This window comes from Streptomyces lushanensis (assembly GCF_001700515.1).
Taxonomy (GTDB): Bacteria; Actinomycetota; Actinomycetes; order Streptomycetales; family Streptomycetaceae; genus Streptomyces; species Streptomyces lushanensis.
This window is the reverse complement of sequence record NZ_MAUD01000105.1, coordinates 1-56182: the sequence shown is the minus strand read 5'-3', so window position 1 is coordinate 56182 and position 56182 is coordinate 1. Positions and strand designations below refer to the sequence as shown.

Annotated in this window: 23 protein-coding genes; 14 read left to right on the top strand and 9 right to left on the bottom strand. The window is 71.8% G+C overall.

Features of this window, described 5'->3' with window-relative positions; genetic code table 11:
- Positions 1-56: 56 nt before the first annotated feature.
- Positions 57-1706 carry a thiamine pyrophosphate-binding protein gene (locus BFF77_RS10240; RefSeq protein ID WP_066946688.1) on the bottom strand — a complete coding sequence of 550 codons (1650 nt, stop codon included), beginning with the start codon at positions 1704-1706 and terminating at the stop codon, positions 57-59.
- 479 nt (positions 1707-2185) lie between these two features.
- Here BFF77_RS10240 and BFF77_RS35560 point away from each other — a divergent pair, with 479 nt between their 5' ends.
- Both BFF77_RS35560 and BFF77_RS10230 read left to right on the top strand, forming a co-directional pair.
- Positions 2186-3511, top strand: coding sequence for an FAD-dependent oxidoreductase (locus BFF77_RS35560; protein ID WP_066946686.1), 1326 nt, complete (start codon positions 2186-2188; stop codon positions 3509-3511).
- Positions 3512-3559: 48 nt separating this feature from the next.
- Positions 3560-4399: an alpha/beta fold hydrolase gene (locus BFF77_RS10230; protein ID WP_066946683.1), complete on the top strand. Its 840-nt coding sequence runs from the start codon at positions 3560-3562 to the stop codon at positions 4397-4399.
- Between the two features lie 75 nt (positions 4400-4474).
- On the opposite strand, the gene BFF77_RS10225 is transcribed toward BFF77_RS10230, so the two are convergent.
- Together BFF77_RS10225 and BFF77_RS10220 are read right to left on the bottom strand one after the other, a co-directional pair.
- Complete coding sequence (locus BFF77_RS10225; protein WP_066946681.1) at positions 4475-5320, bottom strand: SDR family oxidoreductase; 846 nt, start codon at positions 5318-5320, stop codon at positions 4475-4477.
- 130 nt (positions 5321-5450) lie between these two features.
- Entirely contained in the window at positions 5451-8717 is a 3267-nt protein-coding gene (locus BFF77_RS10220) for an AfsR/SARP family transcriptional regulator (protein ID WP_066946678.1), read from the bottom strand.
- A 169-nt stretch (positions 8718-8886) separates the two neighbouring features.
- Between BFF77_RS10220 and BFF77_RS10215 the strand changes: the two genes are divergently transcribed.
- From BFF77_RS10215 to BFF77_RS10200, 4 genes are all read left to right on the top strand, one after another.
- A complete protein-coding gene (locus tag BFF77_RS10215; protein WP_066946696.1) occupies positions 8887-9498 on the top strand; it encodes an NADPH-dependent FMN reductase in 612 nt (203 codons plus the stop codon).
- 26 nt (positions 9499-9524) lie between these two features.
- Entirely contained in the window at positions 9525-10298 is a 774-nt protein-coding gene (locus BFF77_RS10210) for a thioesterase II family protein (RefSeq protein ID WP_066946677.1), read from the top strand.
- 543 nt (positions 10299-10841) lie between these two features.
- A complete protein-coding gene (locus BFF77_RS10205; RefSeq protein ID WP_066946673.1) occupies positions 10842-13319 on the top strand; it encodes an ATP-binding protein in 2478 nt (825 codons plus the stop codon).
- Between the two features lie 45 nt (positions 13320-13364).
- Positions 13365-14051, top strand: a complete 687-nt coding sequence (locus BFF77_RS10200) for a hypothetical protein (RefSeq protein ID WP_066946670.1) — start codon at positions 13365-13367, stop codon at positions 14049-14051.
- 140 nt (positions 14052-14191) lie between these two features.
- Here BFF77_RS10200 and BFF77_RS10195 read toward each other — a convergent pair whose 3' ends face one another.
- Both BFF77_RS10195 and BFF77_RS10190 read right to left on the bottom strand, forming a co-directional pair.
- The gene (locus BFF77_RS10195) at positions 14192-16522 is read right to left on the bottom strand and encodes an ATP-binding protein (protein ID WP_066946668.1); all 2331 of its coding nucleotides are present in this window, start codon (positions 16520-16522) and stop codon (positions 14192-14194) included.
- Positions 16523-16671: 149 nt separating this feature from the next.
- Positions 16672-18303, bottom strand: coding sequence for an aspartate aminotransferase family protein (locus BFF77_RS10190; protein WP_079124998.1), 1632 nt, complete (start codon positions 18301-18303; stop codon positions 16672-16674).
- Between the two features lie 193 nt (positions 18304-18496).
- Here BFF77_RS10190 and BFF77_RS10185 point away from each other — a divergent pair, with 193 nt between their 5' ends.
- Positions 18497-19045, top strand: a complete 549-nt coding sequence (locus tag BFF77_RS10185) for a flavin reductase family protein (RefSeq protein WP_066946665.1) — start codon at positions 18497-18499, stop codon at positions 19043-19045.
- A 211-nt stretch (positions 19046-19256) separates the two neighbouring features.
- Here the strand turns inward: BFF77_RS10185 and BFF77_RS10180 are convergent, their stop codons facing one another.
- Both BFF77_RS10180 and BFF77_RS10175 read right to left on the bottom strand, forming a co-directional pair.
- Positions 19257-19676, bottom strand: coding sequence for a YybH family protein (locus BFF77_RS10180; RefSeq protein ID WP_066946662.1), 420 nt, complete (start codon positions 19674-19676; stop codon positions 19257-19259).
- A gap of 160 nt (positions 19677-19836) precedes the next feature.
- Positions 19837-20169, bottom strand: coding sequence for a YybH family protein (locus tag BFF77_RS10175; RefSeq protein WP_342671222.1), 333 nt, complete (start codon positions 20167-20169; stop codon positions 19837-19839).
- Between the two features lie 293 nt (positions 20170-20462).
- Between BFF77_RS10175 and BFF77_RS10170 the strand changes: the two genes are divergently transcribed.
- The 3 genes from BFF77_RS10170 to BFF77_RS10160 all read left to right on the top strand — a co-directional run bounded on the left by BFF77_RS10170 (position 20463) and on the right by BFF77_RS10160 (position 45863).
- The gene (locus BFF77_RS10170) at positions 20463-34322 is read left to right on the top strand and encodes a type I polyketide synthase (RefSeq protein WP_066946657.1); all 13860 of its coding nucleotides are present in this window, start codon (positions 20463-20465) and stop codon (positions 34320-34322) included.
- 51 nt (positions 34323-34373) lie between these two features.
- The gene (locus tag BFF77_RS10165) at positions 34374-39104 is read left to right on the top strand and encodes a type I polyketide synthase (protein ID WP_425424365.1); all 4731 of its coding nucleotides are present in this window, start codon (positions 34374-34376) and stop codon (positions 39102-39104) included.
- A 117-nt stretch (positions 39105-39221) separates the two neighbouring features.
- The gene (locus BFF77_RS10160; protein ID WP_079124997.1) at positions 39222-45863 is read left to right on the top strand and encodes a type I polyketide synthase; all 6642 of its coding nucleotides are present in this window, start codon (positions 39222-39224) and stop codon (positions 45861-45863) included.
- A 114-nt stretch (positions 45864-45977) separates the two neighbouring features.
- On the opposite strand, the gene BFF77_RS10155 is transcribed toward BFF77_RS10160, so the two are convergent.
- On the bottom strand, positions 45978-46589 hold the full coding sequence (locus BFF77_RS10155; protein ID WP_066946649.1) for a TetR/AcrR family transcriptional regulator: 612 nt from the start codon (positions 46587-46589) through the stop codon (positions 45978-45980).
- Between the two features lie 123 nt (positions 46590-46712).
- Here BFF77_RS10155 and BFF77_RS10150 point away from each other — a divergent pair, with 123 nt between their 5' ends.
- Both BFF77_RS10150 and BFF77_RS10145 read left to right on the top strand, forming a co-directional pair.
- Positions 46713-47585: an NAD(P)-dependent oxidoreductase gene (locus BFF77_RS10150; RefSeq protein WP_211280196.1), complete on the top strand. Its 873-nt coding sequence runs from the start codon at positions 46713-46715 to the stop codon at positions 47583-47585.
- 334 nt (positions 47586-47919) lie between these two features.
- Positions 47920-49173, top strand: a complete 1254-nt coding sequence (locus tag BFF77_RS10145; RefSeq protein WP_342671221.1) for an acyl-CoA dehydrogenase family protein — start codon at positions 47920-47922, stop codon at positions 49171-49173.
- 230 nt (positions 49174-49403) lie between these two features.
- Here the strand turns inward: BFF77_RS10145 and BFF77_RS10140 are convergent, their stop codons facing one another.
- Positions 49404-50750: a flavin monoamine oxidase family protein gene (locus BFF77_RS10140; RefSeq protein WP_245703343.1), complete on the bottom strand. Its 1347-nt coding sequence runs from the start codon at positions 50748-50750 to the stop codon at positions 49404-49406.
- Between the two features lie 965 nt (positions 50751-51715).
- Here BFF77_RS10140 and BFF77_RS10135 point away from each other — a divergent pair.
- Complete coding sequence (locus BFF77_RS10135) at positions 51716-52603, top strand: NAD(P)-dependent oxidoreductase (RefSeq protein WP_066946639.1); 888 nt, start codon at positions 51716-51718, stop codon at positions 52601-52603.
- Positions 52604-52953: 350 nt separating this feature from the next.
- Positions 52954-56064 carry a discoidin domain-containing protein gene (locus tag BFF77_RS10130; protein ID WP_079124995.1) on the top strand — a complete coding sequence of 1037 codons (3111 nt, stop codon included), beginning with the start codon at positions 52954-52956 and terminating at the stop codon, positions 56062-56064.
- Positions 56065-56182 lie beyond the last annotated feature (118 nt).

Sequence of the window (56182 nt, the reverse complement as noted above, 5' to 3'; positions counted from 1 at the left end):
CCGGCGTCCGGGGGCGCTGGAGCCGAGACGATCGGCCACCGGCTCGGATGCCTGCGTCAGCTCAGATGCTTGGCGATTTCCCAGCTTGCCGCCAGTTCGACATCGCCGTTGATCCGTACGTCGACCAGGACCGGGCCGTTCTCGACGGACAGCGCCCGGTCGATCTCGCCGAGGTCGTCGGGGGTGCGTACGGTGAAGCCCTTGGCGCCGAAGCCCGCCGCCAGTTTCGCGAAATCGGGCTCGGGCAGGTCGGCGTAGGACGGGTTCAGCTTCTTGTGGACCAGGTCGTGCTTCTCCTGGCCCACCGCGTTGTCGTTGAAGACGATCACCGTGAGCGGCAGCCTGTGGCGCACGGCCGTATGGAAGTCGGCGACGTTCATCATGAACGAGGCATCCCCGGTCGTATGAGTGACGCGCTGTCCGGGACGTGCGAAGCAGGCGCCGATCGCGAGGGCGAGGCCCTGGCCGACGGCGCCGAAGTCCCAGCCGATCGCCCAGTTCTCCGCGCGTGGCACGGTGAGGATCTTCGCGCAGACCATGGCCGCGTGGCCGCCGTCGAGCACCAGCACACGGTCGTCCTTGGGCAGCGCGTCCTCGAGGTGCCGTACCGCGCGCCGCGGATCCGTCGCGTCCGCGTCGTCGTACCGCACGGCCGCCGGCTTCCGGTCGTCCTGGAGCCGCCGCAGGAGTCCGGGATCGGGCCGGCGCGCGTCCACCGTCTCGGCGAGCCGGTCCGTCAGCGCCGACACGGCCGTCGCGGCGTCGGCCGTCATGCCGACGGCCACCCGGGCGAACCAGCCGAAGGCGTCCGGCCGGTCATCGATCTGGATGATCTTCTTCTCGTTCGCGACGAGCTTGCCGAAGTCGGTCGTCCATTCGTTCAGGCTGGCGCCGACCACCACCATCACATCACTCTCGGCGAGTGTTTCCACCGTCAGGGGCGAGCCCAGTCCGCCGCTGATTCCCAGATACAGCGGATGATCCGCGCAGAATCCGGCGGCGAGGTTGGATACCCCGATGGGCGCGCCGAGGCGCTCGGCCAGGGCGCGTACCGCGGATTCCGCCGCGGAGTTCCTCGCGCCGAGTCCGCAGAGAATCGTCGGGCGCCGGGCCGACGCCAGCAGCCCGACCGCTTCCTCGACATCCTGAGTACGCGGCGGCTGGAGGGTGTTGGGCATGTACATGGGCCGGTACGTCCATCCGGGATCCGGGATCTCCGCCTGCTGGACGTCCTGCGGAAGATTCAGGACGAACGGCCCTTTGCGCACCTTGATCTGACGGAACGCCTCGCCGAGGCAGTAGTCCACGTTGTGCACCGATTCCATGCGGACGGTGGCCCCGGTGGTGAGTCTCGCGAGCGCCGGCTGGTCCACCATCGCCTGCGGGTTGTACGGGTCACGCAGAGAGGCGTGTCCGGCGATCACCATCAGAGGCGTCCGGTGGAGCCGCGCCGCCACCAGCGAGGTCGTGGCATTGGTGTAACCAGGCCCTTGAGTGACCGACGCGAGACCGGGTCTGCCGCTGAAGCGGGCGTAACCGTCGGCCATGCCGACGGCGCCGGCCTCATGGTGGGCGTGGACGAATGTCGCGCCGTGCCGTTCGCCCAGGTCCACGATCATGTCCTGATTCGCGTCCCCCATCACGGCGAACAAGTGGTCGAGCCCTTCGGCGGCGATCGCGTCGGTGACAGCCTGGAATGCCTTCATCGGATCTTCCTTCGGGTTCGGACGGCCGCGGACCGGCGGGCCCCGACGCTTTCGGCGGAAGGCCAGAGCGTAATGCACCCTTATGTCATGGATCCCGGCATGGGCGCGCGGTGGGTGACGCGGTTTCGACGGGGCACCGATTCGGCGTAACTCCGGCGGATCACGGACCGTCATGGCGGTACGGCTTCTCCTGTCACGAGCTCGTGCCGTGCGGTGCCGCGCCGTGCCGTGCCGGGACCGTCCGGTCGTCCGGGCTGTCCCGCCGGGCCCCACCGGGAGGCGGGGCCTTCGAAACACGCCCTAAGCGCGGTTTGCCCCCGTTGTCAACGCACCCCCGGCAGGGGGATTACCGGGCGATGGTCCACCGGTTACCGGGCGGAGTTAGCGTCCCTGAGTCCTGAGGGACGCGGCGTCCACCAGTGGCGGACGGCAGGGGTGGCGGATACGAGCGGTGACAGACATTGAGGAGGCACCCCGCCATGACGGGTAAGAAGTTGCGACGAGCCGTGGTGTTGGGCGGGAGCATCGCGGGTCTGCTCGCGGCGCGGGCACTGTCGGAGGCGTACGACGAGGTCGTCGTCGTGGATCGGGACGAGCTGACCGATCTCCCGGAGAACCGGCGCGGAGTGCCTCAGGGACGCCATGTGCACGGGATACTCGCCCGGGGCCAGCAGATCATCGAAGAGTATTTCCCCGGTATCACCGAGAAGCTGGAGGCGGCCGGCGCCGTCACGGGCGACGTGGCAGGGAATGTCCGCTGGATCATGGACGGCATTCCGATGAGCCAGGCCGACTCCGGGCTCCTCGCGGTGTCCGTCGCCCGTCCCACCCTGGAGGCGCACGTCCGCCGCCGGGTGCGGGAGCTGGCCAATGTCGAGATCCTGGACCGCAAAGAGGTCGTCGGACTGCGGTTCGCCCCGGTCGCGCACCATGTGACGGGTGTACGGACGGTCGACCGCCAGGATGCGGGCAGCACCTCCGTCATCGACGCCGAGCTCGTGGTCGACACCATGGGGCGCGGCTCACAGGTCCCGCGCTGGCTGAAGGACCACGGATGGCCGGCCGTTCCCGAGGACCGCACCCAGGTCGGTCTCACCTACACCACCCGGCACTACCGGGCGGGGCCCGAGCCGTCGCCCGGGGACATCTCCGTCGACATCGTCGCCACACCGGACAACCCCCGCGGCGCGATCTGCGCGCGCATCGACGGGGAGCGTCAGATCGTGACCGCGTACGGAATCCTCGGCGACGTACCGCCCACCGATCCGGAGGGCTTTCTCGACTTCCTCAAGTCGCTCTCCTCACCGGAGATCTACGAGGCGCTCGCGGTCGGCAAGGAGCCGCTCGACACCCCGGTGTCCTACCGGTTCCCGGCGAGTCTGCGCCGCCGCTACGAGCGGATGGACCGTTTCCCGACCGGGCTGCTGGCCATGGGAGACGCGGTGTGCAGCTTCAACCCGACGTACGGGCAGGGGATGACGGTCGCGGCCCTCGGCTCCGTCGTACTGCGCGCGCACGCGCGGGGCGACGGCCCGCCCGATCCGGTGGCCTACTTCCGCGATCTCGCCCGTGACGCGGTGGACGAGGCATGGCGGCAGGCGCTCAGCAACGATCTGGGCTTTCCCGGGGTCGAGGGAGACAGGACACCGGAGATCCTCGCCGACCAGGAGTACATCGGCCTGGTCCTGGAGGCGGCGCAGCGGGACGGCGAGGTCGCGGCGGCCTACGCGCGGGTGATCGGTCTGGTGGACCCGCCCGAGGCGCTGCGCTCCCCGAGAGTGCGCGAGGCGCTCAAAGCGGACTGACCTCCGTCGATCCGCCCGGCCCACTCCGCTCACGGACAGGCAGCCCTGATGCAGATCTCCCTGAACGAACTGGTCTTCGACGTCGACGTGGCGGGTCCCGGGGACGGTGACCCGGTACTTCTGCTCCACGGCTTTCCGCACAGCCGGCAGTCCTGGAGCGACATCGCGCCGGTCCTGCACCGGGCCGGGCTGCGTACGGTCGCTCCCGACCAGCGCGGCTACTCACCCGGTGCCCGTCCCGAACCGACGGCCGCGTACGCGCTCGCGGAGCTGGCGGGCGACGCCCTGGGCATTCTGGACGCCCTCGGCATCGCCTCGGCGCATGTCGCGGGCCATGACTGGGGCGCGGTCGTCGGCTGGTATCTGGCGGCGCGGTTCCCGGGGCGGGTACGGAGCCTGACGGCGTCGGCGTTCCCGCACCTGGACGCCTACCAGCACGCGCTGCGGGTGGACCCCGAGCAGCGGGACAACTCGGGCTACATCGAGACGCTCAGCGCCGAGGACGCGGCGGACTCCTTCCTCGCCGACGGCGCGGCCGGGCTCGACGGATGGTTCCGGCAGGCGGGCGAGGGCGTGCTGAGCGAGGAGCAGATCCAGCGGTACGTCCGTTTCCACACCCGCCCCGGCACACTGCGGGCCGCGCTCAAGTGGTACCGGGCGGGGACGCTGCGGGACGACAACGGTCCGCTCGGGCCCGTCGCCGTGCCGACCACCCACATCTGGAGCGAACACGATCCGTCGGTCAGCGTCTTCGCCGCCGAGCACACCGCGGACCACATGACGGGCGACTACCGCTTCGTCCGTCTCCAGGGTGTCTCGCACTGGCAGCCGCAGCAGGTCCCGGAGACGATCGCCGCGGAGATCCTGCACCGGGCGGGCCGCGTCTGAGCGTCGGGGCGCTGCCGGTGCGCGCGGCGCGGGCCGGTCCGTGCGGTCCGGGCGGCTCATCCGCCGTCCGTACGGTCAGTCGTCCCAGGCGCCGGCCGCCGCGGCCCTGTCGGCGAACGCGGTGAAGTCCCGAGGGGGCCGGCCCAGCACGCGCTGGACGCCGTCGGAGAGATGGGCGTCCTCGCCGTCCCGTATCCAGCGGTACAGCTTGGCCATGAAGGCGGCCTGACCGGGCGGCATGCCCCGCGCGACGAGCCCGGCCACGTACTCCTCCTCGGGGACCGGCACATAGCGGATGGCGCGGCCGGTCGCCTTGGCGATCGTGTCCACGGCCTCGCCCATGCTCAGGGCGCGCGGCCCGGAGAGGGCGTAGACGCCGCCCTCGTGACCGTCCCGGGTGAGGACCGCCGCCGCGACCTCGGCGATGTCCTCGGTGTCGACGAACGGCTCCGGACCGTCCCCGGACGGCAGCCGCACCTCCCCGGACCGCAGCGGCCCGCGCAGTGCCGCGTCCTCGGTGAAGCCCTGCATGAACCAGGTCGGCCGCAGGATCGTCCAGGCGGCGCCCGATTCCCTCAACGCGTCCTCCGTCGCCAGCAGTTCCGGCTCGCCGGAGTCGGACCAGCCGCGCGCGGAGAGCAGGACCAGCCGCTCGACGCCGCGCTCGACGGCGAACCGGGCGAAGGCCCGCATCCGCTCGGCGGCGTGTTCGTTCTGCGCGTCCACCAGATAGGCGGCCCGCGCTCCGGACACCGCGGGCTCCCAGGTGGACTCGTCGAACCAGTCGAAGCGGAGGGGCGTCGCGCGGGCCACGGCCCTGACGTCCTCACCGAGCTCCCGCAGCCGGGCCACCACATGCCGGCCGGTCTTGCCGGTGCTGCCGATGACCAGGAGGGGACCGTGTCCGCTGCCGCGTTCCATGCCGACGAGTAGACCATGAACGACCGTGCCCGAAGGGCGAGTTGTCCGAAGCCGACGGACGGCCGAGGCGGAACGGGATCGTCCGGACAATGGAACGGCGCCGTCCGGATATTGGACCGGCGCCCGCTCCTCAGGGCGTGTGCCGGTGGTCCGTCAGGAACTTCTGCTCCTCGTCCGCAGCGGTCTCGTGGTCCCTCGCCGCTCCGGCCTCCAGCCCGGCCAGGAAGGCGTCCTCGCCGAGGCTCTCGCGGATCCGCGCGGAGATGCGCTCCACATCACCGCGCTCCGCCGGCGGGAGCGGCGCGCCCGACAGCGTCCTGGTCTGCGCCGCGGTCCCCAGCAGCCGTGCGGCCCGGGTGTGCCGACCCGCGAGCGAGTGCGCCCCGGCGAGCCCTTCCAGCGCCAGTGCCACGGCCCGCGAGTCACCCGTCACCCGTGCTGTGGCCAGGCAGTCCTGGTGCAGGGCGAGTGCGGCGGCGGCGTCGCCGCGCTGCTCGGCGACGAATCCCAACTCGGCCAGGACCAGGGCGAGTCCGGTGAAGGCACCCCGGCTGCGGTTCCACTCGCGCCACGGCCGCAGATGCTCCTCCGCGGTGTCCAGCCGGCCCTGCCGCCGGGCGGCCAGCGCGAGTCCCAGCTCGGCGAACTGCTCCACCGGCCGGTTGCCCTGGTCGACCGCCAGCCGCAGCGCCCGCTCATGGAGCTCGTCGGCCTCCGTCAGCCGTTCCGCCAGCAGGGCGATCCGGCCCAGCCCCGAGAGCTTGCGGGACACCTCGGACCACAGCTCCAGGGATTCGGCGATACGCAGTCCCTCCCGGTGCAGCCCGGCCGCCAGCTCGTAGTCGGCGTTGATCTCCGCGAGGACGCTCAGTACCTCCGTCGCCTTGAGCTGCCCCCACGCGTCTCCCAGGTCGATGAAGTGACCGCGGGCCTCAAGGGCGTTGCCGCGCATCGCCTCAAGATTGCCCCGGGCCATCGCGAGGGCGGCCCGGGTGCTCAGCGCCGCCGCCACACCCCAGGCGTCGCGCAGGGCCCGGAAGTCGGTCAGGGCGCCGTTCATCCGCTGCTCGCCGGCCGTCAGCGCGCCCAGACTCCACTCCGCGAACCCGAGGAACCACTCCGCCCTGGCCCGGCCCACCGTTCGCTCGGGCCGCTCGCCGTCCTGTTCGGCCCCGGCGTCCGCGCCGCTCTCGCCCAGCAGCATGCCGAGCCCGGTGTGCCAGGTCCTCGCCTCGGCCCGTTCGGCCGCGGGCGCCTCTCCCTCGGTGGCGAGCGCGGTCGCCAGCGCCCGGCAGCCCTCACCGAGCCGGCCGCGCAGGAACCAGTACCAGGTCAGGGCGTTGGCCAGCCGCAGCGCCCACTGCGCCGATCCGGTACGGCGCGCCTCGTCCAGGGACCGCTGGAAGTTGGCGGACTCGGCGTCCAGGAGTTGCAGCCAGCGGCGCTGGTCGCGGCCGTGCAGATGCGGCCGGGCCCGCTCGGCCAGTTCGGCGTAGTACCGCAGATGGCGACGGGCCAGTTCCGCGGTCTCGCCCAGCTCGTGTGTCTTGCGCTGGGCGTAGGCCGCGACGGATTCCAGCAGCCGGTAGCGCGGCAGGGAGGGGCATTCCACCCTGATCACCAGTGAGCGGTCCACCAGCCGGGCCAGGATGTCCAGCACCTCGTCGCCGCGTATCCCGGTGCCCGCGCACAGTTCCTCGACGGCCTCCAGGGTGCAGCCCTCGGCGTGCACGGCGAGTCCGCGCAGAAGCGTCTGCTCCTGCGCGCTCAGTAAGCTCCAGCTCCAGTCGATGGTCGCCTGGAGCGTCTGCTGACGCTGCGGGGCGCCCCGGTATCCGCTGTTCAGTATCCGGAAACGGTCGTCCAGCCGGTTCAGCAGTTCCTGGACGCCGAGGGTCCGTACCCGGGTGGCCGCCAGCTCCAGCGCCAGCGGCAGCCCGTCCAGCCGGCGGCAGATGTCCGTCACCTTGGGAGTGGTGACGGCGTCGAGGACGAAGCCCGGATCCACGGACCTGGCCCGCGCCGCGAACAACTGGACGGCGCTGGAGCGTTGGAGCGCGGCCGTGTCGCTGTCCGGCAGCGGCAGACTGAGCGGCGGCACCGGCCAGATCGTCTCGCCGGGTATCCGGAGCCTCTCCTGACTCGTCGTCATCAGCTTGAGGTGGGGCGCGGTTTCGAGCAGGGAGATCACCAGCTCGGCCACCGCGTCGACCACATGCTCACAGTTGTCCAGGACCAGCAGCAGCCGGCGCGAGGCCAGCGTCCTGACCAGCCGTGACACGGAACCGCCCGCGGACTCGGCCGCGAAGGCCGCGGCGCCGGAGTCCTCGCGGATGCCCATCACCGCCATCACGTGTTCGGCGACCACTCCCGGCCCTGCGGGCCGCTCCGCGCCGCCGAGTCCCGCGAGCTCCACGAGCCAGACACCGTCCGGGAACTCACCGTCCAGCTCGCGGGCCGTGGCCGTGGCGAGCCGGGTCTTGCCCACCCCGCCCGGACCGGTGAGGGTGACCAGCCGGCGGTCCCGTACGAGCTGCTGGAGCTCGACGAGCGCCTCGTCCCGGCCCACCAGGGAGTTCACCCCGGCGGGCAGATTGGTGCGGGAGCGGGTGCCCGGGATGGCGTTCGAGGAGCCCGTGGTGCCCTGGAGTCCGGGGTCCTGGCGGAGTATGGCCTGGCGGAGCGATTCGATGGCGGGACCGGGAGAGAGCCCCAGCTCCTGGTCGAGCCGCCGCCGCAGCTCCGCGTAGCTGTCGAGGGCCTCCGAGGAACGTCCGACCCGGTACAGGGACCGCATCTGCACCGCGCGGAGCCGCTCCCGCAGCGGATGGGCGGCCACCAGGGTGGTGAGTTCACCGATCAGCGTGCTGTGCTCACCGAGTTCGAGACGGGCCTCGGCGTGCTCCTCGACGGCGGTGAGGCGCTCCTCCTCGAGGCCGGCGACCGCGACCCGTACGAAGGGCTCGTCCGCGAAGTCGGCGAACGCGGGCCCCCGCCAGAGCGACAGGGCGTCCGTCAGCACGGCGGCCTTCGCCCGCGGATCCTCGGTCGTCCGGGCGCGCACCAGCAGCGAACGGAAACGGTCGGCGTCCACCGATGTGTCCGGTGCCCTGAGCGCGTACCCGGGAGCCCTGTGCACGACCAGCTCCCGGCTGCCGGGCTCGGCCTCCTCCAGCGCGCGCCGCAACTGCGAGACCTTCGCCTGGAGCGCACCGAGCGGGTTGGCGGGAAGTGTCGAGCCGCCCCACAGATCCTCGACGAGTCTGTCGGCGGACACCACCCGCCCGTTGTGGGCGAGCAGATCGGCGAGCAGGGCTCGGACCTTCACCTCGGGTACACGTACCAACCTCTCGTTGGTCGCCCACACCTCCAGCGGTCCCAGCACCCCGAATTGCATGAACCCCAGCCTAACCCAGCTCATTCACAGGGATGGGAATTATCGCAGGTCACGGTCCAGCAAGGGGTTGCTCTCGGCGCCCGAAGCGGACCCGAAGGAAATCCGAAGGCATATGCCGCACAGTGACTTCCGGCAGGACGTGCGTACGGCGAAGGGAGTTGGGACCCTGATGGGGGACACGGACCGACTGCGGCTGGTGATCATCATCGGGAGCGTCAGGCAGGGCCGGTTCGGCCCCGTCGCCGCGGAGTGGCTCGCGTCGAGGGCCCGGCTGCGCGACGATTTCGACATCGATGTCATCGATCTCGCCACGGCCTGGCTGCCGGATGTGATGTCCACCGAACTCTCGGCCCGTAAACCTCAGGCGGTCCAGGACCTGGCGCCGTGGCTGGCCGCGGCCGACGCGTTCGTCGTGGTCACCCCCGAGTACAAGCAGAGCTTCCCCGCGTCCCTGAAGAGCGCCATCGACTGGTACGACAGGGAGTGGCACGCCAAGCCGGTCGGATTCCTCTCCTACGGCGGGGCGTCGAGCGGGCTGTGCGCGGTCGCCCAGCTCCGGCAGGTCTTCGCCGAGGCCCACGCGGTCACGGTCCGCGAGACCGTCAGCTTCCACGACTACCAGGACCGCTTCGACGCACACGGCCGGCCCTTCGACATCGAGGCCGGTCACGAGGCCGCACGCGCCATGCTCGACCGGCTCGGCTGGTGGGCCCGCGCGCTGCGCCAGGCGCGCGCGGTCGAACCGTACGAACTCGAAACGGACCTTTGCCCAGGAGAGTGACCGTGCAGAGCGGAGGGAGAAGCGTCATGGACACCAAGTGGTTCAGACGGTACGACCGGACGGACGCCGTTGACCTCGGCCGTCCCCGGCTGATCTGTTTCCCGCACGCGGGCGGCGCGGCCAGTGCCTATGCCGGTCTGTCGCGCCAGCTGTCCCCGTACCTCGATGTGTTCGCCGTGCAGTACCCGGGCCGGCAGGACCGCAGACACGAGACACCGGAGCGCGGCATCGCCTCGCTCGCCGGGCGTGTCGCCCAGCGGCTGCTCGAAGGGACCGCCGGGCCCTACGCCCTCTTCGGGCACAGCATGGGCGCGCTCGTCGCCTACGAGACCGCCCGCGCCCTCCAGCAGTGCGGCGCGCCCGCCCCGGTCCGCCTCTTCGTCTCGGGCCGCGGTGTCCCGGGCACGACGGTCGGTCCGCACGACCAGCTCGACAGCGACGCCGCGATCCTGGCCGCCGTGCGGAATCTGGGCGGCACCGACGCCGGAGTGCTGGACGATCCGGAACTGGTCGCCATGGCGCTTCCCGCGCTGCGGGCCGACTACGGCGCCCTGGCCTCCTACCGCTGGGCCCCCGATCCCGTACTGCAGACACCGGTCAGCGTCTTCGTCGGGGCCGACGATCCGGTGGTTCCGGTCGAAGCCGCGCGGGCGTGGTCCGAGCGCACCGCGCTGGACAGTGAGACACTCGTCTTCCCCGGCGGTCATTTCTATCTGGGCGGACAGCTCGACAAGGTGGCCGAGGCGATCGTGGACCGGACGGCGGTCCGGCCCGCCGGACGGGACACGTGGCGGACCTAGGGTCTTCCGTTCGGATCCGACCGGGTCGGTGCGCGCGCCGTGGAGCGGCCGATGCCACCGCTGTGCTTACGATCGCAAGTGCGGGACCGGCGCCGTCCGTTCACCGGCCGTCCGTGGACGGCCGCGGCAACGCGGCGGGCGCGGGTGCGAGGCGCCGCGTGCCGGGCGCGACATGCGGGACAGGGGGCGAAGTGCCCGCCGACGCCCCGGCGCCCTCGGGCGCGCGGGCGGGACCCAGGACGTCCTCCGGGGCGTCCGGATGCAGTGACCGGCAAAATTTACAACGGTGTAAAGAAAGCCGGACCTGGAAGTGTTTCGGAGCGCTCCGTGCGGGACAGGCCCGGCCCGGCCGAATCCGGGCCGGTCAACCAGGACCCGCCGCACACGGTCCTGTACGTCCGGGGGGCGGCACGGTCGTCGACACCCACCATCCGACCACTACAGACCGGGCCGTGGCAGTACGGCCTCCGTACTCGTCGAATCAGCGCACACTTTACCCATGAGGGGACAAGCGTGGAGTTCAGGATTCTGGGTCCGTTAGAGGTGTCGTCGCAGAACGAGGCCGTACCGCTCGGGGGATTCAAACAGCGCGCGGCGCTGGGGCTGTTGCTGCTCCGGGCGAACCGCGTGGTGGCCACCAGCGAGATGCTGGCCGCGCTGTGGCCGGAGGAGGAACTGCCGGCGACCGCCAGGAAGATCGTGCAGAACGCCGTATGGGGCCTGCGGGCCGTACTCTCCGAACCGCCGCGCCACCACGGTCCCGAGCACGGCTACCGACCCGAACTGCTCACCCAGGCACCCGGATACATCCTGCGTGTCGATCCCGAGCGGCTCGATGTGAACCGTTTCGACCGGCAGGTCGCCGAGGGCCGGGCGCGGCTGCTCGCGGGCGACGCGGAGCAGGCGGCGCGGCTGCTGCGTGAGGCCCTCGCCGAGTGGCGCGGGCCCGCCCTGGCCGATCTCGCCGAACACGGTGTGGCCTGGCCGGAGTTGACCGCGCTCAGCCAGCTCCGGCTGGATGTCATGGAGGACCGCTTCGAGGCCGAACTTTTGTGCGGGCGCCATCAGGGTGTGCTGGGTGAGCTGGTCTCACTCGTCGCCGCGGAACCACTGCGGGAGCGGCTGTGCAGACAGCTGATGCTCGCCCTCTACCGCTGCGGCCGGCAGGCCGAGGCCCTCAGCGTGTTCACCCGGGTACGGCGTGCGCTGGTCGAGGAGTACGGTCTGGAGCCCTCGCGCGATCTCCAGCTCCTCCAGCAGAGCATCCTCACCCACGATCCGACCCTGGTCGCGCCCGTGGACGCCGGGGCCGAACGGCTCGTGCTCGCGGACGTACGGCCGCTGCGCGGCGGTCCGTCACCGAGAGCAGCCGAAGCGGTACGGCAGGATGTCCGCACCGGCGACGAGCACCGGCCGGAGGACGAACGCGGTCCCGGCGGGCCGGAGCACCGCAGGGACGGCCAGTACCCGCCGCCGGCGCAGGAGCAACGGCCGCGAGTGGAGCGGCAGCCGGGACCGGAGCCGCGCCCGGGACCGGACCAGCGGCCGGGACAGGGACAACGGCCGCTCATGCCGTCGGCCACCGTCGGCAGACCCGACGGGCGCAGATCCGTGCCGGGCGGGCGCGGGCCGGACCGACGGGTGCCGGACAGGTCCGACGCGCACGCAACCGCGGCGGGGCCGGTGGCCGAACGGCGGCAGGTCAGCGTGGTGCTGGTGCGCACCGGATTCACCGGCGAGGCCGCCGCGCTCGGCGCCGACCGGATCGCCCTGTCGCTGCACGACGCGGTCAGCGCGTTCTCGGAGGGCGTCGAGGAGTTCGGCGGTACCGTCGTCGGCTCCCTCGGCTATGTGTCCGTCGCCCTGTTCGGGCTCCGGGAGGACCGGACGACGGCGTCGCTGGACGCGGTGGCGGCGGCCCTCGCCGTACGCGACCGGCTCAACCGGATGCCCGGGCCCACGTTCCACGCGGTCGTGATCGCCGGCTCCGCGCTCGTCCGCCACGATCCGCACGATCCGGCCGCGCCCGTCACGGTGGTCGGCCGGCTGCTCGACGACGCCCAGACCCTGCTGACCGCCGTACCGCCCGGCGAGGTCTACGTCAGCGGCGACACCGCGCGCGTCAGCGAGGTACGGATGCGGCACCGGCCGGTGGTGCATCTGGAGGCGGACGCCCAGGTGCCACGGCAGCGCATACGGGCGGAGGGCTACGACATACCGCCGGGCACGCACGAGGAGTCGGCCGACCGCGAGCACGAACTCGCCATCGTCTCCAATCTGCTGGACCGCTCCCGCAGTCATGAGGCGCCGCATCTGGTGACGATCCTCGGTGAACAGGGCGTCGGGAAGACCTGGTTCCTGGAGGAGTTCGAACGCCGGGTCTCGCTGCGTTCGGCGCAGGTGCGCGTGGTCCGGGTGGGCGCGGAGGAAAGCGCCGACAACGGGCCCCGGCTGGCCCGCGACATCCTCGCCGCGTGCTGCGGACTGCCGCCGGGGGCGGGCGCGGACAGCCGCTTCGCCGAGGCCGTGCGCAGACTGGCCGGGCACGGGCCGGTCGCCGAACGACTGCTGCACAGCCTGCTTCCGCTGATGGGCCCGGCCGCGAAGGGCGCGAGCCACGAGGAGGTCCACCAGAGCTGGACCGAGCTGGTGAGACTCTCGGCGCGCGAGCGGCCGCTGGTCCTCTGCTTCGACGACATCCACCGGTCCGAGGACTCGGTGCTCGACTGCGTCGAGAGGCTCGTCGCCACGGCCCGTCCCGCACCGCTGTTCGTGGTCGCCTCCGCCCGGCCGGAGCTGCTGGAGCGCCGGCCGTTCTGGGGCAGCGGACAGCGCCACGCCGGCACTCTGACCCTCGACCGGCTGCCGGAACGGCGCGGCGACCTTCTCTCGCGCTTCGTCGGCCGGCCGGGAACGGCCGAGGGGGCGGTGTACGCGGCCGGTTCCGGACGTCCGGCGGTGCGCCGGGGCCGGGCACTGACCGGTCATGAACCGTTCGTGGCCAGGCACGCGGAGCGATGACCGCCGAATGGAGCGTCTGAGCACGGGACTTGCTTCCCTGAAAGCATGGATGACACCAATCTCCCACCGTCCCCCGCCCACCGGCCCGTGAGGAGCGCGGATCTGTCCCTGGCCTCGCTCGTGGGAAGGGAGTTCGTCGAAGCGCTCGACGCGGGGCTGCGCCGGGCGCGGGCCGCCGACCGGCGCCGCTCGCGGCCCGCGCCCCCGTCCCCGGCCGCGTCCGAGACCGCCGTCCCGCACCGGCAGCCGGACCGGGCTCCCCGCGCGGACCCGGTTTCCCGGACGGACCTGGCCCCCCGGACGGAGATGGCCTCGCGGGCCGACCAGGGCCCTCGCGCCGACCTGGTCATGGCGCTGCTCGGCATGCACGCCGCCGCGATCCTCCGGCGCTTCGAGACCGCGCTCCCGATGGTCGTGGTCCCGGGGACTGTGCCGCGCCGTGTGTCACGGCTCTCGCTCACCGTCTGGGCCCGGGGGGTGCTGCGCGGCGCCATGGGCCTCGACGGGCCCGCCGATGTCAGGACGCCGCCGCCCACCGCGGAACAGCAGGTGATCGCGGCGGCCCTGCTGCTGGAGTGCGCGGCGATGACGCTGCCGGCCGGGGACCCGGCGGGTACGGAGGCGATCGGCGCGCTGGCCCGGGCGATCCGTACCGTACGCACCGATACCGTACGCACCGCCCCCGCGGCGGCCCGTGCCACTCCTGCGCCGGTCCCCGCCCGGCGGTCGTGACCGCTGGCGGGACCGCCGAAGAGGCCGGACATCCGCACGCGGACGGCGGACCCACCGTTCGCGCGGCGGGACCGGTACGCGCCGGCCCTCGCGGGGCGTCCGGGCGGCCCGGTACCGCCTCGGCCGCCGGGGCCCGGACCCTACGCGACGTCCGCGCTGCCGTCCGGGACGAGCAGTGACTTCAGCAGCCGGTCCAGCGCGTCGCCGTCGACGGGGGCGAGACTGATGGTCATGGTGTGCTGACGGCCGCCCGCCCAGTCGGGACGGCGTTCGAGCAGAAGGGCGCGGGCGCCGACGACATTGAGCAGCGGCGCGTCGGCACAGCGTTCGGTCAGATGCTCGACCGTCTCCAGCAGGATGTCGTCGGCGTGGTGCAGGTCGTCCCAGATGAGCACCAGCAGCTGTTCGCGCGCCGCCTTGACGAGGAAGTCCCGCCAGGCCGCCAGCACCTCGTCGGTGAAGGGCGCGCGGTGCGAGTGGGGGACCGCCGCGATCAGAGGGTGCAGCAGGGAGAGCAGCACCCGCGCGTCGTCCGCGCGGCCGGTGAGCCGCAGCAGCGCGGCCTCGGCCTTGTGGAGCGCCGCGCCCTCCGGGTCCTGGTCGGTTATCCCGCAGTACATGGCGAACATCTCCGAGGGAACGGCCAGCGGACTGCCCGTGCCCGGACGCGGGACCGTACCCGCCAGCACCCGTACGTCGTCCCGTTCGGCCGCGAGACGGCGCTGGAACTCCATCAGCAGCCGTGTCTTGCCGAATCCGGACTCGCCCAGCACGGTGATCAGATGCGGCAGCGACCGGTGCTGGGTGCGCCGCAGCAGACCGTGCATCAGGTCCAGTTCACACTCACGCTCGCCCGGGTGCGCCACACAGAGCTCATCGGTGCCGTCCGTGACCCCGCCGACCGCCCGGACCTGCCAGTTCGAGGGAGACTTCCGCACATGGTGGTAGGTGACGAGCGGTTCGGTCAGCCGGCGCGTCTCGTCGCACACCCGGACCTCACCGGCCGGTGTCCGGTCCAGCATGTCCTGGCACGAGTCGACCAGATCGCCGCCGATCCACGGCCGGACGGCGCCGGCCACGGGCCAGCGGGTCACCACGGCCTCGCCGGTGGTGACCGCCGCGTGCACATCGAGGCCGCGCACCATGGGAGCGGGCGGCGCGAGCGGGCCCGACGGAACGCTGAGACAGTCCCGGACGGCGATGCCGACACGCACCGCCCGGTCCGCGCCGCACGCCTGCTCCGGGGAGTGCGCGAAGTAACCGAGCTGGACGGAGCCGATCGACGCCGCCGCCAGTCCGCCGAACTCCTCGATCTTCTCGCGGGCGAGCTGGGAGACCGCGTCGAGAACCCGGTCGACGTCCTTGGGCGGAAGGTGGTCGAACTCCGTGCCGAGCTGGAAGCGGAGCATCAGGATGGTGGCCGGCTGACGGGAATTCAGCGGTTCCTCCGTATTCTCCGGAATCCCGGCGTTCCCGGTGTCGCCCGTGCTGCCCGCGGTCCCCGGATTCCTCGTCTCTCCGGTATTCCTGGTGGTTCCGGTAATCCCGGTATTCCGCGCATCTCCCGCATCGGTGTCCCCGGAGGCCTCCGCCGGGGCGAGGTCCGGCCCCGTGACGTCCTCGGCCGCGTGTGCTCCGTCGTCCTCCTCCGGCGCCTGGCCGGCCTCGGCGGGCGGGAGCGGAGCGGTGACCGCGAACGCGTGTTCACGGCGCGCCGTCACCTCGGCCGGCAGATCGAGCGACGGGTCCTGAGTGAGGACCGACTGCTGGAGCCGCTGCATCTGACGGCCCGGTTCCAGACCGAGCCCTCCGACGAGTGCCGCGCGCACCCGGTTGTAGACGCCCAGCGCCTCGGCCTGTCTGCCGCACCGGTACAACGCGATCATGAGCTGCTGCGAGGCCCGCTCCCGCAGCGGTTCGGCCTCGACGAACGCCTCCAGCTCCCGCAGTACGGCATGGTGCCCGCCGCACGCCAGCTCCGCCTCGAAACGGTCCTCCATGACATCGAGACGCTTCTCCTGCACGGCGGTGAGCTGCGGCCAGGCCGTACCGTCCTCCACCAGATCGGCGAGGGCGACGCCCTGCCACAGGGACAGGGCGTCGCGCAGGACCCGGCTCGCCGTGCGCGGATCACCGGCCGCCAGCGCCGCACGCCCTTCGGCCACCCGCTGCTGGAAGACGAGCAGATCGATCTGGCCGGGTCTGACGCGGAGCATGTAGCCGGGCGAACGCGTCACCAGCTCCGGCGCGTCCTCGGAGCCCGCGGCGTGGGCGAGTGCGCGGCGCAGCCGCCAGACCGCGTTCTGCAGGATCTTCCGCGCGGTCATGGGCGCACGGTCGGTGGGCCACAGAGCATCGAGCAACTGACTGGTGGGCACGACCCGGTTGGCGTGCAGCAGCAGAAAGCCGAGCGCCGCCCGCTGTCTGGTCCCGCCGAGTTCCACCGGCCCGGAGTCGGTCTGGACTTCCAATGGGCCTAAGAGCCGAAATTGCATGGATCTCCCCGCTTGAAACCCCGCACGCTACAAACCCTTGATCACCTGTGTCAAAGATTGGTCGAACCGGCCATTCCCGGACGTATGGGCGTCGGCGTGCGGGGGGCGAGCCACGCGGCGCCCACTCAGCGGGCGGGGGCGCCCGTGAGACGTTCACCGGCATGGTCCCTCATGATTCCGCAGATGTCCCGGAGCCCGCTTTCGAGTTGCGCTATCTGCGTGTCGGAAAGCTGGAGGGACGGCTCGAAACGAAGGGTGTTGAGGGCGCTCGCGGTCGGGAAGGTACGGATGTCGTGCTGGTGCAGCAGATGCCCGGCGAGCACATAGCCGAAGAGGCCGCCGGTCGCCGCGTCCCGCAGGATCCGCGAGGAGGAGCCGGACTGGTCGTGGAACTCCATGCCGAGCATGAGGCCCTTGCCCCGGATGTCCTTGACCACCTCGGGAAAGTCCTCGCGCACCGATGTCAGCGCGGCCCGCAGCGCCTCGCCCCGCTCCACGGCCCGCCGGTAGGCCGCGCCGCCGTCGGCCTCCAGCAGTTCGAGGACCTTCAGCGCGATGTGGCAGGAGAAGCTGTCCTTGGCGAAGGTCGAACTGTGGACGATCTCGAACTCCTTGCGGTACCGGGCCTCGCGCACCAGCATCACCGACGTCTTGGCGATCCCGCCGCCCAGCGTCTTGGCCAGTGTGTAGTAGTCGCCGCGCAGACCGATCTGTGAACTGGCGAGGAGCGTGCCGGTCCGGCCCATCCCGCTCTGGATCTCGTCGATCACCACCGGGCAGTCGATCGACGCGCAGAACCGCTGGATCTCCGCGGCGAATTCGGCCGACAGGACCTGGATCCCGCCCTCGCCCTGGATCGGCTCGACCAGGAAGGCGCAGAACGCGGGGATCTCGCGTTCCGTCAGCTCCACCCGGCCGTCGGAGACGGTCACGTCCCAGACCGTACGGCGTTCCTCGGCGTGGATCTCCTTGAGCGCGTCGGGCCGGTCCCGGGGTACGAACCTGGCCTGCGCCGCGAGCGACTTGAAGGGGGTGCGATATGCCTCGTTGTGCGTCAACTGCACACTCGCCGCCAGCTTTCCGTGGAAACCGCCCTCCAGCGAGAGGAACAGCGGTGGCCGCGAGAGCTGTTCGGCGTTCCGGCGCGTCAGCTCCGCGGCGAGCGCCTCGAAGTCCCCGCCGGGCGCGGGAGCGGTGATCCCGAGACGGGCGTACGCCGGCGCCGTGACCGTCGCCGTACCGGCCGCCACCGCCGCGCGGGCGCTCTCGGTGTGCGCGGTGAGCTCCTCCTGGAGCGCCGCCAGCCGCATCACCCGGTCCAGCTCGGCGTGTTTGACCGCGGCCTCGACGGCCTCCGCCCCGGTGTTGGCGAAGATGGCGAAATACGGCTCGTCGGTCTCGAGTTCCCGGTGGATGATCCGGTTGAGTTCGCCCGCGAGACGGTTGGCGTAGGGATGCCGGGAGAACTGCGCGTGTACGGGAGTTCCCGCCGCCAGCAGTTCCGTCGCACATCGGACGATTTCCGGGTGGTTGTGGCCGAGAAGGACGGAACCGTAACCGCCGGCGAAGTCCACCACCGGTATCTCGGCGCCGTCCTCACCGAGCCGGAAGAGCGTGTTGTCCTCGGCGCGGACATATTCCACGGCGAGTCCGGCGGTGCCCAGCACCGCGCGCAGATAGGGCTCGGCGAGTTCCGGCTCGGTGAACTCCGGTTCGGCGGACGCGGGCTCGGGTGATACGGAGTCTGTGTGATCCATGGGCACAGAGTGCGCCCGTGAGGTAAACCGGCAGTCATCGCGGAGTCACTTCGCGGGCGGGGGAGCCGGAAGGGACCACGGTTACCCGACGGTGGAGGCGCGTCGATGAGCCGCCGGTACGTTGATGAACCGCCGGCCCGTGTTTCGAATCGTAACGGGTCGAGCGTGCCCCAACGAATTCGGAGAAGGTGGCATGAATTCCGCGTCCGCTGAACTCGACTCCTCGGCTTCCCACTCCGAGCCGCGCTGGGTGGGCCCCGGCCGGCTGAGGGAAGTGATGTCCCGTTTCGCGACCGGCGTCACGGTGATCACCGTGGGCCGGGAGCATCTGCACGCCATGACGGCGAATGCCTTCAGCTCTCTGTCGCTCGAACCGCCCTCGGTGCTGTGCAGTGTGGGGCACGGCGCGGTGATGCATCAGGCGCTGACCTCCGCAGGGCGGTTCGCCGTGAATATCCTCGAAGCCGAACAGGAGCCTCTCGCACGGCACTTCGCCGACAAGAACCGGACCCTGGGGGCCGCGCAGTTCGACGGTGTGGAGTGGCGGCCCGGTGAGCACACGGGGGCGCCGCTGCTGGCCGGTTCACTGGCCTGGGTGGAGTGCGAGCTGACCGCGGCGCATTCGTTCGGCGACCACACCATTTTCATCGGGACGGTGCTGGAGGCCGGCCGCGGCGGTGACGGTCCCGGTCTGCTTTTCGTCAATGGCGCCTTCGGCCGCCCGGAGCTGCAATCGTCCTGAGCGTGACAGGCGGCGAAAGCAACCTGGTGGCAGGAAAGTAACACGGCGGTAAGCGGGCCGCCCCGGTCTCTTCCGTCGTGGCAGGCGGCCGTTGACCGGGGAATTACCCGGCCATGACGCCAGGACGGACCCCCCGACGACGGAGAACCCCCCGGGAACGAATCCCGGGGGGTTCTCTGCTGTGCCGTACCGCTGTGCCGGGCGCCGCCTGCTACTCGGCCACCAGGCCCGTGGCGGCCACCGGACGGTCGATGGCCATCAGCCAGCGGCCGTCGTCCTGACGCCGCAGGACGTCCGTGCAATTGCCCTCCAGGAGGAGCGGCGCACCGTCGGGACCGGTGGTCTCGATGCTGTAGTCGACGCCGATCAGCGCCACGTCGCCGGCGATGTACGAGTGGGTCACCCTGGCCTTCAGGCTCGGCTTCGAGACCAGGAACTCCTTGAAGAAGGCCAGACGTGCCGCGCCGGTGAGGGGCTCACCGGAGAAGTTCGAGATGGAGTCGTCGAGGTACAGACGGTTGAACAGCTCGCCGTCACCGGAGTTGAAGACCTGGATGAAGATCTCGTTCTGGGTGTCGGTGTCGCTGGTGAGGTCAGGGTTCTCGGGATCGAAATCGATGGTGAAGGCCATGGTGAACCGGCCCGCCTCTCTGTGATGACCGAATGGCTCTGATGTGCCGTGCCGACTGGTGCTCGTGCTGACCGGCCCGAGGCGCCGCCGCGCCACGGGTCGGAGTGTGTACGGACGAGATCCGGATCCGGCCTGTGGGCCCGGGACCGGCTGGTGCGGGTCAGTCCTGGCCGAACGGGTCGTCGACGGCGTAGCGCCAGACGGAGTCCTCGCCCAGGCGCAGTACGTCCACGCCGACGCCCGTCAGCCGCTCGGCCACGCCCGCCTCGTCGACGGTCTCGATCACCCAGTCGACGATCAGCAGCGCGGTGTCGCCGGTGACGAAGGACTGCCGCGGAACGGCGGTCATCTTCGGCTTCCGGGCCAGGAACTCACGCTGGTAGTCCCTGCGGGCCTGGCCGGTCAGCGGCTTGCCCGGCTCCCAAACCGCGACGGCCTCTTCGGTGTAGAAGCTGTCGACGGCGTCGAAGTCCCCGGAGTTGAAGGCATCCACGTAAAGTTCTGTGCGCTTTTCCAAGTTATCGGTGAGTTGCGACATGGGAGAGTCGGCCTGCCCTTCTGTGGGTGAGGTGGCTGAGTTCCACGTGCCAGGACGCTATTCCATCCCGCGCAACATCCCGGGCATCGCCGGGTAATACGGTGCTCTCCCTCCGCTTCGGCGCCGAATTACCCGATCAAGGCCGCACGTTGAGTTTCCGGAGAGGGCGACTCCCTACGATCGGGTCACAGGATTGCCTCAATGCTTTGGGTTGTCGGTCAATTCAGCCGGAAGGGTAGTCGAGCGCGATGACGAACCAGCACCACCTTGAGACACCCGTGGCGCGTGGAGGGAACAACGAGGCCGTCGCGGTCGTCGGGCTCTCCTGTCGGCTGCCGGGCGCGCCGAGTCCCTCGGACTTCTGGGAACTGCTCCGTACCGGAACGAGCGCCGTCACCGGTGTCCCCGAGGGCCGTTGGCTGACCGCGACGGGACACCCGGCGCCCGAGGAGGCCGGATCCGGGATGCGCCGGGGCGGGTTCCTGGACCGGGTGGACACCTTCGACGCCGCCTTCTTCGGCATCTCGCCCCGCGAGGCCGTCACCATGGACCCGCAGCAGAGGCTGGTACTGGAACTGGCCTGGGAGGCCCTGGAGGACGCCGGCATCGTGCCGGCCACGCTGCGCGACAGCCGTACCGCCGTCTTCGTCGGTACGCTGCGTGACGACTACGCCGCCCTGCTCTACCAGCACGGCGCCCAGGCGATCACCCAGCACACCATGGCCGGTGTCAACCGGGGCGTCATCGCGAACCGGGTGTCGTACCACCTGGGTCTGCGCGGCCCGAGCCTCACCGTCGACTCGGCCCAGTCCTCCTCGCTCGTCGCCGTGCATCTCGCCTGCGAGTCACTGCGTTCGGGCGAGTCCGAGGCGGCCGTCGTGGCCGGGGTCAATCTCAACATCCTGGCCGAGGGCGCGGTCACCGGGGAGCGGTTCGGCGGTCTGTCGCCGGACGGGACCTCCTACACCTTCGACGCCCGCGCCAACGGATTCGTCCGCGGCGAGGGCGGCGGCGCCGTCATCCTCAAGCCGCTCGCCCGCGCGCTCGCGGACGGCGACCACATCTACGGAGTGATCCGCGGCAGCGCGGTCAACAACGACGGTGCCACCCCCGGTCTGACCGTCCCCGGCCGCGCGTCCCAGGAGCGGGTGCTGCGCGAGGCGTACGAGAAGGCCGGTGTCGACCCGGCGGCGGTCCAGTACGTCGAACTGCACGGCACCGGTACGCCCGTCGGCGATCCTATCGAGGCGGCGGCGCTCGGCGCGGTCCTCGGCGCCGGACGCCCGCCCGGGCGGGCCCTGCGCGTCGGCTCGGCGAAGACCAACGTCGGCCATCTCGAAGGGGCCGCCGGTATGGTCGGCCTGCTCAAGGCGCTGCTGGCGCTCAGCCACCGCCGGCTCCCCGCCAGTCTCAACTTCGAGTCGGCGGGCCCGGACATCCCGCTGGCCGAGCTCGGCCTCGCGGTGCAGAGCGAGCCGTCCGAGTGGCCGGAGCCCGGCCGGCCGCTGCTGGCCGGTGTGTCCTCCTTCGGCATGGGCGGCACCAACGCGCATGTCGTACTCGCCGAACACCCGGCGCCCGAACCGGCCCCCCGCCCGGAGCCCGCGGACACGCCCGCCCTCACGCCCTGGGTGATGTCCGGCCGTGGCGCCGCCGCGCTGCGCGGCCAGGCCGAGCGGCTGCACACCGCCGTCACCGCCGACGGGACGCTCGATCCGGCGGACGTGGGTCTGTCCCTCGCCGCCCACCGCACCGTCTTCGACCACCGTGCGGTCGTTCTCGCCGACAGCCGTACGGCGCTGCTGGACGGGCTCGCGGCGGTGGCCCAGGGAGCGCCCGCGCCCGGCGCCGTCACCGGTACGGCGCGGCCCGGAGCGCCCGCCCTGCTCTTCACCGGCCAGGGCGCCCAGCGCATCGGCATGGGCCAGGAACTGCACCGTGCCTTCCCGGTGTTCGCCGAGGCGTTCGACGAGGTGTGCGCTCATCTCGATCCGCTGCTCGGCCGCCCGCTGAGCGAGATCATCACCTCCGGTGACGGTCTGGACGGGACGGGTTTCACCCAGCCCGCGATCTTCGCCGTGGAGGTGGCCCTGTACCGCCTCGTCGCCTCCTGGGGCATCGCCCCCGCGTATGTGGTCGGCCACTCCATCGGAGAGATCGCCGCCGCCCATGTCGCCGGAGTGCTCTCGCTCGCGGACGCCGCACGCCTGGTGGCGGCCCGCGGCCGGCTGATGCAGGCCCTCCCCGCCGGTGGGGTCATGACCTCCGTACGGGCCGGCGAGGACGAGGTGCTGCCGTTGCTCGCCGACGAGCCGCTGGCCGCGATCGCCGCCGTCAACGGACCGCTGTCGACGGTCGTCTCGGGGGACGGGGACGCGGTCGGCCGGATCACCCGGCGCCTGTGCGACCAGGGCCGGAGCATCCGCGCGCTGACGGTCTCGCACGCCTTCCACTCACCGCTGATGGACCCGATGCTGGACGACTTCCGCGAGGTCGTCGGGCAACTCACCTTCCACGAGCCGAGCCTGCCCGCCATCTCCACCGTGACCGGCCGGCCCGTCGCGCCCGGGGAGTGGACCTCGCCCGAGTACTGGGTGGAACAGGTGCGCCGGCCCGTGCGGTTCCTGGACGCCGTGCGCGCCCTGGAGGCCGCCGGAGTCACGACCTTCCTGGAGCTGGGCCCCGACGCCGTCTGCTCGGCCATGGCTGTCGAGTGCCTGAGCGACGCGGACGCCACGGCGTCGGTGGCCGCGCTGCGCTCCGGCCGTCCCGAGCCCCGCAGTCTGCTCACCGCCCTCGCCACGGTCTTCGTCCGGGGTACGGACATGGACTGGGCGGCCGTGTACGCCGGGCGGGCGGCCCGCCGGGTCCCGCTGCCCACATACGCCTTCCAGCGCGAGCCGTACTGGATCTCCGGCACGGCCGGCGCCGCGCGGCTCCCCTCGGCCGCCGCGCCGTCGGCCGCCGTTCCGGCCGAGCGCCGGCCGGACGCGCCGGTGTCACCGGCCGGGACCGCGGCCGATCTCGCCGGAGTCGTCACCGCGCACATCGCCTCCGTACTGGAGTACTCCGGCGACCGCCGCGTCGAGCCGCACACCAGTTTCAAGGAACTGGGCTTCGACTCGCTGATGTCGGTGGAGCTGCGCAACGCGCTGTCCGCCGCCACCGGACTGCGGCTGCCGAGCGGTCTCCTCTTCGACCGGCCCACGCCCGCCGCGCTCATCGACCATCTGCGCACCCTGACCGAGGGCCGGAGCGAGGAGGCGGACGACGAGCCGCCCGGCGCGGAAGCCGCCCATGAACCCATCGCCATCGTCGGCATGGCCTGCCGCTACCCCGGCGGGATCGCCTCGCCCGAGGATCTGTGGCGGCTGGTCGCCGAAGGCGGCGACGCGATCTCGGGCTTTCCCGTCGACCGGGGCTGGGACGACGGGCTCTTCGACCGCGATCCGTCCAGGAGCGGCCGGAGTTCCGTGCGCGAGGGCGGCTTCCTGCACGACGCGGCCCGGTTCGACAACGCCCTCTTCGGGATCTCCCCGCGCGAGGCGCTGGCCATGGATCCACAGCAGAGGCTGCTGCTGGAGACCGCCTGGGAGGCCGTGGAGCGGGCCGGGCTGGACGCCGACGCGCTCAGGGGCAGCCGTACCGGTGTGTTCGTCGGTGCCACGGCACTCGACTACGGACCGCGTATGCACGAAGCGCCCGACAGTGTGGAGGGCTATCTGCTGACCGGCACCACACCGAGTGTGATGTCCGGCCGTATCGCCTACCAGCTCGGGCTGGTCGGGCCCGCGGTGACGGTGGACACCGCCTGCTCGTCGTCGCTGGTGGCGCTGCACATGGCGGTACGGTCGCTGCGCTCCGGCGAGACCACACTGGCCCTCGCCGGCGGCGCCACCGTGATGTCGCAGCCCGGCATGTTCGTGGAGTTCTCCCGGCAGCGCGGTCTCGCGGCCGACGGACGCTCCAAGTCCTTCGCGGCGGGTGCCGACGGCACCTCATGGGCGGAGGGCGTCGGTCTGCTGCTGGTGGAGCGGCTCTCGGACGCCCGTCGCAACGGACACCCGGTGCTCGCCGTGATCCGTGGCTCGGCGATCAACCAGGACGGCGCGAGCAACGGACTCACCGCGCCCAGCGGTCCCTCCCAGCAGCGTGTCATCCGCCAGGCGCTGGCCGACGCGGGCCTCGGCCCGGCCGAGGTCGACGCGGTCGAGGCCCATGGCACCGGAACCAGGCTCGGCGATCCCATCGAGGCCGAGTCGGTCATCGCCACCTACGGCCAGGGACGTGAACGCCCGCTGCTGCTGGGCTCGTTGAAGTCCAACATCGGTCATGCCCAGGCCGCCGCCGGTGTGGGCGGTGTGATCAAGATGGTGCAGGCGATGCGCCACGGTGTGGTGCCGATGACACTGCATGTGGACGAGCCGTCCCCGTTCGTGGACTGGGACTCCGGCGCCGTGGAGCTGGTCACCGAGCGGGTGGAGTGGCCGGAGGTGGACCGCCCGCGCCGCGCCGCCGTCTCCTCCTTCGGGATCAGCGGCACCAACGCCCATCTCGTCCTCGAACACGAGCCCGCGGACGAGCCCTCGGCCCCGGAGGTTCCCGTTCCGGCGACTCCGGTCCCCTGGCTGGTCACCGCGCGGGACGAGACGGCCCTGCGCGCCCAGGCCGTCCGGCTGCGGGAACACATCACCGCCACCGGAGCCCGCCCCGCGGACATCGGTCTCTCCCTCGCCACCACCCGTACCGCCCTCGATCAGCGGGCCGTGATCCTCGGCACCACGGGCGACTCGCTCCTCGCGGGGCTCGACGCCCTGGCGCGGGGCGCCGACGTACCCCAGGTGGTCACCGGAAGCGCCTCGGGCGCCGGCCGTACCGCGTTCCTGTTCACCGGACAGGGCGCGCAGCGGGCCGGCATGGGCAAGGAACTCCACGCGTCGTCACCGGTGTTCGCCGCCGCCCTCGACGAGGTCTGCGCGGCACTGGACCCGCATCTCGAACGGCCGCTGCGCGATGTGCTGTTCGCCTCCGCCGACAGCGCGGACGGCGCGCTGCTGCACCGGACCGCGTTCACCCAGCCGGCTCTCTTCGCCGTGGAAACGGCGCTGTTCCGGCTGCTGGCCCACCACGGACTCACTCCCGCCCTGCTCGCCGGGCACTCGATCGGTGAGCTGACTGCCGCCCATGTGGCCGGAGTGCTCTCGCTGGACGACGCGGCCCGGCTCGTCGCGGCCCGGGGACGGCTGATGGAGTCGGCGCGCGGCGGGGGCGCCATGATCGCGATCGAGGCGGAGGAGGCCGAACTCGCCGCCGAACTCGCCCGGCACCCGGGTCTGCTCTCGATCGCCGCCGTCAACGGGCCCACCTCGCTGGTGATCTCCGGCGACGAGGACGCGGCCGAGCAGGTCGCGGAGCGCTGGCGGGCCCGGGGCCGCAGGACACGCAGGCTCCAGGTCAGCCATGCCTTCCACTCGCCGCACATGGACGACGTGCTGGAGGAGTTCCTCGCGGTCGCGCGGGGCCTCACCTTCCACGCGCCCGCCCTGCCGATCGTCTCCACCGTCACCGGTGAGATCGCCGACGCCGCCGTCCTCACCTCGCCCGACCACTGGGCCGGGCAGATACGCGGTACGGTCCGCTTCCTGGACGCGGCCCGCGCCCTCGAGCACCACGGCGCCACCGTCTTCGTGGAGGTGGGCCCCGACGCCGTACTGACCTCCATGGTGCGCGACTCCCTCACCGGTGATCCGGCCGCCGTGCCGCTGATGCGGGCCGGACGGCCGGAGGCGGAGACACTGGCCACGGGCCTCGCGACCGCCCTGACCCGGGGCGCGCCGCTCGACACCGCCTCGTTCTTCCCCGGCGCCCGCCGCGTCGACCTGCCGACGTACGCCTTCCAGCGCGAGCACTTCTGGCTCGCGAACGGCACCGTCACCGACGCCAGGGGACTCGGTCTCGATCCCGCGGACCATCCGCTGCTCTCCACCGCGACGGAGCTGGCCGGGCGCGAGGACCATGTGCTCATGGGCCGCCTCGGCACCGGCAGCCATCCCTGGCTGGCCGACCACGCCATCGACGGCACGGTCCTGGTGCCCGGCACCGCCTTCCTCGAACTCGCCCTGACCGCGGGCGGACTCCTCGGCGCCGAGCGGGTGGACGAACTCACCCTGGAGTCGCCGCTGACACTGCCCGAGCACGGCGCGATACGGGTCCAGGTCTCCGTGGAGGCCCCCGACTCCTCCGGCGCCCGGGTCTTCGGCATCCACGCCCGCCACGACACCGCGGCCGACGATCCGGGGCCCTGGACCCGCCATGCCTCGGGCGTCCTCGGCCGGGCGGAGGACCCCGCCACCGGGGAGTCGCCGGTCTGGCCGCCCGAGGGCGCCGCGGCGCAGCCGCTCGACGATGTCTACGACCGTCTCGCCGAGCTCGGCTATCAGTACGGTCCCGCCTTCCAGGGTCTTACGGGCCTCTGGCGCCAGGGCGAGGACCTGTACGCCGAGGTGTCCCTGCCCGGCGAACACCACACGGACGCGGCCCGCTTCGGAATCCATCCGGCGCTGCTCGACGCGGTCCTCCACCCGCTGGTGCTGCACGCCGCCGAGTCGGCGGGCAGCGCGGCGGCCGGCTCGATCCGGCTGCCGTTCTCCTGGAGCGACACCGTCCTGCACGCTACCGGGGCCACCGCCCTGCACGTACGTATCTCTCCCGTCGGCCCCGACACCTTCTCGCTGACCGCCACCGACACCACGGGCCGGCTCGTCGTCGCCGTCGACTCCCTGGTCCTGCGGCCCGTCGTACGGGACCGGCTCGCCGCGGCCGACGGCCGCTCCGACGCCCTGTACGGCGTGGAGTGGACGGCCGTGCCCATGGCCGCCGCGGACCCGGGCGCGCTCCGGATCGCGGAGGCGCTCCACGGGGAACTGCCGGGCGCGGACGGCACGGAGGGTACTGAAGGCGCCGGTGAGGAAGCCGCCGCCGAGGTCGTCCTCGTACGCGTCGACCAGCTCCGTACCGACGGGCCCGCGGAGGACGAGGCCGGCGCCGCCCACCGGACCGCGGCGGGCGCGCTGCGTCTGATCCAGCGGTTCCTCACCGACGAACGGTACGACGAGACGCGGCTGCTGCTCCTCACCCGGGGCGCCGTCGCGGCGGAGCCCGGCGAGAGCGTCACCGCGCTGGCGAGCACCCCCGTATGGGGCCTGGTCCGCGCGGCGCAGTCGGAACACCCCGGCCGGCTGGTCCTCGTGGACGTGGACGGTCCGGAGGCGGAGACCCTGCTGCCCGCGGCTCTGGCCACCGGCGAGCCGCAACTCGGCCTGCGTGGCGGCCGGTTGACCGCGCCCCGGCTGGTCAGGGCGAGCCGCGCCGACACCGACACCGACACCGTGGCCGCGATCGGCCCGGCGGGCACCGTACTGATCACCGGTGGTACGGGCGGACTCGGCGCCCTGTTCGCCCGGCATCTGGCCGGGTCGCACGGCGTACGGCGGCTGCTGCTGGTCAGCCGCCGAGGCCCCGACGCGCCGGGCGTCGGCGAACTCGTCGCCGAACTCGCCGCGTTGGGAGCGGACGCCCGGGTGGCCGCGGCCGATGTCGCCGATCGCGACGCCATGGCGGAGCTGCTGGCCCGCTTCTCGCCGGAGGAGCCGCTGACCGCCGTGGTGCACACGGCCGGTGTGCTCGACGACGCCACCATCGGTGCCCTCACTCCTGAACGGCTGAGCGCGGTCATGCGGCCCAAGGTCGACGCGGCCTGGCATCTGCACGATCTCACCCGGGAGATGGACCTCACCGCCTTTGTGATGTTCTCGTCCGTCTCCGGTCTGCTCGGCACCGCGGGACAGGCCAACTACGCCGCCGGCAACTCCTATCTCGACGCCCTGGCGGCCCATCGCCGGGCCCTGGGACTGCCGGGTGTCTCACTCGCCTGGGGGCTGTGGGACGGCACCCACGGCATGGGCGGCACACTCGGCGAGGCCGACCTGGCCCGCTGGAGCCGTATGGGCATCACACCGCTCACCCCGGAGCGCGGACTCGCCCTGTTCGACAGGGCGCTCACCGAAGGGCCCGCGCTGCGTGTGCCCGTGGAGCTCGACCTGTCCGTGCCGCGCGCCCGCACCGACGAGCCTCCGGCGCTGCTGCGCGGACCCGGCAGGGCGCGCCCGCGCCGCGCGGCCGTATCCACCGCGGTGACCGGGGGCTCCGGCTGGGCCGGACGGACCGCCGCGCTTCCCGAGGACAAGCGCCGCGAGACCGTACAGGAACTGGTGCGCGGCACCGTCGCGGCCGTCCTCGGCCATGCGGACGCCACCGCGCTCGACCCGCGGCGCGCCTTCAAGGAGATCGGCTTCGACTCGCTCGCCGGAGTGGAGCTGCGCAACCGTCTCAACGCCACGACCGGACTGAGGCTGCCCACCACGGCCGTCTTCGACCATCCGTCGGCACAGGCACTGGCCGACCACATCCTCTCCCGTGTCTCGGACATCGGGTCCGCGTCGGCCGCCTCCTCCGCGCCGACGGCCCGTGCGCAGGCCGTCGCCGCCGACGAGCCGATCGCGATCGTGGGGATGGCGTGCCGCTATCCGGGTGGTGTCGCCTCGCCTGAGGACCTGTGGCGGCTGGTGCTGGACGGCACCGACGCGGTCAGTGAGTTCCCGGTCAATCGGGGCTGGGACCTGGACGCGCTCTACGACCCGGACCCCGAGCGGACCGGCACCTCCTATGTACGGCACGGCGGATTCCTCCACGACGCCGACCAGTTCGACCGTGAGTTCTTCGGTCTCCCGCCGCGCGAGGCGACCGCGATCGATCCGCAGCACCGTCTGCTGCTGGAGACCGCGTGGGAGACGATGGAGAGCGCCGGTCTGGATCCGGCGGGCCTGCGCGGTTCCCGGACCGGTGTGTTCACCGGAGCCATGTACGACGACTACGCGTCCCGGCTGTCCGCGAGCCCCGAGGAGTACGAGGGCTTCCTGCTGGCCGGCAATCTCTCCAGCGTCGTGTCCGGCCGGTTGTCGTACACGTACGGGTTCGAGGGTCCCGCGGTGACGGTGGACACGGCGTGTTCGTCGTCGCTGGTGGCGTTGCATCTGGCGGCGAACGCGTTGCGTTCGGGTGAGTGTGATCTCGCCCTCGCCGGCGGTGTCACCGTCATGGCCGGGCCCAGTGTCTTCGTGGAGTTCTCCCGGCAGCGCGGACTCTCGGCCGACGGCCGGTGCAGGTCGTTCTCTGCGGACGCGGATGGGACTGGGTGGGCGGAGGGTGTGGGGCTGCTGCTGGTGGAGCGGCTGTCGGATGCCCGCCGTAACGGGCATCAGGTGCTGGCGGTGCTCAGGGGGTCGGCCGTCAATCAGGATGGTGCGAGTAATGGTCTGACGGCGCCGAACGGTCCGGCTCAGGAGCGGGTGATCCGGCAGGCGTTGGCGAGTGCGGGTCTGTCGGCGGCTGATGTGGACGCGGTGGAGGCGCATGGCACGGGGACGCGGTTGGGTGATCCGATCGAGGCGCAGGCGTTGCTGGCGACGTACGGTCAGGATCGTGAGCGTCCGTTGCTGCTGGGTTCGTTGAAGTCGAACATCGGTCATGCGCAGGCGGCTGCCGGTGTGGGTGGTGTGATCAAGATGGTGCAGGCGATGCGCCACGGTGTGGTGCCGAAGACACTGCATGTGGGGGAGCCGTCTCCGTTCGTGGACTGGGAGTCCGGCGCCGTGGAGCTGGTCACGGAGGAGACCCCGTGGCCGGAGGTGGACCGCCCGCGCCGCGCCGCCGTCTCCTCCTTCGGGATCAGCGGCACCAACGCCCACATCATCATCGAGGAGGGCGTCGAGCCCGACACCGGCACCGCCGCCGGACAGCCCGACTCCGCACAGGCGCCCGCACTCTCGATCGCGCCCTTCCTCGTCTCGGCCCGTGGCGAGGAGGCCCTGCGGGCCCAGGCGGCACGGCTCGTCGAGTACGTCGACACCCACCCGGAACTGACCATCGACGACATCGGCAGGTCGCTGGCCACCACCCGTGCCCTGCACGGTGACGCCGCCGCCGTCCTGGCCGAGGAACGCGACGAACTCCAGGGCGCCCTGCGCGCGCTGGCCGGAGGAGACGCCTCGCCCGCCGTCGTCCGCGCAGGCCGGGGACGACGGGGGAAGACCGCGTTCCTGTTCACCGGACAGGGCTCCCAGCGGCTCGGCATGGGCCGCGAACTGTACGGCTCCTCCCCGGTGTTCGCCGCCGCGTTCGACGCGGTCTGCGCCCATCTGGACCGCGTGCTCGACCGTCCTCTGAAGAGTGTGCTCTTCGCACCGGAGGACTCCGCCGACTCGGCCCTGCTCGACCAGACGGCGTTCACCCAGGCCGCCCTGTTCGCGCTGGAGACCGCGCTGTTCCGGCTGGCCGAACACCACGGCCTCACACCGGACTTCCTGCTCGGCCACTCCATCGGCGAGGTGACCGCCGCGCATCTGGCCGGAGTGCTCGATCTGCCGGACGCCTGTGTTCTGGTCAGCGAGCGAGGACGGCTGATGCAGGCCGCGCGTGAGGGCGGTGCCATGGCGGCGCTGGAGGCACCGGAGGACGAGGTGCGCGCCACGCTCGCCGGGTACGGCGACACGGTGACCGTCGCCGGCGTCAACGGTCCCCGCTCCACGGTGATCTCCGGTGACGAGTCCGCCGTCGAGGCGGTCACCGCGCTCTGGCGCGAGAGGGGCAGCCGGACCAAGCGGCTGCCGGTCAGCCATGCCTTCCACTCGCCGCACATGGACGACGTCCTGGACGAGTTCCGTACGGTCGCCGAGGGCCTCACCTTCCATCCGCCGCGTATCCCGGTCGTCTCCAATGTCACCGGCGAGCTCGCCACGGCCGAACAGCTCACCGCGCCCGGCTACTGGGCACAGCACATCCGGCAGCCGGTCCGCTTCCTGGACGGCGTGCGGCTGCTGGCCGCCGCGGGCGTCACCGAGTGGCTGGAGCTGGGCCCGGACGGAGTGCTGACCGCGCTGGTGCAGGAGTCCCTGACCACCGACGCCGGCGCGCTCACCCCCGCGCTGCGCCGGGGCCGGCCCGAGGACCGCGCCTTCGCCTCCGCGCTCGGCCTGCTGGCCGCGCGAGGCGCGGAGGTGCGCTGGGACGCCGTGTTCCCGGGCGCCCGTACGGTCGCGCTGCCCGGCTACGCCTTCCAGCGGCAGCGCTACTGGCTGGAGGAGCCGGCCCGCGCCGGTGACGCCGCCGGACTGGGCCTGACCGCCACCGGACATCCGCTGCTGGGCGCGGCCGTCGCCCTCGCGGACCGTGACGAGCACGTCGTCACCGGCCGGCTCTCCCGGCACACCCATCCCTGGCTGACCGATCACGCCGTCGGCGGCGCCGTCCTGGTGCCCGGCACCGGACTGCTGGAACTCGCGCTGCGGGCCGGGGAGCAGATCGGCACCCCGGGCGTCGACGAGCTGACGCTGGCCGCGCCTCTGATCCTGCCGGAGCGCGGCGGGGTCCGGTTGCAGCTCGTCGCCGGAGCCGCCGACGGCGCCGGTGGCCGTACCGTACAGATCTACTCGCGGCCCGACGGCGGTGCCGACGAGGACGCGGGCGAGTGGACCCTGCACGCCCAGGGCAGGCTCGGCACGGCCGAGGGCGCGACGGCCCGCCACCCTCAGGACGACGGCCTCACGGTCTGGCCGCCGGCCGGCGCCGTCGAGACCGATCTGACCGACGTCTACGAGCGGCTGGCCGAGCGGCAGTACGCGTACGGTCCCGCGTTCCGGAATCTGCGCCGGCTGTGGACGGCGGACGGCGATCTCCACGCGGAGGTCGCCCTCGGTGAGGACCAGCGCGCCGAGGCGGGCCGGTTCACGATCCATCCGGCGCTGCTCGACGCCGCGCTCCACGCCCTGCTGCCCGGTGTCGCCGGGGACGGCGGCGGATCCTGGCTGCCGTTCTCCTGGTCCGCCGTCACCGTACGGGCCTCCGGCGCCCCGGCCCTGCGTGTCCGGCTCGCCTTCCACGGCACCGATCCGGAGTCGCCCACGGTCCGGCTGACCGTGGCCGACGGCACCGGCGCTCCGGTCGCCTCCGTCGACGCGCTCACGCTGCGGCCCCTGTCGGTCGAGGCGCTGCGCGCGGCGGCGACCGGTACGGGTGACGCCCTGCTCCGGGTCGACTGGACCGCGCTGCGGGACGGGCAGACCACCGGGAAGCCCGCCGACTGGGCCGTGCTCGGTGACGAACGACCCGACGGGCTCGGGCTGACCGGGGGCACCGTGCGCGCCTACACCGACGCCGGGTCCGTCGTCCGCGCGCTGGACGAGGGCGTGCGGGCCCCGTCCTTCCTGGTGATCCCCTGCCTGCCCGCACCGGCCGGGGGCAAGGACCTGCCGGACCTGGTCCGGGCCGGGACACAGCGTGTTCTGACGGCCGTACGGTCCTTGCTGGCCGAGGAGCGGCTCGCCGGTACCCGGCTGGTCGTGGTGACCCGAGGAGCCGTCGCCGCCGGGCCGGGCGAGGACGTGACCGATCTGGTCCATGCCCCGGTCTGGGGGCTGCTGCGCTCCGCGCAGACCGAGAATCCGGGCCGGCTGGTCCTGATCGACGGCGAGAGCGCAGACCTGCCGGCCGGCCTTCTCGCGCGGGCCGCACAGAGCGGCGAACCTCAGACGGCGCTGCGCGGCGGCACGCCGCTCGTGCCGCGGCTGGCCCGCACCCGGCCGGCCCGGGGATCCGGCACGGCACCGGAGCCGGGCACCGTACCGGAGCCGGGCACAGCGCCGGAGATCACACCGCGGTGGGACCATGGAACGGTCCTCATCACCGGTGCCACCGGTGCGCTGGGCGCCATCGCGGCCCGCCACCTCGTGGTGTCGCACGGCGCGCGGCGGCTGCTGCTGGTGAGCCGCCGGGGTCCGGGCGCACCGGGCGCCGAGGAACTCACGCGAGAGCTGGAGGCCTTGGGCGCAGAGGTCGCCGTCGCCGCGGCCGATGTCGCCGATCGCGACGCCATGGCGGAGCTGCTGGCCCGCTTCTCGCCGGAGGAGCCGCTGACCGCCGTGGTGCACACGGCCGGTGTGCTGGACGACGTCCCCCTGGAGGGACTGACGCCGGAGCGGCTGGACACCGTCCTGCGGCCCAAGGTCGACGCGGCCTGGCACCTGCACGATCTGACCAGGGACATGGGCCTCACGGCCTTTGTGCTCTACTCCTCCGTCGCGGGTCTGCTCGGCACCGCGGGACAGGCCAACTACGCGGCGGGCAACACCTTCCTCGACGCCCTGGCCGCCCACCGCAGGGCCCACGGACTGCCGGGCGTCTCGCTCGCCTGGGGCCTGTGGGGCGAGACCGGCTCGATCGCGGGCCATCTCGCCGACGCGGATCTGCGCCGGCTGGCGCGTTCCGGTCTGCTGCCGTTGGCGAGCGACGAGGCCATGGCCCAGTTCGACGCCGCGCCCGCCACCGGCGAACCGGTGCTCGCCGTCACCCGGCTGGACGCCGCCGCGCTGCGGGCGTCCGGCGCCGGGATCCCCTCGCTGCTGCGAGGGCTGGTGCCGGCCGCGCCCAGGCGCGCGGTGGCGGCGGCCGACGGGGACGGGCCCGGACTCGCCGAGCGGCTCGCCGCCCTGTCCCCGGCCGAACGCGGCCGGACGCTCACCGCCCTGGTGTGCGGCCGGGTGGCCGCCGTACTCGGCCACACCGACCAGGACGCGATCGATCCCGACCGCGCCTTCCTGGAACTCGGCTTCGACTCACTGACCGCGGTCGAGCTGCGCAACCAGCTCGGAGCGGCTACCGGACTACGACTGCCCACCACGACGGTCTTCGACCACCCCACGCCGGCGGCGCTCGCGGCGCACCTCCTCGAACGGCTCGTCGTGGACACCGCGCCCGGCGACCCCGTGCTCGCCGAACTCTCCCGGCTCAGGTCCGCGATCGAACAGTCCGCCTCGGACACCGGTGCCTACCACCGGATCACCGCCCAGCTCCGTGAACTGCTCGACGCCGCGGATCTGGCGAACGGCGGCACCGCGGCCTCCGAGGAGGGCGACGAGCGGGACGAGAGGTACGGGGCCGGCCTCGAATCCGCCTCCGACGAGGAGTTGTTCGCCCTTGTCGACGAACTCGACTGAGCGCGGCACTTCGGGCGCATCAGAGGCCATCGACCACACCACATCTGGGAGTTGAGAACCATGGCGGACGAGGGGAAGCTGCGCGACTACCTCAAGAAGGCCATCGCGGACGCCCGCGACGCGCGCAAGAGGCTGCGTGAGGTCGAGGACCGGCAGCGGGAGCCGATCGCGATCGTGGGGATGGCGTGCCGCTATCCGGGTGGTGTCGCCTCGCCGGAGGACCTGTGGCGGCTGGTGTCGGAAGGCACGGACGCCGTCGGTGAGTTCCCGGCCGACCGGGGCTGGGACGTGGAGGCGCTGTACGACCCGGACCCCGAGCGGACCGGTACCTCGTACAGCCGCGAGGGCGGCTTCCTGCACGACGCGGACCGCTTCGACCCGGAGTTCTTCGGCATGTCCCCGCGCGAGGCGATCGCGGTCGATCCGCAGCAGCGGCTGCTGCTGGAGACCGCGTGGGAGACGTTCGAGCGCGCCGGTCTGGATCCGGCCGGGCTGCGCGGTTCCCGTACCGGTGTGTTCACCGGTGTGATGTACAACGACTACGGTTCGCGGCCCCATCTGCCTCCGCAGGACGTCGAGGGCTATCTGTTCAGCGGCAGCGCGGGCAGTATCGCCTCCGGCCGGTTGTCGTACACGTACGGGTTCGAGGGTCCCGCGGTGTCGGTCGACACGGCGTGTTCGTCGTCGCTGGTGGCGTTGCATCTGGCGGCGAACGCGTTGCGTTCGGGTGAGTGTGATCTCGCCCTCGCCGGCGGTGTCACCGTGATGTCCACCCCGGTCGCGTTCGTGGAGTTCTCCCGTCTGCGCGGGCTTGCCGCGGACGGCCGGTGCAGGTCGTTCTCTGCGGACGCGGATGGGACTGGGTGGGCGGAGGGTGTGGGGCTGCTGCTGGTGGAGCGGCTGTCGGATGCCCGTCGTAAGGGGCATCAGGTGCTGGCGGTGCTCAGGGGGTCGGCCGTCAATCAGGATGGTGCGAGCAATGGTCTGACGGCGCCGAACGGTCCGGCTCAGGAGCGGGTGATCCGGCAGGCGTTGGCGAGTGCGGGTCTGTCGGCGGCCGATGTGGACGCGGTGGAGGCTCACGGCACCGGGACGCGGTTGGGTGATCCGATCGAGGCGCAGGCGTTGCTGGCGACGTACGGTCAGGATCGTGAACGTCCGTTGCTGCTGGGTTCGTTGAAGTCGAACATCGGTCATGCGCAGGCGGCTGCCGGTGTGGGTGGTGTGATCAAGATGGTGCAGGCGATGCGCCACGGTGTGGTGCCGAAGACACTGCATGTGGGGGAGCCGTCTCCGTTCGTGGACTGGGAGTCCGGCGCCGTGGAGCTGGTCACGGAGGAGACCCCGTGGCCGGAGGTGGACCGCCCGCGCCGCGCCGCCGTCTCCTCCTTCGGCTTCGGAGGCACCAACGCCCATGTGATAGTCGAGGAAGCACCGCTGGAGGAGCAGGCCGGCACCGAGCCCCGGGCCGAGGACACCCCCGAGGCTCCCGGGGCCGCCCCCGAGGCTTCCCGGGGCGCCGAGGACGAGCGGCAGCCCTCGGCAGGTGCGGTGCCGTGGCTGCTGTCGGCCCGTACGCCGGAGGCCCTGGCCGGGCAGGCGCGCAAGCTGCTCGCGGTGGCCGAGGCGGAGAGCGCCCGGTCCGAACTGGACCTGGCGTACTCCCTGGCGACGACACGCGCGCACTTCGGCCACGGCGCGGCGGTGGTCGGCGGTGACCGGGAGAGTCTGGTCGCCGGGCTGCGGTCGCTGGCGGAGGGCCGGCCCGCCTCCGGGGTGGTCAGCGGTGTGCGGTCGCCGGGCAGGACGGCGTTCCTGTTCTCGGGTCAGGGCGCTCAGCGGGCGGGGATGGGACGGGAGCTCCACGCGTCCCATCCGGCGTTCGCGAAGGCACTGGACGAGGTGTGCGCCCTCTTCGATCCGCATCTCGAACGTCCCCTGAAGTCGGTGATGTTCGCCGCCGAGGGATCGGCCGAGGCCGCGCTGCTCGGGGAGACGGGCTTCACCCAGCCCGCGCTGTTCGCCTTCGAGGTCGCGCTGTTCCGGCTGCTGGAGTCATGGGGTGTGACACCGGATGTCGTCGCCGGTCACTCGGTGGGCGAGCTGGCGGCGGCCCATGTGTCCGGCGGTCTGGGGCTGCGCGACGCCGTGAGGCTGGTGGCGGCCCGCGCGGGGCTGATGCAGGCGCTGCCCAGGGGCGGTGCGATGGTGGCGGTACAGGCGGGTGAGCCGGAGGTGGCCGCGCTGCTGGCGGGACGTACGTCCGAGGCCGCCGTCGCCGCGGTGAACGGCCCGTCGTCGGTGGTGGTCTCGGGCGACGAGGCGGCGGTGGAGGAGATCGCCGGCCACTTCGCGGAACGGGGACGCCGCACGAGCAGGCTGAAGGTGTCGCACGCGTTCCACTCGCCGCACATGGACGGGATGCTGGAGGAGTTCCGTACCGTGGCCAAGGAGGTCACGTTCGGGACCCCGGGTATCCCTGTCGTGTCGACCCTGACCGGACAGGCCGCCTCCGGGGACAACCTGCGGACCGCGGACTACTGGGTGGACCAGGTACGGCACGCCGTCCGCTTCGCCGACGCGGTGCGCACGCTGGAGTCCGAAGGCGTCACCACCCTGCTGGAAGTGGGCCCCGGCGGAGTGCTCAGCGCCCTGGCGGCGCAGTCGGCCGGACTGCCCGATGTCACCGTGGCCGTGCCCGCCGTGCGCGGCGGGCGGCCCGAGCCGGAGGCCCTGGTCGCCGCGCTCGCCGCACTGCACTGCCGGGGCACCGCGGTGGACTGGCAGGCGTTCTTCGCCGGGACCGGCGCCCGCCGGGCGGAGCTGCCCACCTACGCCTTCCAGCGGGAGCGGTACTGGCTGCGGCCCGAGGCCCCCGAGCCCGCGGCGGCGGAGAACGCGCTCTTCTGTGTCGTGTGGGAGCCCGCGACCGTACCGGCGCCGCAGCAGCCGCCGCGGTGGGCGGTTCTCGCACCGGTGGACGCGCCCATGGACGGGGCGAACGGGAACCTGCCCGACGCGGACCGGTTCGCCGAGATCTCCGGGATCGCCGGTGCGGTGGCCTCCGGAGCCCGGATCGACTCCGTACTCGTCCCCTTCCCGGCACGCTCCTCCGCGGCGCAGTTCGCCGACGGTCCGCACCGCGCGCTGGAACTGGTACGGGAGTGGCTGGCGGAGGAGCGGCTCGCGGACACCCGGCTGGTGGTCCTGACCTCGGGCGCCGTCGCGGTGGCCGAAGGCGACGGCATACCGGATCCGGGAGCCGCCGCCGCCTGGGGACTGCTCCGCTCGGCGCAGTCCGAGGCGCCCGGCCGTATCGTCCTGGTCGACGCGCCCTCCGTGACGGACGCGACGCTCTCCGCCGTCGCCGCCGGCGAGGAATCCCGTACGGCGGTACGCGAAGGCACCGTGCTGACACCGCGGCTGACGGCCGTTCAGGAGAACGCGCAGGCCGGCCCGGACGCGGGAGGGGCCGACTCGCCCTGGGGGCCGGACGGTACGGTCCTGATCACCGGCGGCACCGGCGCCCTCGGCGGTGTGTTCGCCCGGCACCTGGTGGCCGACCGGGGAGTACGTCATCTGCTCCTGGTCGGCCGCCGAGGAGAACAGGCCGACGGCGCGGCCGAGTTGGTGGCCGAGCTGACCGGACTGGGAGCCACGGTCACGGTCGAGGCCTGCGATGTCTCGGACCGGGAGGCCCTCGCCGCGGTGCTGGCGAGGATACCGGGCGGGCATCCGCTGACCGCGGTCGTCCACACCGCCGGAGTCCTCGACAACGGACTGCTTCCCGCGCAGAACGCCGAGCGGCTGGACCGTGTGCTGAGGCCGAAGGCCGAGGCGGCGTGGCATCTGCACGAACTGACCAGGGAACTGGATCTGAAGGCGTTCGTGCTCTTCTCGTCCACGGCCGGAGTCTTCGGCGCGCCCGGCCAGTCCAACTACGCCGCCGCCAACGCCTACCTGGACGCGCTGGCCCAGCACCGCGCGGCCCAGGGACTTCCCGCCACCTCCCTCGCCTGGGGCCTGTGGCAGAACCGGGGTCTCAACGCGGGCCTGAGCGCACGCGACCTGAGCAGGTTCGCCCGCGACGGATTCCGGCCGGTCACCGACGACGAGGGACGGGCCCTGTTCGACCGGGGCGTGGCCTCGGGGGTGGCCGCGCTGGTGGCCTCGCCGGTGGTTCCCTCGGCGGCCACGGCCGGCGCCGGGCCCGGCGCCGCGAACGGTGGCACCACGACGGAGACGAGCGGGTCCACGTCCTTGGCCGAACGGCTGGCGGAGCTGCCGGAGGCCCAGCAGGAGCGGTATCTGCTGGACATCGTCATCACGACGGTCGCGGCGGTCCTGGGCCATGCGAGCCCGGCCGGTATCGGACCGGAGCGGCCCTTCCAGGAGCTCGGCTTCGACTCCCTGACCGGTGTCGAACTGCGCAACCGTCTGGGCGCCGCCACCGGCGTCCGGCTGCCCGCCACACTGGTCTTCGACCATCCGACGCCGGCCGCCCTCGCCGCGTACCTTCGGGCCGAGGCCGCTCCCGAGGCCGTGGACCCGGCCCGATCCGTCCACGACGAACTCGACCGCATCGAGGCGTCGTTGGCGGAGCTCCCGCAGGACGACGAGGCCCGCTCCGGCATCTCCGTACGCCTTCAGACCCTTCTGGCCAAGGTGAGCGCGCCCGTGGACACGACCGACACCACAGCCCGGCCCGACCTGATCGCCGCCGCCTCGACGGACGAGATCTTCGCCTTCATCGACACACAGCTCGGCCGCGCGACGGGCTGACCGTCCGGCGCCACCTCGCGCCGCGCCCTCCTGCCCGGCCACGCCCCCTGCCCCGCCCACGCCCGCCATGTACCGCGTTCCTGGCATCTTGCCGTATCGAGGAGAGACTGATTCCGCATGTCCGCAGACATGTCCCATGAGCAGAAGCAGGCCGAGGCCAAGGAGCAGAAGCTGGTCGACTACCTCAAGTGGGTGACGACCGATCTGCAGAAGGCGCGTGAGCGGATCACCGAGCTGGAGACGGCGGGCGACGAACCCGTCGCGATCGTGGGAATGGCGTGCCGGTTCCCGGGCGGTGTGACCTCGCCCGACGATCTGTGGCGGCTGGTCGCGGACGGCACGGACGCGATCAGCGGGTTCCCGGCCGACCGGGGCTGGGATCTGGAGGCGCTCTACAGCCCGGACCCGGAGGAGCCCGGCACCTCCTACACCCGGGAGGGCGGATTCCTCGACGGCGCCGCGCTGTTCGACGCCGGCTTCTTCGGCATCTCGCCGCGCGAGGCACAGGCGATGGATCCCCAGCAGCGGGTCCTGCTGGAGACCGCGTGGGAGGCGTTCGAGAACGCCGGGATCGATCCCGCCACGCTCAAGGGATCGAGGACCGGTGTCTTCGCGGGTGTGGTGGAACAGAGTTACCTGGGACTCGAGGGGCCCGAGGAGTTCGAGGGCTATCTGATGACCGGCAAGCTCAGCAGCGTGGCCTCCGGCCGGATCTCCTACACCTTCGGTCTGGAGGGCCCGGCGCTGTCGGTCGACACGGCGTGCTCGTCGTCGCTGGTCGCCCTGCATCTGGCGGTGCGGTCGGTGCGCCAGGGCGAGTCGACGCTCGCGCTGGCGGGCGGCGCCACCGTCACCGCCACGCCCGGCGGATTCGTGGACTTCTCGCGTCAGAAGGGCCTGGCGCCCGACGGCCGCATCAAGTCGTTCTCCTCGTCGGCCGACGGCACCTCATGGTCGGAGGGCGTCGGACTGCTCGTCGTCGAGAAGCTCGCCGACGCCCGCAGGAACGGCCACCGGGTACTGGCGGTGGTACGGGGCAGCGCGGTCAACCAGGACGGTGCCAGCAACGGTCTGACGGCACCCAACGGTCCCTCGCAGGAGCGGGTGATCCGGCAGGCGCTCGCGAGCGCAGGTCTGACGGCGGCCGAGGTGGACGTGGTGGAGGCCCATGGCACCGGGACCCGGCTCGGTGATCCGATCGAGGCGCAGGCCCTGCTCGCCACCTACGGCCAGAAGCGCGAAGAACCCCTGCTCCTGGGCTCGTTGAAGTCCAACATCGGTCACACCGTCGCCGCCGCCGGTGTCGGCGGTGTGATCAAGATGGTGCAGGCGATGCGCCACGGCGTACTGCCGCGAACCTTGCATGTCGAGGAACCGACGCCCATGGTCGACTGGTCGGCCGGGGCCGTGGAACTCCTCACCCGGGCCCGCGACTGGCCCGCGCGTACGGAGCGCCCGCGGCGCGCGGCCGTCTCCGCGTTCGGGGTGAGCGGAACCAACGCGCATGTGATCCTCGAAGAACCCGAGCCCGAGCCCGAGCCCGAGCCCGCGTCCGAGCCGGGACTCACATCCGACGGCGGGACGGCCGGCGAGGCGCGCCGGCGCACCGCGCGGCCGCTGCCCGTGGTGCCCTGGACGGTCTCCGCGAGGACCGAGGACGCCCTCCGCGCCCAGGCTGCGCGGTTGTCCGAGTACGCCGAGGCGCATCCGGATCTGGACATCACCGACATCGGCCTCTCCCTGGCCACCACCCGCACCACACACGACCACGGTCTGACCGTCGTGGGCGCGGACCGGGAGGAACTGGTCGCGGGGCTGCGCTCGGCGGCGGAGGGCGCACCGGCTCCCGGTGTGCTGAGCGCGGTACGGTCGCCGGGCAGGACGGCGTTCCTGTTCTCGGGCCAGGGCGCACAGCGGGCGGGGATGGGCCGGGAGCTCCACGCGTCCCATCCGGCGTTCGCGAAGGCACTGGACGAGGTGTGCGCCGTACTCGATCCGCATCTCGAACGTCCCCTGAAGTCGGTGATGTTCGCCGCCGAGGGAACGGCCGAGGCCGCGCTGCTCGCGGAGACGGGCTTCACCCAGCCCGCGCTGTTCGCCTTCGAGGTCGCGCTGTTCCGGCTGCTGGAGTCATGGGGCGTGGCACCCGACCTGGTCGCCGGCCACTCGGTGGGCGAGCTGGCGGCGGCCCATGTGTCGGGTGTGCTCGATCTGCCGGACGCCGCCTGGCTGGTCGCCTCCCGCGCCCGGCTGATGCAGGCACTGCCCCGGGGCGGTGCGATGGTGGCGGTGCGGGCGGGCGAGCCGGAGGTGGCCGCGCTGCTGGTGGGCCGTGAGCACGAAGTGGGCATCGCGGCGGTCAACGGACCCTCCTCCGTGGTGATCTCGGGTGACACCGAGGCCGTCGAGGAGATCGCACGGCACTTCGCGGAACTGGGCGCCCGGACGAGCCGTCTGACGGTGTCGCACGCGTTCCACTCGCCGCACATGGACGCGATGCTGGAGGAGTTCCGTACGGCGGCGAAGCGCGTCTCGTACCACACCCCCCGGATTCCGGTGGTGTCGACGCTGACCGGCCGGATCGCCACCGGGGACGAACTGCGCTCGGCCGACTACTGGGTGACCCAGGTCCGGCAGGCCGTACGGTTCGCGGAGGCCGTGACGACCCTCCACGAGGAGGGCGCGAGGACCTTCGCCGAGATCGGTCCCGACGGTGTTCTCACCGCGCTCGCCCAGGGCGTCCTCACCGAACAGGCGGGGAGCGCCGCCACCACGGTCGCCCTGCTGCGCCGTGATCAGCCCGAGCCGCGCAGTCTGGCGGGCGGGCTCGGACTGCTGCACCTGACCGGAGCGCGGCCCGACTGGTCCGCGTTCTTCGCCGGCAGCGGCGCCCGCACGGTGGAGCTGCCCACCTACGCGTTCCAGCACCAGCGCTACTGGGTGGACACCGCCGAGTCGCAGACGGACGCCGCCGGGCTCGGACTCCAGCCGGCCGGGCATCCGCTGCTGGGCGCCGCGCTGCTGCTGGACGAGAGCGACGAGGCGGTGTTCACCAGCAGACTGTCGGTCCGCACCCATCCCTGGCTGGCCGAGCACACCGTGGGCGGTACGGCCGTACTGCCGGCCGCCGCACTGGTCGAGCTGGCGATACGGGCGGGCGACGAGGTCGGCTGCACGGTCCTGGACGGCCTCACCGTCGGAACACCTCTGGTGCTGCCCGCCGAGGGCGGCGTCCATCTGCGCGTCACGGTCGGCGCGCCCGACGCCTCCGGGCACCGGGCGCTCGCCTGCCACTCCCGGCCCGACGGCACCGGCGCGTCCTGGGTCCGGCACGCGCACGGCCTGCTGGGTTCCGGCCCGCTCATCGCTGCGCCGTCTCCGGCGGCGGCGCGGCAGTGGCCACCGGCCGGCGCGCAGCCGCTCCCGGCGGACGAGGTCCGACGGCGCCTCGCGGAAGCGGGCACGGTGCACGGACCGGCGTTCGGGGGTCTCACCGGGCTGTGGGGACGGGGCGACGAGCTGTTCGCCGAGGTCGCGCTGCCCGACGCGACGGCGGAACGGGCCGCCGAGTACGGGCTGCATCCCGCGCTGCTGGAGGCCGCGCTCCAGCCGCTGCTGCTCACCGGTCCCACCTCGCCCGGCACCGGCGCCGGGGCGCGCGCGGGAACGGCCGCCCAGTGGCGCGGGGTACGACTGCACGCCACCGGCGCCACCGCCCTGCGGGCCCATTTCGCCCCGGCGCGGGGGGCGACCGAGGACAGCGGCACCTTCGCGGTGCGGCTGCTCGACCCGACCGGGCAGCTCGTCGCCGAAGCCGATGCCGTGACCGTACGGCCGTTCGACACCGCGGCCCTCGTCTCCGCGCGGACCCGCCCCCATGACGCGCTGTTCCGGATGGACTGGACGCCCTACCCGCTCCCGCCCGTCGGCGGTACGGACATACGGTGGGCCCAGCTCGACGGCGCCGGATGGACCCCGGCCTCCTGCCCGACCGTGGCCGTGACCGCCGCCGCGATCGCCTCCGGCGCGCCGGTCGACGCCGTACGCGTCCATCTGACCTCCGAGGACGGGACCGCCGGCGCCACCGCGTCGGTCCGTGACACCACCGGCCGCGCCCTGGCACTGGTGCGGGAGTGGCTCGCGGAGGAGCGGCTCGCCGATGTCCCGCTGGTGGTGCTGACCTCGGGCGCGGTGGCGGTGGCGGACGGGGACGATGTCACGGATCTGGGCGGTGCGGCGGCCTGGGGGCTGCTGCGTTCCGCGCAGTCCGAGGCGCCCGGCCGTATCGTCCTCGTGGACCTGCCCTCCGAGGCGACCACGGCCCTGGACGCGACCACGGACCTGCTGCTCTCCCGGCTGCTCGCCACCGGCGAGGCCCAGGCGGCGATACGCGAGGACTCGGTTCTCCTGCCGCGTCTGGCGCGCGAACGGCGCGACGGCCTCGGCCCCGCGCCGGTCTGGGGCTCCGACGGCACGGTGCTGATCACCGGCGGTACCGGTTCGCTCGGCGGGCTGTTCGCCCGGCATCTGGTGACCGAGCACGGTGTGAGACATCTGCTGCTGGTCAGCCGCCGGGGAGAACGGGCCGACGGCGCCACCGAGTTGGCCGCCGGGCTGACCGCTCTGGGAGCCACGGTCACGGTCGAGGCATGCGATGTCTCCGACCGTGCGGCCCTCGCCGCGCTGCTGGCGCGTGTGCCACGGGAGCATCCGCTGACCGGCGTGGTCCACACCGCGGGTGTCCTGGACGACGGGCTGGTCTCCGCGCAGAACGCGGAGCGGCTGGACGGTGTGCTGCGGCCGAAGGCCGACGCCGCCTGGCATCTGCACGAGCTGACGCGGGACCTGGACCTGACCGCCTTCGTGCTGTTCTCGTCCGTCGCCGCCGTCATCGGCGGGCCCGGCCAGTCCAACTACGCCGCCGCCAACAGCTTCCTCGACGGGCTCGCCCGGCACCGCGCCGCCCATGGACTGCCGGCCCTCTCGCTCGCCTGGGGCCTGTGGGAGCAGACCTCCGGACTGACCGGAGGACTGACCGAGACCGATCTGCGGCGCATCGCCCGCAGCGGTTTCCGCCCGGTGGCCACCGAGCAGGGCCCGGCGCTGCTCGACCTCGCGCTGCGGCTCGGCCGTCCCGACACCGTCGCCACCCCGCTGGACCTGGCGGTGCTGCGCGGACAGCCGCAGATACCCACGGTGCTGCGCTCCCTCGTCCGTACGCCGGTCCGCGGTGTCGCCCGCGCCGCCGCCGACGACGGGACCGCACTCGCCGACCGGCTGGCCGGGCTGACCGGGCCGGAGCAGCGCGAGGTGGTGCTGAAGGCGCTGCTCGACGCCATGGGAGGCGTCCTCGGGCACGGCGGCGGCCGGAGCATCGATCCCGAACGGCCCTTCACCCAGCTCGGTTTCGACTCGCTCACCTCGGTGGAACTCCGTAACCGGCTCGCCGCCGTGACCGGTCTGCGGCTGCCCGCGACCCTGGTCTTCGACCACCCGACCCCGGCGGCCCTGGCCACCCGGCTGCTGACGGAGCTCCTCGCCACGGGCGGCGGGCCCGGTACCGATCCGGGCGGTGTGGCCCGGGACACCGTCGACTACACGGCCGACATCCGCCTCGCCGACGACATCCGGCCCGCCGCCGAGACCGTGAGTCCCACCGCGAGTCCTCGGGAGATCCTGCTCACGGGAGCGAGCGGCTTCCTCGGCGCGTTCCTGCTGCGCGACCTGATGCTCACCACCGAGGCGCGGATCCACTGCCTGGTACGCGGAGCGGACGAGGCGGCGGCCTACGAGCGGCTGCGTACGAGCCTGGAGTGGTACCGCGTCTGGGACGCAGTCGATCCCGACCGGCTCTCGGTACTGGTCGGCGACCTCGCCGAGGAAGGACTCGGCCTGGCCCCGGAGGTCTTCGACTCCCTGGCCCGCACGGCCGACGTCGTCTACCACGCGGGAGCGACGGTCCACTGGCTGCACCCGTACACGGCGCTGCGGGCGGCCAACGTCCGAGGCACCGAGGAGATCCTGCGGCTGGCCGCGCGGCATCGCACGGTTCCCGTCCACTACGTCTCCACGGTCGGTGTCTTCGACGGTCCGGTCACCGCAGGCGTCCCGCTCAAGGTGACCGATCCCACCGGCCCGGCCGAGGCGCTGCCCAGCGGATATCTCCAGAGCAAGTGGGTCGCCGAGCAGCTCGTCGGACTGGCCCGGGACCGCGGGATGCCCGTCTCCGTCTACCGCGTGGACGTGATCTCCGGTGACCGGCGCAACGGCGCCTGCCAGACACGCGACTTCGTCTGGCTCAGCCTCAAGGGGCTGCTCCAGGCGGAGGCCGTACCGTCCGGCACCGACGGCCGCTTCCATCTGCTGCCCGTCGACTACGTCAGCGCGGCGATCATCGGGATCTCCGTCAAGCCCGACACGGCCGGCGGTACCTTCCATCTCTTCAACCGGAGTTCTCTGAGCCTCTCCGACTGTGTGTCCCAGCTGCGCCGCCTCGGGTACCGGTTGCGCGACACCGGCCGGCAGGAGTGGAGCGAGGCGGTACGGGCCGACCGCACCAACGCGCTGCTGCCGCTGCTGCACGCGTTCGAGATGATGACCTCGGACACGGACGCCTTCTATCCGCCCATCGACACCACGGAGACGGAAGCGGCTCTGGAGGGCACGGGGATCGAGTGCCCGCCGCTGACCGAGGAACTGTTCGCCACGTATGTGGACTTCTTCGTGCAGGAAGGACACTTCCCGGCGGCGACGGGCTGACCGCGCGCGGCCGACGGCCGATCGGAAAGAGGGTGGATCCGTCCTGTTCGGGGCGGATCCACCCTTCGCCGCTCCCGCTCCCGCTTTCGTGCGTACGGGAGTTGTCGGCGCGTTCTACGAACGGGACCTGATCAGCTGGGCCATGTGCCGGCCCGCGGTGAGCAGCGGCTGTTCGCTCCGGAAGACCTGGGCGGTCATCTCGGCCCCTTCCAGGGCGGCCAGCACGGTGCAGGCGAGATCGTCCGCCTCCTCCCCGCCGAAGCCGCAGTCGCGGAACTTGACGGCCAGCACCTCCTGCCAGTTCCGCAGCGCGGCCCCGCACGCCTCCTGGATGCGGGGCGTGCGGCCGAGCGTCTCCAGGGCGGTCGCCGTGATCGGGCAGCCGTCGGTCCACCCCGACGCGCGCAGGGCGGTGGCGAGCCGGCGGGCGCAGTTCTCCACCGCGACGGCCGGATCGTCCGAGCTGTCGAGCCCGGCGCCCAGCATGTCGGCGAACTCCCGGTCGCCGTGCCGGATCGCCGCGACGGCCAGTTCCTCCTTGCCGCCGGGGAAGAAGTGGTAGACGGAACCGAGTGTGGCCTCCGCCTCCCGGGCGATCAGTTTGATCCCGGTGCCCTCGTAGCCCTGCCGCTGGAGGAGCCGCGACGCGGCGCGCACCACGCGCTCGCGCGTGCCGACGCCGGCTTCCGTGTCCTTGGTGCTCACGCCCTGCGGCTCGGTCTGCATGCCGTCAATCTACTCGATAGAGCGATCGTTCTAGGGAGCTGATAGCGTGTCACTTGATAGAGCGATCGTTCTAGTGGTGGGCCGGGCGGCCCGCACGTGATGAGCAGTCAAGGAGACCTCCTGATGAGCAGGCAGTCGGTAACGGTCATCGGTCTGGGGCCGATGGGCCGGGCGATGGTGAGCACCTTCCTGGACCACGGCCACGAGGTGACCGTGTGGAACAGGACCGCCGGCAAGGCCGAGGAACTCGTGGCCCGGGGTGCCGTACTGGCTCCCTCCGTCGAGGCCGCCCTGGGTGCCAATGAGCTGATCGTGCTCAGCCTGACGGACTACGACGCGGTGTACGCCCTTCTTGAGCCGGCGGCGGACGCCCTGTCCGGCAAGGTCATCGCCAACCTCAGCTCCGACACCCCGGACCGGGCCCGCGAGGCGGCGGCCTGGGCGGCCGGGCACGGTGCGAAGCATCTCACCGGCGGTGTGCAGGTGCCGCCGCCGCTGATCGGCAGGCCCGGGTCCTCCACCTACTACAGCGGTCCCAAGGATGTCTTCGACGCCCACGAGGACACCCTGAAGGTCCTCACCGACGCGGACTACCGCGGCGAGGACGCCGGCCTCGCGGCCATGTACTACCAGGCCCAGATGACCATCTTCTGGACCACGATGCTGAGCTACTACCAGACCCTCGCCCTGGGCCAGGCCAACGGTGTCCCGGCGAAGGAACTGCTGCCCTACGCCACGATGATGACGTCGATGATGCCGCACTTCCTGGAGCTCTACGCCGAGCACGTGGACTCCGCGGACTACCCGGGCGACGTGGACCGGCTCGCGATGGGCGCGGCCAGTGTCGAGCACGTCCTGCACACACATCAGGACGCGGGCGTCAGCACCGTGCTGCCGGCCGCCGTCGCCGAGATCTTCAAGGCGGGCATGGACAGGGGCTTCGCCGAGAACAGCTTCTCCAGCCTCATCGAGGTGCTCAAGAGGCCGGCGGTCTGAGGCGACGGCCACCACGGTCGCCGGCGGTCCGGGACGACGGCCGCCGGATCGGACCGGCCATCGCCCGGACGGCCGGGGCGAGTGCCGTCAAAAGCGGCGTGTGGCGTGAATGCGCGGGTACCGGGGTGAGTTCCGTGCTGTCATTCCCGAGGGAATCCCGACCTCGGCGAGATTCCATGAATCGCGGCGCCCTGATTCCGGCTGCCAGTAATTTCCAAACCCCGTCAAGGGGCTGAAACCGTGGCTGTAACTCGTCGCCCATATCCGTGGAGCACGAGGTAATCACACGGTAATCGCAGGCAGGGGAGCGCGGTTACTGACAGGTGAGCAGTCGTTGTCGAAGGCGCTGTCCGTTCTTGCTAGCCTCGCCATCGGTTCCACTCAGGAAAAGCTGCGACGAGGAGATGGAATGGCTGACGCCGGGCAGGAAACCGCATCCGTTCTGGATGCTGTGCGGAGCGTTGTCCCGACGCTGAGGGCAAATGGTCCGGAGGCCGAAAGGCGGGGATGGATACCGGACGAGAACATTGAACTCCTGGAAAAGGCCGACGTCTTCCGTATCGCGGTTCCGCGCCGGTTCGGCGGTCTCGACCTGCCGGTAGCCGACCAGGTGGACATCGTGGCGGAGATCGCCCGCGGCTGTGGTTCGACCGGCTGGGTCGCCTGTGCCTGGGTCTCCAGCGCCTGGATCGCGAGCCAGTATCCGGACCAGGCCCAGGAGGAGATCTTCGCGGGCGGCTCGGTCCGTATCTCCGGAGGGTTCACGCCGACCGGCACCGCCGTCGAGACCGAGGGCGGATACGTTCTCAATGGCAGCTGGCGCTTCAACACGGGTATCCGGGGCGCCGACTGGAACATTTACGCGGCCATGCTGGAATCCAAGGACGGCGAGCCTGTTGAGGTCTTCGCCATCGTCCCGGCCTCCGAAGTGGAGATCGCCGACGACTGGGACGTCACCTCGGCGTCCGGTACGGGAAGTTTCACCACCACGGTGAAGAACCTGTTCGTGCCGGCCCACCGGATGGTCGACGGGATCGAGGTGCTGGAGGGCCTCGTCGGCGGACGTTCCAACACCGGGGCGAACGGCCGTAACTACGGGCTGACCGCCTATGTCATGGCATTGTCCGTACCGGTCTTTATCGGCCTGGCCCGTGCCGCGTTGGAGCTCACCCTCGAACGGGTCCCCGGCAAGGCTCTCGCCTACACACATTGGAGCGACCAGAGCCAGCACCCGCACACCCAGATTCAGGTGGGTCTCGCGGCCAACCGGATCACCGCGGCCGAGGCGCTCGCCGCCGGCTGGGCGCGTGACATGCAGCGGGGCGCCGACGCGGGCGTCCAGCTGGAGGTACCGGAAAAGGCCGCCATGCGCGGGCAGATGGGATTCGCCGTCCAGCTGGCCAAGGAGGCGGTGGACACCCTGCACGCCGTGAGCAGTGCCTCGGTCATCGCGCGCGCCTCGGCGTTCCAGCGTGTCTACCGCGACATCCAGGGCCTCTACCTGCACGGCCTGATGAACCCGCTGAGCAGCTTCGAGGTGCACGGGCGCGTCCTGCTCGGACTCGACCCCGACAACGACTACCTGTGACCCGACCGGCCGCGACGCACGACACCGTGCCCGGTCCCGTCCGTCAGGACCGGGCACGGCGTCGTCCTCGCGCGCGTACACCTGTACCGCGCGCGAGGGCAGTGGCCGGGAGCCCGGCCGGACACCGTGGTCGGTGTCCGGCCGGGCCCGGGGCACGGGCCGCGCCCCACCGGGCACGGAGGATCCGCGGTCCGGTGGGACACACACTCATCGGAGTCTTCGCACCGAGGTCAGATCATCGTCGCGATCTGCTGGGCGGCACGCAGGCCCGACTCGATGGCGCCGTCGATGTATCCGCTCCAGCCGTTGGCGATGTCGCCGCTGGCGAAGGCGAGCCGGCTGCCGGGCTGCTGGACGTTGGGGTACAGGTTGGTCAGCTGACCGGGCTTCCTGAAGGCCCAGCCGCCGCGGGAGTACGCGTCGCTGCCCCAGCGCTGGGACTTGACGCCGAGGATGTTGACGTTCGCGCCCAACTGGCTGACGGCGGCGCTGATCTGGGCCGTGTTCGTGGGGTCGAAGTTCGGGTCGGTGCTGAAGGCCGAGTAGAGCATGCCGCCGCTGGACGTGACCTTGTCCGGGATCATCATGGTGATCGGCGAACCGCCCTCCGCGCCCTGGGCGTAGAACCTGCCCTGCGGGCTCTGCGCGTGGATCCAGAGCTTGGTGCCCGTCCTCACGCCTATGCCCTGGGACGCCGCGGTGGTCTGCGCCGCCGGCAGCGACGGCGTGAACTTGATCGTCTGCCATACGTTGACAGGGACGGCGAGCACGACACCCTTCGCGGACGCCGTCACCCCGGCCGTCGTGGTCACGTGGTAGGTCGTGCCGCTCAGGGCTATCTGGGCGACCGGGGAGTTGAGACGCACGGTGGGCTGCGACTCGTTCAGCATGGCGTTGAGCAGGCCCACGGTGCCCGTCGACATGCGGTACTTCATGGTCTCGTTCCAGCCGTCGTTGTTCCAGCCGGACAGGGCCCACCACTGGGCCAGCATGGTCAGCGCGCCGTTCGAGCTGGAGCCGCCCGAGTACACCGCGGTCTGCCCGTTGACCAGAAGCTCCTGCTCGGGCGTGAGGCTCATCTGGTTGAGGCGGGCGCGCAGCGAGAGGTTGTCGATGCCGGCGAGCAGGTCCGCCCGGTACAGCGGCTCGAAAGGACGCTCGAAGTACTGCTGGGAGCCTTCGAAGATCCTCTCGTACGTCGCACCCATGCGGGTGAAGCCCTCGTCGGGAGTGAACTCGGCAGGTCCCGACGGCGTGGGGAAGAAGGTGCGCTCCGGAGCCGCGTCCGCGACCAGAGGGATTCCGTACCTCTTGAGCTCGGCACCGACGTGAGGCTGGGTCAACTCGACCCAGGTACCACCCAGCTCGATCTGCTGTCCGGCGAAGGTGTCGGTCCAGGTGCGTCCGCCGATGCGGTTGCGCGCCTCGAGGACCAGCACCTGGTAGCCCTTGAGCCTGAGTTCACGCGCGGCGGTGATGCCGGCGTATCCCGCGCCGACGACGATGACGTCGTAGGTCACGCGCGGGGAGGCGGACGCCTGGGCGGGCGCGAAGACCTCGGGTGCCGCGGCGGCCACGGCAGTGGCCGCGGTAATGCCCGCTCCGGCCCGGAGAATCGAGCGTCGGGAGAATCTACCCGCGGAACCGGAGCTTGATTTGCTGTTCTGCACTGTTCTGCCTTCTGTCGGTCCTGGCGAAGGATCGGCTCGCCTGTCGCAGACCGTACTTGACCGAATTCGGTCTTCACTCATGCGCCGGTAATGGGCTACTCATCACCTCGGCGCCGTCCGGGCAAGGAGGAAACAAGCCGTTTACACGCTTCTGGCGGAATCCCACTCTCCGGTCATCGGTCGTCAACTCGTGGGTAAGGGACCGGTCTCGACGGAGAATCGAGTGCGCCGAATGCGGGTACCCTCTTCGGCGATCATTTTGCGCACGTGGTTCCGGGCCGGCGGTCAGGTGCTCCGGGCCCGCGAAGGCCGCCCGGACAACGGCCGGACAGGGCCTGCCCGGCGACGGAAGTGACCGAGGAACCGCGGGAGTCGACCGCGCCGGTGTACTTCCTGCCCAGGCCGGCCCGTGGCAAACAGGATTCGACGGGGAGCGTGCCGCCGAGTGCGTACGGTCCCTCGGCCGTCCTCGGCTCCCCGCTCCGCGCCGCCATGACGTGAGGGAGTGACGGCCGCGCGGGTGACGGCTGTACGGGTGAAGCTCACGGGTCTGACGGACCGGTCGTACCGGCGACAGGGGCTCGCCAACTTCACGGTGGGCCCGTTATGTTGCGGCGTCATTCCCCCGCGCGTGGGGCGATGAGCGCCCGTCAGGACGAAGCGTGCAAGGGTTACTTACCAATTGGTGAGCGCTAACCAGAAAGTAGGTACTTGCCGCCTGCGAAGTGCTGGGCCAATCTCTTGGAAGGGCCTGCGTTCCGGGTGAGCTGATGTGCGCCGCGACCCAGGTCCGCCCTGTAATCATGTGCAATTGAGATCGGCGCGGCTTTCGTGCGCGGCGTTTGTTCTCCCTGCGAGAATGGAATTTTCTGATGGCGGTTGAGAATCGCACCCCCGTCACGGTCATCGGCCTGGGCCTCATGGGCCAGGCGCTGGCCGGGGCCTTCCTCAAGGCGGGCCACCCCACGACCGTGTGGAACCGGTCGGCCGAGAAGGCCGCCGACCTGGTCTCCGAGGGAGCGGTGCTCGCCCCTTCGGCCGAGGACGCGGTCAAGGCCAGTGGCCTGGTCGTGCTGTGCGTGACGGACTACGACGTCGTGCACACCGTGCTGGACCCGCTGAGCGGCGAACTGTCCGGCAAGACGCTGGTCAACCTCACCTCCGGTCACTCCGAGGGTGCCCGTGAGACGGCCGAGTGGGCGGCCAAGCTCGGAGCCGCGTACCTCGACGGTGCGATCATGGCCATCCCCCCGGTCATCGGCACGGAGCACGCCGTTCTGCTGTACGCCGGCTCCAAGGAGGTGTACGACGCCAACGAGTCCGCCCTGCAGGCCGTCGCCCCCGCCGGTACGACGCACCTGGGTGAGGACCACGGGCTGGCCTCGCTGTACGACGTGGCGCTCCTCGGCATCATGTGGGGCGTCCTGAACAGCTTCCTGCACGGCGCCGCCCTCCTGGGCGCCGCGAATGTGAAGGCGTCCACCTTCGCGCCCTTCGCGAACAACTGGATCGGCGCCGTGACCAACTTCGTCACCGCCTACGCGGGCCAGATCGACGAGGGCGACTTCACCGCCCACGACGCCACCATCGACACCCACCTGGCGACGATGATCCACCTGATCCACGAGAGCGAGGCCACGGGCATCAGCCCCGAACTGCCCGAGTTCGTCAAGGCGCTGACCGACCGCGCCGTGGCCGCCGGCCAGAACGGTCTCAGCTACGCCGCGATGATCGACCAGTTCCGGAAGCCCTCGAAGTAACACGGTTCTCGAACTGACACGGCGGTGATGCCCCGAGGCGGGGCAGGTATCGCTTCCCGGGTGTGACGGACGGCCCCGGTGCCCAGTTGGGCACCGGGGCCGGTTCCTTTTGCGGGACCCGCGCCGGCCGCGCCGACGGGCCCGCTCCCCCGAGGACCGGTGTCCTGCGGGCGACGCGATAAGGGTTGACAGTGGTCAGTCATTGGCGCAGTCTCTCGGGAGAGCGCTCTCCGACGGATTTCCAGTCACGGAGCGATGAGTCCGGAGCCACCGACAGCCACCCATCGCGTGCCGTCGCTGACCGTGCCACGACGTTGTGGTGGACAGGTACCACACCCGTGGAGATGCATATGAGCCTCCTGTCCCTCTTCCGCTTACGTGTACGCGTACGCGGAAACGCCCGGCGCCGGAGACCCCTGGTCGCGCTGGCCGTCGCGTTGAGCCTCGCGACGGGCGGTGCCGTCGGGACGTCGGCCGGCAGTGCGGAGGCCGCCGACACCCTGCTCTCGCAGGGCAGGGCCGTCACGACCTCCTCGACCGAGAACGCCGGCACACCCGCCTCGGCCGCTGTCGACGGCGACGCCGGGACCCGCTGGTCCAGCGCCGCCGCCGACCCGCAGTGGCTTCAGATCGATCTCGGCGCCACCGCGGCGATCAGCTCCGTCGTCCTCAACTGGGAGACGGCGTACGCCACATCGTTCAAGATCCAGGTGTCGGGCGACGCCCAGAACTGGACCGACGTCTACTCCACGACGACCGGGCCCGGCGGCAGCCAGACACTCACCGTCAGCGGCTCCGGCCGCTATGTGCGGATGTACGGGACGGCCCGGGCCACCGGGTACGGCTACTCCCTCTGGGAGTTCCAGGTCTACGGTTCGGCCGGTGGCACCGGCGGAGGCCCCTCCGGAACGCCCGTCTCCGCCTACAAGCAGGTGTCCGCCTCGACCTGGGAGGGCGCCAACGCGCCCGCGGCGGCGCTGGACGGCCGCGCGGACACCCGCTGGTCGAGCCAGTTCGCCGACAACCAGTGGATCCAGGTGGACCTCGGCGGCGCGGCCAGGATCAACGGCATCGTGCTGAACTGGGAGTCGGCCTACGCCACGGGCTACCGCATCGAGGTGTCCGACAACGCCTCGGCCTGGTCCACCGTCCACTCCACCACCACCGGCCGGGGCGGAACCGAGACACTCGACATCACCGGCCAGGGACGGTACGTCCGGCTGTACGCCACCACCCGCGCCACCGGATACGGCGTCTCGCTCTGGGAGTTCCAGGTCTTCGGATCCGTCGACAGCTCCTCCGCCACCGCGCCTCTGCTCTCCGGGCCCACCAAGGCGCCCGCGACGCTCAACCAGTTCGCGCTGTCCGCGCCCGCCGACCGGGCCATGATCACCAGCACCCGCAGGCCCGCGTTCTCCTGGGCCCCCGTCCAGGGCGCCGTCCGCTACGAGCTCTGGCTCAATGTCACGCGTAACGACTACGACTTCGCCGCCTCGGGCAACCTCCTCGACCTGTACACCAAGGTCGCCGAGCCCACCGCCGCGACGTACACGCCGAGTTGGGACATCACCGACCGGTGGACCTACAAGTGGTTCGTCGTCGCGGTGAGCGGCTCCGGTGCGAGGACCACCTCCAACATCCGTGCCTTCAGCGTCTATCTGCCGGCGGTCGAGACCGTCGGCGACGGCGTGGCTCTCGTCAACGGCGCCCGCGACCTGAACAAGAACGGGGCCATCGAACCGTACGAGGACTGGCGCCAACCGGTCGAGACACGGGTCGGTGATCTCCTCGGCAGAATGACGCTGGAGGAGAAGGCCTTCCAGATGTTCTACAACGTCCAGTCGTACCCCAGGTCCGGCTGGCACTTCGGACCGGCTCAGCCGGCCGACCTCCATGACATCCTGCTCTCCACGGCGGCCACGAGGCTCGGAATCCCGCCGGTCTCCGCGGGAGACACCACCGCCGGCTACCAGACCACCTATCCGTTGCAGAGCACGCTCGCCGCGAACAGGAACTACGCGCTCGATCATCAACTGGGCGACATGCAGCGCAAGGAGCAGCTGGAGGTCGGCACCCGCGGGACGCTCTCACCGCTCGCGGAGGTCGGCACCAAGGTGCTCTATCCCCGTATCCAGGAGGGCGGCGGCGAGAACGCCGATGTCGTGGCCGCTCAGCTGCGGGCCCTGGTGGCCGGTCTCCAGGGAGGCCCGGAGCTCAATCCCGCCTCCGTCCTCGCGACCGTCAAGCACTGGCCCGGTGAAGGCGCCGGCGGTGAGGCGGGCATCGTCTACGACGGGGTGACCATCAAGTACCACATGATCCCCTTCCGGGCGGCGATGGAGGCCGGTGCCGTCAACATCATGCCCGGGTACGCGGGCAGTTCCTATCTCGACCCGGGCGGGCCGGGCGCGGGCGACAGCGCCAAGATCCTCGCGTATCTGCGGCAGAACCTCGGCTACACGGGACTCATCACCACGGACTGGCTGCCCTCCGGCGCCTGGGTGAACGCGGCCAACGCCGGTTCCGACGTGATGGGCGGAGCCGATCCCGGCGCGACCGGTTTCACCATGGCGGACTTCCAGACCCGGGTGCCGCTCGCGCGGATCAACGACGCGGTGACGCGGATCCTCCGGCTGAAGTTCCAGCTCGGCGTCTTCGAACGCCCTTACGGCGACCCGGTGAACGGTCCCTACCGGTTCCACCAGCCCAGTTATGTCGCGCTGGCGAACCAGGCCGCGCGCGAGTCCCACACGCTGCTCAAGAACAACGGTGTGCTTCCGGTCAGGCTCAACCGCGGTGACAACATCGTGGTGGCGGGCGCCCGCGCCACCGACGGCGCCGCGTGCTGCATCTGGTCCAGCTACTTCCACCCCAACTACGGTTCGCAGACCACTCTGGAAGCCATCAGAGCCAGGGCCTCCACCGCCGGTGTCAACGTCTACCAGGACACCGGACCGTCACCCAAGCTGGCCGTCGTGGCCGTGGGCGAGCCGTCGTACACCCACGCCACCGCCTGGCCGAACCTCCAGCCCCATCTGCCGGCGGACCAGCTCGCCCTGATCCAGAACTTCAAGAATCAGGGGATCCCGGTGGTCGTGGTGCTGACCCTGCCACGGCCGATCGTGATCAGCGAGTGGAACGGTCTGGCGGACGCCATCGTGGTCACCTACCGAGGCGGTGAGGAGGTGGGACCCGCCACGGCCTCCCTGCTCTTCGGCGACTACACGCCCAAGGGCAAGCTTCCCTGGCAGCTGCCCAGAAGCCTCGACCAGATCCTGAAGCCGGGCGGCGGTGACGTACAGGCGGACGCGAACGAGAAGTGGGATCTTCCGTACGATCTCGGCGCCACGGACGCCGAACGCGCGGACATCCGGGCGAAGATCGACGCCGGCCAGCCGGTGCCGACGACCTACGGAAACCCGCTCTACCCCTACGGCGCGGGCCTGTCCGGCTGGAACTAGGGGCTGTCCGGGCGATCTTCGTGGATCAGGCCGCGGCGTCCGGTGCGGTGGATCGCAAGGCGGAGGATCGCCCGTGTACTGGACGTACTCGGGCGACTCCGACAACGCCGCGAGGTGC

Coding starts and splice junctions, on each gene's coding strand:
- BFF77_RS10240 (WP_066946688.1), bottom strand. CDS start 1,706: ATGAAGGCATTCCAGGCTGTCACCGACGCGATCGCCGCCGAAGGGCTC.
- BFF77_RS35560 (WP_066946686.1), top strand. CDS start 2,186: ATGACGGGTAAGAAGTTGCGACGAGCCGTGGTGTTGGGCGGGAGCATC.
- BFF77_RS10230 (WP_066946683.1), top strand. CDS start 3,560: ATGCAGATCTCCCTGAACGAACTGGTCTTCGACGTCGACGTGGCGGGT.
- BFF77_RS10225 (WP_066946681.1), bottom strand. CDS start 5,320: ATGGAACGCGGCAGCGGACACGGTCCCCTCCTGGTCATCGGCAGCACC.
- BFF77_RS10220 (WP_066946678.1), bottom strand. CDS start 8,717: ATGCAATTCGGGGTGCTGGGACCGCTGGAGGTGTGGGCGACCAACGAG.
- BFF77_RS10215 (WP_066946696.1), top strand. CDS start 8,887: ATGGGGGACACGGACCGACTGCGGCTGGTGATCATCATCGGGAGCGTC.
- BFF77_RS10210 (WP_066946677.1), top strand. CDS start 9,525: ATGGACACCAAGTGGTTCAGACGGTACGACCGGACGGACGCCGTTGAC.
- BFF77_RS10200 (WP_066946670.1), top strand. CDS start 13,365: ATGGATGACACCAATCTCCCACCGTCCCCCGCCCACCGGCCCGTGAGG.
- BFF77_RS10190 (WP_079124998.1), bottom strand. CDS start 18,303: ATGGATCACACAGACTCCGTATCACCCGAGCCCGCGTCCGCCGAACCG.
- BFF77_RS10185 (WP_066946665.1), top strand. CDS start 18,497: ATGAATTCCGCGTCCGCTGAACTCGACTCCTCGGCTTCCCACTCCGAG.
- BFF77_RS10180 (WP_066946662.1), bottom strand. CDS start 19,676: ATGGCCTTCACCATCGATTTCGATCCCGAGAACCCTGACCTCACCAGC.
- BFF77_RS10170 (WP_066946657.1), top strand. CDS start 20,463: ATGACGAACCAGCACCACCTTGAGACACCCGTGGCGCGTGGAGGGAAC.
- BFF77_RS10160 (WP_079124997.1), top strand. CDS start 39,222: ATGTCCGCAGACATGTCCCATGAGCAGAAGCAGGCCGAGGCCAAGGAG.
- BFF77_RS10155 (WP_066946649.1), bottom strand. CDS start 46,589: ATGCAGACCGAGCCGCAGGGCGTGAGCACCAAGGACACGGAAGCCGGC.
- BFF77_RS10150 (WP_211280196.1), top strand. CDS start 46,713: ATGAGCAGGCAGTCGGTAACGGTCATCGGTCTGGGGCCGATGGGCCGG.
- BFF77_RS10135 (WP_066946639.1), top strand. CDS start 51,716: ATGGCGGTTGAGAATCGCACCCCCGTCACGGTCATCGGCCTGGGCCTC.
- BFF77_RS10130 (WP_079124995.1), top strand. CDS start 52,954: ATGAGCCTCCTGTCCCTCTTCCGCTTACGTGTACGCGTACGCGGAAAC.